Source organism: Microvirga sp. GCM10011540, from assembly GCF_042650665.1.
Taxonomy (GTDB): domain Bacteria; phylum Pseudomonadota; class Alphaproteobacteria; order Rhizobiales; family Beijerinckiaceae; genus Microvirga; species Microvirga lenta.
Map to the genome: position 1 here is coordinate 55,488 of NZ_JBHSBQ010000143.1, position 54,788 is coordinate 110,275.

Genomic DNA, 54,788 nt, shown 5'->3' on the forward strand with positions numbered 1-54,788 from the left:
ACGCCGAGCTGCTCGCGCACCAGGTCCTTCAGGCCGTGCCGGTCGGTATAGGTGCGCACGAGCCGCGAGGCCACCTTGGTGCAGTAGACCGGACGCGGCATCACCCCGAAGGCGTGGAACAGCACCGCGAGGTCGAAGCGGGCATAGTGGAAGATCTTGAGCACGCTCTCGTCGCCGAGCACCCGGACCAGGTTCTCCGGAACGGGTCCGTCCTTTTCGATCTGGACCACGTCGGCGGTGCCGTCGCCCTTCGAGATCTGCACCACGCACAGGCGGTCCCGGTGGGGGTTGAGGCCAAGGGTCTCGGTGTCGATCGCGATGGCCGGGCCGGGCTGGTAGTCCGCGGGCAGGTCGCCGCGATGGAAGCGGGTGGTCATGAAACGTCCAGATCGAAAATTGTCCCGGGTTCTGCCTCTACCCTGTCCGCACCGCCCGGGCAACGACGCGAAAAGCCCCGCGCGGGGCGGGGCTTTCCTCGAGGGGCACGGCACGCGGATCTCAGTAGCAGGTCTGGACCCGGCGGACGATCACACGCCCGTAGCGGTTCACGATCCGGCGGCGCTCCGTGAAGCAGGTGCGGGCCGGGGCGTAGTAGGTCGGCTGATAGTAGCCGGGCGAATAGTAATAGGGATTGGCCGCCGCGCTGGCGATGGCGCCGAGAGCCAGGCCGCCGATCAGGCCCGCCGCGACGGCGCCGCCGTTGTAGGAGCGGCGGTAGCCGTAGCGATAGGGATAGCCGTAGCGGTAGCGCGGGCCGTAATAGGCCGGGCGATAGCCGTAACGGGGACCGTAATAGCCCGCGACCGGGCGGTAGGGCCGCACCGCGCGGGCGCCGACGGGCACGCCCGAAAAGTAGCGGACGGTGCCGCCTTCATAGGCCGGAACACCGTAGAAGACTTGCGCCGAGGCGGGCGCCGACTGGAGCGCCATGGCGCCGCCGAGGGCGAAGGCTGCAGCCGTCAAGGTTTTGAATGGGACAATCATCACGTCCTCCAGGACACTGAGACTTGTCTGACAACGGCAGGCGGAGGCGGGATGTTCCGCTTTTGTCTTGAGCACCGTCGCCGCAACCGCTGCCGCAGGATGTGCGGCAGCGCATAGGCCGATCACCAAAAAGCGATTCTTCGCAACCTTGTCCTGACAGCCGCGTTGGTCGTGCGATGCTTACGGCACGTCACCCTCGTGGCAACGCCTTACGATGGAGAACTTTTATGCGACGCATCCTTATGACGACGGCCGCCATTGGCGCGCTCGCCTTCAGCGCGGCTGGGGCGATGGCTCAGACCCCGCCGCCGGTCCCGAACGCCAGCGGCTCGCAGGTGACCAACCCGGCCACCTACGGCAACACCGCCAGCCCGGGCACCATTCAGACCGCCCCTCCCGGCCAGCCCGCCATGACCGGCACCTGCGCGCCGGTTCCGAACGCCAGCGGTTCGCAGACGACGAATCCCTGCACCTACGGCTCCACCGTGCCGCAGAACCACGGCCAGAGGCTGAACGTGGCGCCGTCCGCGACCGGCTCGGTCCCGCCGCCGCCGGTTCCGAACGCCAGCGGCTCGCAGGTGACCAACCCGGCCACCTACGGGAACACGACGCCCGTCCGCTAACTCGGGATCGCTGATCCCTCAAGATCCATCGGGACCGGGCGGTCCGGCACAGGGTGCCGGCGCCCGGCTCCCCCTGGAGCGACTCTCCGGTGACGTGCCATGCAGCGCAGTTCCGAAGCGGCCGAAGGTGCCGCGCCGGACCTGCGCCGCAACTTTTTGAGGACCCGCCTCCGCTTCACGCCGTCCGGCGCTCGCGAAAGAAGCGCAGCATCTCGCGGCTGGCATCCGGTCCGCGCGGATCGGTGTAGGTTCCGGCCGGGCTTCCGCCGGACCAGGCATGCCCCGCCCCGTGGAGCACCCAGTGCTCGAGAACGGGATGTCCTTCCTCGTCGCTCTGCACCGTGCGGGTATAGCGCACGCCGCCCGGGCTCTCCCCGCGCGACACGGTTTGGCGCAGATCCGATCCCGCCTTCGACTGGGCGATGACCTGGTCCCCGTTGACCGGATTGACCGTCTTGTCCCGGTCGCCATGGAACACGATGGTCGGCACCGGCTTCCCGGTGCGGCCGCTGCGCGCCGGGCCGCCCTGGCGCATGGCCGCGAAGGCGGAGGCGACGTCCCGGGCGGCCCCGCAGGCCAGCCCCGAATGAACCCCCACGGCGGCGTAGAGATCGGGATAGGTCGATCCCATGATCGCCGCCGCGGCACCGCCGGCGGAAAGGCCCGCCACATAGACGCGGCCGGGATCGACCGGGAACTCGCCCATGATCTGCCGGGTGATGCCCGCGATCAGCGCCGGCTCGCCCCGGTCGCGCTGCTGGTCTTCCGCGTTGAACCAGTTCCAGCATTTCGAGGCGTTGGCCGCCTTCGTCTGCGCCGGATAGGCCACGAGGAAGGTCTGCTCCTCGGCGAGCGCGTTCATCTGCGTGCCGGCGGCGAAATCGTCCGGCGACTGGGTGCAGCCATGCAGCATCACCACGAGGGGCAGCGCCTGCCCGCGATAGCCGCTCGGAACATAGAGCTTGTAGCTGCGCCGCCCCGCCTCGCCCGCGAAGGCGCGCTCCTCGAAGCGCGCCCCGTCCGGCAGCGGAGCCGCAGGCGCGCCGGGCGCGGGCTTGAACGGCCCCTCGAATCCGGCAACCGGGCCGCCCTGCCCCACGCGGCCGAGGAACTCCCGCATCGCCTCCGGCACGCCCGCCTGGGCCAGGCCCTCGGCGATGCCGGTCCAGGGATGGGCCTCGGCGCGCGGCGAACCGGATGGCGGCGCCGTCCAGGCTCCGCCCTCGGCCGCCGGGGGCTCCAGGTCGATGGTGCGCTTCCCGGGTTCGGACCGGTGGCGCGGCGCGTCGGCGGGCCGGGACGCCGTTCCCGGGAGCGCTCCGCGCAGGGACGCCATGGCGTCGGCGAGCCGGCCCTGGCGGGTGAGCCGGGTCGCCTCGGCCATGGCTTTCTTGAAAGGGGAGTTCATGATCGTGTTCCTGATGGGTTGGAGAATGGGGTCCGGGCGTCAGCGCATGCGGTCCCGCAGCGCCTCCTTCACGGCCGCGCTGGCATGGAGGGCCCCCAGGACGTGAAGGGAGCCGATGGTCTGGCGCGCCAGTTCCGGCGTCACGTCGGGCGCGATGGTCGCCAGCCCCAGAACCTGGATGTGCAGCACTTCGCCGGCCGCCCGCGCCGTCTCCAGATCCTGCCGGGTGAAATGGCGAAGGCCGAGATCGAGCTGGTGGCGCGCCACCGAGTTGCGGACGTTGTCGTTGTGCCGGTCGAGCTGGTTGCGGATGGCCGTGCGGATGAAGTCGGTGCGGTTCGAATAGAACCCCTCCTGAACCAGCAGGTCGATCTGGCCCAGATCCACGAAGCCGAGATTGATCGTGATCTTCTCGCTGTCCGCCTTCGGCCGGAGTTCCTGCACGTTGCTGGGCATCTTCACCATCCTATTACCATCCCGCTGGATGGTAGATGGCCATACCGGCACCGGCATTCAAGGGCGATGCGACCGATCGCGGCCACGATGGGACAGGGCCCCCATGCTTGAGGGTTATTGGTCCGCCGCCCGATCGGGCCTAGACTCGGCCGCCCGATGTGAGGAGGAGACCATGCCCACGAAAGTCAAGGACCTGCTGGCGGAGGCGAACGCCGCCGTGCCCAAGCTGTCTCCCGCGGAAGCCGCCGAGAGGATGCGATCCGGCGACGTGCTCGTCGTGGACGTGCGCGATCCCACGGAGGTTCAGCAGAGCGGCAGGCTCAAGGGCGCGCTGAACGTCCCGCGCGGCATGCTGGAATTCCGCGCCGACCCGGAGAGCCAGTATCACAACCCGGAATTCCGGAAGGACAAGACCATCCTCCTGCACTGCGCCTCCGGCGGCCGCTCGGCGCTCGCGGGCAAGACCCTGCAGGACATGGGCTACACGTCCGTCTTCAACATCGGCGGGTTCAAGGATCTGGCGGAGGCGGGAATCGACACCGAGCCTGCGTGAGGCGGGGGCTTCGCGAGCCGCCGGGACGGACAGGCGACAATCCGACGCCGCACCGCGAATTCGAGGAAATCGCGTCCGCGCATTGACGAGTGGCCGCCAAGCGACATCTGTTAAGCTGCGTACGCGGTACGCCTCGTCACGTCCGGCTTCCGGTGATGCCCATGGTCATGTCCCATGAGCATTGAAGGGTTCAGTGGGATAACACCCGGCGTGCCTCCTGCGAATTCTTGCAGGGAATGCCGTACCTTGCGAACAGGTCCGCAACCCCGATCAGCCTCATGCCGATGGAGCGCCTCATGACTTCCGCCCTCACGCGAAACAACGTCCAGGTTTCCGGACACGGCCGGCAGCCGATGCTCTTCGCGCATGGCTATGGCTGCGACCAGAACATGTGGCGGTTCATCACGCCCGCCTTCGCGGACGATTACCGGATCGTGCTCTTCGATCATGTCGGCCACGGCCGGTCCGATGCCTCCTTCTTCGATAGGGAGAAGTATGGTTCGCTCGAGGGTTATGCCGACGACGTGCTCGAGATCTGCCGCGAGCTGGACCTGACGGACGTGATCTTCGTCGGTCATTCGGTCAGCGCGATGATCGGGGCCCTCGCGGCCGCGAAGGAGCCGGAGCGTTTCAGCCGGCTGGTCATGATCGGCCCCTCGCCCTGCTACATCAACGACGGCGATTATGTCGGCGGGTTCAAGCGGGAGGACATCGAGGGCCTGCTCGACTTCCTCGACAGCAACCATCTCGGCTGGTCGAGCACCATGGCCCCCGTGATCATGGGCAATCCGGACCGTCCGGAGCTGGGCGAGGAGCTCGCCAACAGCTTCTGCCGGACCGATCCGGAGATCGCCAAGCATTTCGCGCGGACCACCTTCCTGTCCGACAACCGGGCCGACCTGGCGCGGGTCGGAACCCCGTCGCTGGTCCTGCAATGCTCGCAGGACGTGATCGCCCCCGAGAGCGTAGGACGATACGTGAGCCAGAACCTTCCCGACAGCACCTTCGTCCAGATGAAGGCCACGGGACATTGCCCCAATCTGAGCGCGCCTGACGAAACCATCGCGGCAATTCGGGCGTTTTTGCGCGACTCCGCATCGAGCAAGACGGCAGCCTAGTGAAGATCGAGCAGGAGTTTCTAAACGAGACGGCCGAGGAACTCTACGAGAACGCCCCCTGCGGCTACGTCTCCACCCTGCCGGACGGCACCGTCGTCCGGGCGAACCAGACGTTTCTCGCCTGGATGGGCCACGAGCGCCAGGATCTGATCGGCAGACCCTTTCAGGATTTTCTGGGCATCGGCGCGAAGGTTTTCTTCGAGACCCATTTCGCGCCGCTCCTGCGCATGCAGGGCTTCGTCAACGAGGTCGCGTTCGATCTGAAATGCCGCGACGGACGGGAGCTGCCGGTCCTGGTGAACACGGTGCAGAAGCGCGATGCCGCGGGCAAGCCGCTCGTCAACCGCATCACCCTGTTCAACGCCAGCGACCGGCGGCAATACGAAAAGGAACTCCTGCTCGCGCGCCGGAAGGCCGAGGAGGCGGCCGCCGAACTCAGGCGGCTGAACGAGACCCTGGAAGAGCGCGTCGCCATCGAGGTGGCCGAGCGGATGAAGGCCGAGGAAGCCCTCCGGCAGGCCCAAAAAATGGAGGCGGTCGGCCAGCTCGCCGGCGGCATCGCGCACGACTTCAACAACCTGCTCACCATCATCGTCGGCAATATCGAGCTCCTGCAGCGCCGCCTGCCCGAGGATGCCGCACGCCTCAGGCGCGCAGCCGACCAAGCCCTGCAGGGAGCGCGCCGGGCGGCGACCCTGACCCAGAGGCTTCTCGCATTCTCGCGGCGCCAGCCGCTGGACCCGAAGCCCATCGACGCGAACAAGCTCGTCGCCGAGATGTCCGAGCTCCTGCGACGGACCCTGGGCGAGACGGTCGTTCTGGAAACGGTGCTCGGCGGCGGGCTGTGGCGCACGAAGGCCGACCCGAACCAGCTGGAGAACGCGATCCTCAATCTGGCGGTGAATGCCAGGGACGCCATGCCGGAGGGCGGGAAACTCACCATCGAGACGGCCAATGCGCGCCTCGACGAGGCCTATGTGGACTCCCTGCCCGAATCCGTGCCGCCCGGACAATACGTGCTGGTGGCCGTGTCCGACACCGGCACCGGCATGGACAAGGCCACCATGGAGAAGGTGTTCGAGCCGTTCTTCACCACGAAGGAAGCCGGCAAGGGTACGGGGCTGGGCCTGAGCCAGGTCTACGGCTTCGTGCGCCAGTCCCGCGGGCATGTTCGGATCTACAGCGAGCTCGGCGAAGGCACGACCGTCAAGATCTACCTGCCGCGCCTGATGGGCGCCGGCGAGGAGGAGGAGGCCGAGATGCCCCCGAAGGTCACTGCGACCTCACGGGGAGAGGGGGAAACGATCCTCGTGGTGGAGGACGAGAAGGATCTGCGGCTCTATACGACGGAGGCTCTCCGGGAGCTCGGCTACTCGGTTCTGGAGGCCCCCGACGGTCCTACGGCCCTCGACGTGATGGCCGCGCATCCGGAGATCGATCTCCTGTTCACCGACGTCGTGCTGACCGGCGGCCTGAACGGTCGGGCCCTGGCCGACCAGGCTCTCCGGCGCCGGCCCGATCTCAAGGTGCTGTATACGACCGGCTACACCTCGAACGCGATCGTGCATCACGGCCGCCTCGACCCCGGCGTCCACATGATTGGAAAGCCCTTCACCTATGCCGAACTGGCCTCCAAGGTGAGACGCATCATCGATCAGGGGTAAGGTTACGCTCGGCCCGCGGCGCAGCAAACGGCGCGCCGAAGCGAAGCGCTCTGGCGCCGATCAAGCCATCAATTATCGGAAAATTCGTGCATCATTCCCTTCAAAGAAGGGATGGTGCCCAGGAGAGGACTCGAACCTCCACGGTGTTACCCGCTGCTACCTGAAAGCAGTGCGTCTACCAATTCCGCCACCTGGGCATGCCTGTTCGGCGAGGGTTCGTTTAAGGCCGTTGGGGCAGCGCGTCAATCGCTGAAAACGACGATTGCGTGCTTTCTCTGTCGCACGCCCCTTCACAGGGGTCCGGCGTTTGACTAGAGACGTTCCAAATTCCATTTCCAGGGTCGCCCCGAGCCCCAGGGTCCGACCCACGTCCCGACGGACAGGAGCTTTTCATGATCGGCGCCATCCGCACGCCCTATCAGCAACTCGTCACCGTCTTCGGCGGCACCGGCTTTCTCGGCCGCTACGTGGTGAGTGCCCTGGCCAAGCGCGGCTACCGGGTTCTCGTGGCGACCCGCCTGCCGAACCGGACGAACTTCCTGCCGCAGGGCATGGTCGGCCAGATCCATCAGATCCAGGCCAACCTGCGCTATCCGGATTCCGTCGCCCACGCGGTCGCCAAGGCCGATCACGTGATCAACCTGGTGGGCATCCTGCAGGAGAAGGGGCGCCAGCGCTTCGACGCGATCCAGGCCGAGGGGCCGCGCCTCATCGCCGAGCTGGCCCGGCCCGACGCCACCATCGTCAACGTCTCGGCCATCGGCGCCGATGCGAACTCCGAATCGGTCTATGCCCGCTCCAAGGCCCGCGGCGAAGCCGGGCTCCTGAACGTGCGGCCGGATGCGGTGATCCTGCGGCCCTCCCTCATGTTCGGGCCGAGCGACAACACCCTGAACCGCTTCGCCAGCCTCGTGCGGATGCTCCCGGTCCTGCCGCTGGCGGGGGCCGACACCCGCTTCCAGCCGGTCTTCGCCGGCGACGTGGCGGCGGCCATCGTCAAGGCGGTGGACGGCGCCGTGCCGGGCGGGCGCGTCTACGAGCTCGGCGGCCCCGAGATCAAGACCCTGCGCGCCCTGGTGGAATACGTGTGCGAGGTGACCGAGCGCAAGCGGGTGATCCTGCCCCTGCCGAACGCGGCCGCCCGCGCCCAGGGCAGCGTCCTGGGCCTGCTCGACACGCTCACCCTCGGCCTGATGCCGGACGAGTTCGTGATGACCAAGGACCAGGCGATCCTGCTGGAGCGGGACAACGTGGTCTCCGAGACCGCCCAGCGGGAGGGCCGCACCCTCGAGGGGCTGGGCATCACCCCCACCACCATCGAGGCCATCGCGCCCTCCTACCTGACCCGCTTCCGCAAGACGGGCCAGTTCGACCTCAACCGCAACGCGACGCAGACCAAGCCGGATCTGCTGGCGGGCGAATCACGGGACGCGACGTCCGACTTCAAGCCGGACCGGGCCTCCGGACCGGCCGTCGGCCAGTCGTCGAGCCACTAGGCGCTTGTGCAGGTGAACCATCATCGTCGCGCCGAAGATCGGCGTGACGAGGTTCAAGACCGGCACCAGAACGAGCCCCGCCAGCACCGCGCCCGCGGCGAAGACCGTGCCCCGGTGCTCCATGCGCAGGCGCGCCACGTCCTCGGGCACCCAGAAGCGGCCGGCCGCGAGCTCGAAATATTCCCGGCCCAGCAGGTAGGCGTTGGCGACGAAGAACACGCCGATATTGATGCCGGGAATGAAGAACAAGAGCAGCGCCGCAAGGTTCACCAGAAGCGACAGCCCGGCGAAGCGCAGGCCGTAGAGGATCGCCTTGCCGAAAGGCAGGGCCTGCCCCGGCGGATCGGCGGGATAGTCCTTGCGCTCGACCACCTCGGCCACGTCGTCGAGGAAATAGCCCGCCACGATGGCGGTGACGGCGGGCAGGAGATAGATCAGCGCGACGAAGAGCCCGAACCCGGCCAGGAAGAAGGCGAAGCCTTCGATGAGCGGGTAGTCGGCGCCGACGGGATAGCTGTCGAGGAAGTAGTCGAACAGGCGCGTCAGCCCGAGCCAGACCAGCGCCAGCAGGGCCGCCGTCAAGGCCAGGGATTTCCAGAGAATGCTCCTGAGCGCCGGCGAGAACACCTCCCTGGCCGCGGCGAAAACCGACTGGATCAGCATCGGTGGTCTCCTGCCCCGATGGACTGGGCGGCGAAGGCAAGACCTGTCATGAACTCTCCTGAGATGAAGCGCGGACTTTACTTATGAACGGACCCTCCGCAAGGCGAGGGGTGGAGGAAGCTGTGAAGCCTGCCGAACCGACATTCCCCCGCACCCCTTCCGACGTGCCCGACGTGGCGATCGTCGGCGCCGGCTCCGCCGGCATCGCGGCCGCGCGGCGGCTCGTGGCGGCGGGCCTGTCCGTGACGGTGCTGGAGGCCCGTTCCCGCATCGGCGGGCGCACGGTGACGGTGCCGCTGAAGGCGCATCCGGTGGATCTCGGCGCCCACTGGCTCCATGCCGGACCGATCAACCCCCTGGTGCGGCTCGGGCGCGAGCGGGGCGAGCCCCTGCGCCGGGCGCCCGTGGAGGGGCACCTCTTCGTGCGCGGCCGGAAGGGGTCGCGGGCCGACAGGGCCGCCCTCGACGCGGCCTTCGACCGGGCCGACCGGGCCATGAGCCAGGAGGCCCGCCGCCGGGAGGACCAGCCCGCCGCCAGGGCCCTGCCGCCGATGGGACCGCACGGGCGGCGCGTCGCGAAGGTCCACGGCCTGGTCTCGGGCCGCCCTCTCGACGAGGTGAGCCTGCACGATTTCCCGAGCATGGAATATGCCGACAACCTCTTCATCGCGGGCGGGCTCGGCGCCTATGTGGCGCGGCTCGCCAGGGCCCTGCCGATCCGGCTGAACACGCCCGTCCGGGCCGTCGACTGGTCGGGCGAGGGGGTGCGGCTCGAGACCGCCGAGGGAACCCTTCGGGCCAGGGCCGTGATCGTGACCGCCCCCATGGCGGTGCTGCAGCGGGACGCGATCCGCTTCGCGCCGGCGCTGCCGCCGGCCGTGAGGGATGCGATCCACGGCTTCACCCCGGGCGTCTACGAGCACGTGGTGCTGCACTGGCCCGACTCGCCCTTCGACGGCCCGGACCGGCTCGCAAGCCTGGTCGGAGGCCATCGGGAGCCGCCGGGGCTGCTCACGCGCATCGACGGCACGCCGTTCCATTTCTTCGAGCTCGACCAGCCTGCCGCCGCCCGGCTCGACGGGCGCGATCCCCATGCCCCGGCCCGGTTCGCCCGCGCGGTCCTGGCCGAGCATTTCGGGCACCGTGCCATCCGGAACCTCAGCGTCAGCCTCGGCACCGCCTGGCGGCACGATCCCTGGTCGCGCGCCTCCTGGGCCGTGGTGCCGCCGGGATCCTACGCGATCCGCGATACCCTGAAGGCGCCGGTCGGCGAGCGGATCTGGTTCGCCGGGGAGGCGCTGTCGCGCGCCCAATGGGGCACGGCGGGCGGCGCGTGGGAAGAGGGCGAGCGGGCGGCCGGGGAGGTGATCGGGCGGCTTTCCCCCGCGCATGTCGTCCCCGCCGGGTAAGCGGCTCTTTCGCTCTCCGCAGCGAGGTGAGAGGTAGCCGAAGGCTCTCACGGGCAGCGCCGTCCGGCTCTCCTCCCCCGGATCTCGGACTCGCCGGAAGCGCCAACCTGCTCTCCTCCCCCTTGTGAGGAGGAGGTGGAGGTGGGGGTGTGAGCGCCAGACCTTCATAGGCTATCGCTCACACCCCCACCCTGGCCCTCCCCACAAGGGGGAGGGAAGGAGGTCGCGCCAGACAGCGCCAGATCCACGAAGGCCGCAACCGCTCCCACCCTCATCCTGAGGAGCCGCGGCAGCCGCGTCTCGAAGGAGGCTCCAGGGCACCCCGGAGACGCCCCTGTCCTTCGAGACGGACCTGACGGTCCCCTCGGGATGAGGGCTGCGGGCGGCTGGATGAAAAGCGGCAGCCTGAACGCAACCGAACTCCTCTCCCGACCGGGAAGACCGACATCGCGTCAGGAAAAATCCGGCGCCGGGCGTCACACCATGCTCGGCAGCACCCGGTCCGGCGGCTTGTGGCCGTCGGTGAAGGCGCGGATGTTGACGATGACCTTCTCGCCCATGGCGATGCGGCCCTCGTGGGTGGCCGAGCCCATATGCGGCAGCAGCACCACCTTGCCCTGCTTGGCGAGGCGCAGCAGGCGCGGATTGACCGCCGGCTCCTCCTCGAACACGTCGAGGCCCGCGCCCGCGATGGCGCCCGACTCGATCAGCTTGGTGAGCGCCGCCTCGTCGATGATCTCGCCCCGGGCCGTGTTCACCAGGATGGCGTCGGGCTTCATGAGCTTGAGGCGCCGGGCCGAGAGCAGGTGATAGGTGGCGGGCGTGTGCGGGCAGTTCACGGACACGATGTCCATGCGCGCCAGCATCTGGTCGAGGGATTCCCAGTAGGTCGCCTCCAGCTCCGCCTCGATCTTCGGCGGCACGTGGCGGCGGTTGTGGTAGTGGATCGACAGCCCGAACGCCTTGGCGCGCCGCGCCAGCGCCTGGCCGATGCGGCCCATGCCGACGATGCCGAGCCGCTTGCCGGTGATGCGCCGCCCGAGCATCCAGGTCGGGGACCAGCCGGCCCAATTCCCGGAGGGGACGATCTGGGCGCCTTCCGTGATCCGGCGCGCCACGGCGAGGATCAGCGCCATGGTCATGTCCGCCGTGTCCTCGGTCAGCACGCCCGGCGTGTTGGTGACGGTGATGCCCCGGGCGGCGGCGGCCGGCACGTCGATGTTGTCGACCCCGTTGCCGAAATTGGCGATGAGCTTGAGGTTGGGCCCGGCCTGCTCCAGGAGGGCCGCGTCGATGTCGTCGGTGATGGTCGGCACCAGCACGTCGGCCGTCCTCACCGCCTCGGCGAGTTCCTCGGCCGTGAGCGGCTTGTCCTCGAGGTTGAGGCGCGTGTCGAAGAGCTCGCGCAGGCGCGTCTCGATCACGTCGGGAAGGCGGCGGGTGACGACGACGACAGGTCTCTTCTTCATCGGCTCGGGATGTCCTCGGGCACTCGAAAAAGCCGCACGAGTTTCAGGAGATTTCACTCTCTCTTAACCCTGTTTCGGCGACTAAAGGCGATGAGCCGCCGCGTGGCGGGGCCCGTCAAGCTTCTCTACCAGAGGCTCGCCTTTAGACAAAGCCAACGTGAAGGGGAACCATGCGCAAGATCGTCCTCAGCCTTGCCCTGCTGGCCCTGAGCGCCGCCGAGAGCCCGGCGCAGCAGCCTCCCGGCGGACGCCTGGGAACCGGGCTTCCCGTGCCGCGCTACGTGAGCCTGAAGACGGACCGGGTGAACCTGAGGGAAGGCCCGTCCAAGGACCATCGGACGGCCTGGGTGTTCCAGCGCGCGGGCCTGCCGGTCGAGATCATCGCCGAATACGAGACCTGGCGCCGGATCCGCGATTCGGAGGGCACCGACGGCTGGGTGCTCCACTCCCTGCTCTCCGGGCGCCGCACGGCCCTGGTCATGCCCTGGGCCAAGGGCGACCAGCCGCCGATCCCGCTGCTCGACCGGGCCGACGACAAGGGCCAGACGGTGGCCCAGCTTCAGCCGGGCGTGATCGGCAGCATCAGGGCCTGCGACGGCACCTGGTGCCAGATCACCATCGTGCGGGAGGGCAGCGCCGACGTGGCCGGCTATGTGCGCCAGGAGAAGCTGTGGGGCGTCTATCCGAACGAGACGGTGGAATAAGGCCGGAAAGCCGCTGCCGGCGCGCGCCGGGGTTTCCGGTTTGGAAACCATTTCCGGCCGATAAAGGCCGTCCTGTTATAGAATAACGGATCTCGTTCGTGTCCATCAATCTCAGCTTCAAGCTTCTCCCGATCCTGGCCCTGGTCCTCGGCATCGCCTCCCTGGTGGCGCCGCGCTTCCTCAACGTCTTCGTGGCCATCTTCCTGATCGCCTACGCGCTGGTGGGATTCGGCGTGCTCCGCTAGGCCGCGAAGCCGCCTAGGCCGGTCCCGGCCTCTGCACGAGGTGCGGGCCGAAGACGTTGATCGCCAGTCCCAGGATGATGACGGCGCCGCCCACCGCCTCGATGGGCGCCATGGCCTCGTCCAGGATCACCGACGCGCCCGCGATGCCGGCCACCGGCACGAGCAGCGCGAAGGGCGTGACCGTGGCGGCCGGATAGCGCGAGAGAAGGTAGGCCCAGACCGCGAAGGCGAAGACCGTGGTCGGGTAGGCGAGATAGGCCACCGACGCGAGGGCCTTGAGGTCGAGATGGCTCAGGGCCGCGGCCACCTGCGCCGGTCCGTCGAGCCAGAGCGAAAGCCCGAGCAGGGGAATGGGCGGAATCAGGCTCGCCCAGACCACGAAACCCAGCATGTCGACCCGGCCGGCGCGCTTGGACACGATGTTGGCGACGCCCCAGGCGGCGGAGGCCGCGACCGTCATCAGGAACGGGACGGCCTCGCTGCCCGCCAGCCGCGGCCAGGCGATGAGGCCGAGGCCCAGGAAGGCGATGATCCCGCCGACGATCTGGTACGGGCTCGGCCGCTCGCCCATGAGAAGGGCGGCGAAGAGGATCGTGAAGAAGACCTGCGCCTGCATGATGAGGGAGGCCAGGCTCGCCGGCATGCCGAGCGCGATGGCCGCGAAGAGCAGCCCGAACTGGACGATGCCCAGGAAGAAGCCGTAGCCCAGGATGTAGCGCCAGCCCGTCTTCGGGCGCGGGATGAAGAACACCGCCGGGAGCGCCGCGAAGGCGAAGCGCAGAGCCGCCAGCAGAAGCGGCGGCGTGGCGCCGACGCCGATCTTGATGACGACGAAGCTGAGCCCCCAGATGACGGTGACGAACAGGGCGAGAAGGCAGTGGCCGAGCGGCATGTGAGGACTTTACAACCGCTCCGCGAAAAAAGCCTTAACGATGTGACCGTCAGGAGGCTTTCCGGCGGAGGCGGACGATGACCTCGACACCCGCCACCTCCATGCCCGGAGGCGGCTCGGGCAGGTCGCCGACGCTGACCCCGGCGGAGGGCATGTCCACCAGCTCTCCCACATCCTCCAGGAAGAAGTGGTGGTGCTCGGTGGGGTTGGTGTCGAAATAGGCCTTGGAGCCGTCGACCGCGAGCTGGCGCAGGAGGCCCGCTTCCGTGAACTGGTGCAGGGTGTTGTAGACGGTGGCGAGCGAAACCGGGACCCGGGCCTTCACCGCCTCGTCGAAGAGGACCTCGGCCGTGATGTGCCGGTCGCCCTTGCCGAACAGGAGCCAGCCCAGGGAAACCCGCTGCCGGGTCGGGCGCAGGCCGACGCGGCGCAGCTTGTCCCGCAGCTCGGACAGGGGGCAGCCCCGGCGATGGGCGGGAGCGGTCGTGGCCTGGATGTAGTCGGACAAGGGATCGGTCATCGTCGGAACTGATTGTAAGAATAAGTGCTTCTATCATCTCCATGATAGGAAAGCGAGGCTCTTGCCGCAAGGCTAACCGGGCCCTGCCCTCCTGCGGCATTATAAAGTTCGTGGCCGGGGGCGCAGGTCCCTTTGATGGACGGCCAAGCCTGTGCTACCAGAGCCCCGTTCGAGGGCCTCGGGCAGACCGCAGGCCGCATTTGAGACAGTGATGAAAGGATCGGCATCCGGCATGGCGCGCCAGTCGAGCTTTACTTACGAAGAGCTTCTCGCCTGCGGGCGCGGAGAATTGTTCGGTCCCGGCAATGCGCAGTTGCCGCTTCCGCCCATGCTGATGTTCGACCGCATCACCTCCATCGGCGAGGACGGCGGCGAGCACGGCAAGGGCCATGTGCGCGCCGAACTCGATGTGAGGCCGGATCTCTGGTTCTTCCCCTGCCACTTCAAGGGCGACCCGGTGATGCCGGGCTGCCTGGGCGTCGACGCCCTGTGGCAGATGGTCGGCTTCTTCCTCGGCTGGTCCGGCTCCCCGGGCCGCGGCCGGGCGCTCGGCGTCGGCGAGGTGAAATTCACCGACCAGGTGCTGCCGACCCACAAGAAGGTGGTCTACGGCGTCGATTTCAAGCGCGTCTTCCGCTCCAAGCTGGTGCTCGGCATCGCCGACGGCTGGCTCGAGGCGGACGGGAAGCGCATCTACGAGGCCAAGGACCTGCGGGTCGGGCTGTTCCAGCAGGCCGACGCGGCCGCCGGCGGCTGAGGCCCCACCCGGCCCAACACACTGTCCGGGCATGCTTTTCCGGAGGATCCGCCCGGACCTTCCGGATCATGCTCTCCGATCATTCGAAGGCTCACGGTTGAGATTGAGCACGGTCGGCCTTACGTCTCCCGACAATGGCTGCCACGAAGTTCCTATGAAGAGGTCAAGGCTATGAGGCGCGTCGTCGTCACCGGAATGGGCATCGTCTCGTCCATCGGCAACACCACGCAGGAGGTTCTGGCCTCGCTGCGGGAGGCGAAATCCGGCATCAGCAAGGCCGAGGACTACGAGAAGTACGGCTTCCGCTGTCAGGTCCACGGCGCTCCGAACCTGAACGCCGAGGAGATCGTCGACCGGCGCGCCATGCGCTTCCACGGCCGGGGAACGGCCTGGAACCACGTGGCCATGGACCAGGCGATCCGCGACGCCGGCCTGGAGGAGAGCGACATCTCCAACGAGCGCACCGGCATCATCATGGGCTCCGGCGGCCCCTCGACCCGCGTGATCGTGGAGGCGGCCGACATCACCCGCGACAAGGGCCCCAAGCGCATCGGCCCCTTCGCGGTGCCCAAGGCCATGTCGTCCACGGCCTCCGCGACCCTCGCCACCTGGTTCAAGATCAAGGGCGTGAACTATTCGATCTCGTCCGCCTGCGCGACCTCGAATCACTGCGTCGGCAACGCCTACGAGATGATCCAGTACGGCAAGCAGGACGTGATGTTCGCCGGCGGCTGCGAGGACCTGGACTGGACCATGTCGTCCCTCTTCGACGCCATGGGCGCCATGTCGACCAAGTACAACGACCGGCCCAAGACCGCGTCGCGCGCCTATGACGCCAACCGCGACGGCTTCGTGATCGCCGGCGGCGCGGGCGTGCTGGTGCTGGAGGAGCTCGAGCACGCCAAGGCCCGCGGCGCCCGCATCTACGGCGAGGTGGTGGGCTACGGCATGACCTCGGACGGCTACGACATGGTGGCCCCGTCCGGCGAGGGCGCGATCCGCTGCATGCGCATGGCCCTGAAGGACGTGAAGGGCCCCGTCGACTACATCAACCCGCACGCCACCTCGACCCCCGTGGGCGACCAGAAGGAGATCGAGGCGATTCGCGAGGTCTTCGGCACGGGCGAGAAGTGCCCGCCGATCTCGGCCACCAAGTCGCTCACCGGCCACTCGCTCGGCGCAACGGGCGTGCAGGAGGCGATCTATTCCCTGCTCATGATGAACAACGGCTTCATCTGCGAGAGCGCCCATATCGAGGAGCTCGATCCGGAATTCGCCGACATGAACATCGTCCGCAAGCGGATCGACAACGCCAAGATCGACACCGTCCTGTCGAACTCCTTCGGCTTCGGCGGCACGAATGCCACACTCGTCTTCAGCCGGTATAACGCTTAAAACGAGCGTCACATCATTGAGACGTGCCCGTGCGAATCCCCCGTGGATCTTCTGGGGGACCCCGCATGGACACGCTCGGCAACATCGATATCGCGGCTCGCGGTGCACGCTTTGATAACAATCCGCGGCAAACAATCGAGCCGTCGACAAGGGGGACCCAAGTGACCGGTCTGATGCAAGGAAAGCGCGGCCTCATCATGGGCGTCGCGAACGACCATTCCATCGCCTGGGGCATCGCCAAGGCCCTGGCGGAGCACGGCGCGGAACTCGCCTTCACCTATCAGGGCGAGGCCCTGGGCAAGCGCGTGACGCCCCTGGCCCAGTCCCTCGGGTCCAACCTGGTCATTCCCTGCGACGTGGAGGACATCGCCTCCGTCGACGCGGTGTTCGACGCCCTCGACAAGCAGTGGGACGGCCTGGACTTCGTGGTCCACGCCATCGGCTTCTCCGACAAGTCCCAGCTCAAGGGTCCCTACGTGGACGTCACCACCCGGGAGAACTTCTCCCGCACCATGGTGATCTCCTGCTTCTCCTTCACGGAGATCGCCCAGCGCGCCGCCAAGCGCATGAAGAACGGCGGTTCGCTCCTCACCCTCACCTATGGCGGCTCGACCCGGGTCATGCCGAACTACAACGTGATGGGCGTGGCCAAGGCGGCGCTGGAAGCCTCCATGCGCTACATCGCCTCCGATCTCGGCCCGCAGGGCATCCGCTGCAACGCCATCTCGGCAGGCCCCGTGCGCACCCTGGCAGGCGCCGGCATCTCGGATGCGCGCCTCATGTTCACCTACCAGAAGGCCCATGCCCCCCTGCGGCGCACGGTGACCATCGAGGATATCGGCGGCTCGGCCCTCTACCTCCTGTCCCACCTGTCCAACGGCGTGACAGGCGAGATCCACTACGTGGATTCGGGCTACAACATCATCTCCATGCCGCGCCCCGAGGTGCTCAAGGCCCAGGACGCCGCCGGCGTCACGGGGGAGGAAGGGTAAGAGAACCCCTTCCGATGGCGCGACGCCTTTTCCCTCCCCCTTGTGGGGAGGAGAGTTCGGGCGACGCTCCTCGTATCGGCCTTCGACCGGCCCAACCTTCGCGACTTCGCCCCTCTTTGCGATTTCTTAATCTGCCGTAACGTAATCTCCATCGGCACGCCTGCGCCCGCATAACCACAACGACGGGGCGGGCCATGGCTGGATGGGGGATCGGAATGGCGCCATCGATGACGCGCCGCGCGCTCATGCTGAGCAGCGCGGGCATGACCCTGGCGCTGGCCGCGGGCTTCTCCCGCCCGGCGCAATCCCGCGACACCATCGGCCCGGACGAGTTCAAGGCCCTGTCCGCCCGCCTGACCGGCGCGGAACCGGGCGATCTCGACTCTGACGCAGCGGCAACGATCCTGAAGGGCCTCACCTCCATCGGGCGCGGCCCCGGCCTCGTGATGCTGACGGAAAACCCCAACGTCTCCGCCGGCACCGTCGCCGAGGACATCGTGGCCGCCTGGTATTCGGGCGTCTGCGACACCGACCGGGGCGAGGTGCTCGCCACCTTCACGGGGGCCTTGGTCTGGAACGCCCTCGACTACACCAAGCCCTTCGGTTCCTGCGGCGGCGAGACCGGCTACTGGGCCGATCCTCCGCAAAGCTGATCTTCATCTCGGGGCACAAAACCATGGCCGACATTCAAGCCGATGTCATCGTCGTCGGGTCCGGCGTCGCGGGAGCGACCCTGGCCGCCAAGGTGGCGGAAAGCGGCCTCAAGGTCGCGATCATCGAGGCCGGGTCGAAGGTCGACCGCGCCGAGGCGACGCAGCGCTACTGGGACGCCCTGATCAAGGTGCCCGAATGCCCCTATCCGCCGACGCCTCAGGCGGAGCACCCGATCACCGACGACCTGAACCACTGGTACCGGCAGGCCGGGCCGGACACGTTCAAGAGCACCTATGTGAAGGTGGTCGGCGGCACCACCTGGCACTGGCTCGGCACCTGCCTGCGCCACGTGCCGGCGGATTTCCGCCTCAAGAGCCTCTACGGCCGGGGCGTCGACTGGCCCATCGCCTATGACGACCTGGAGCCGTTCTACGGCCAGGCGGAGAACGAGATCGGCGTCTCGGGCGATTCCTACGAGCCCCTCGGCGCGCCGCGCTCCACTCCCTATCCGATGCCGGCCATTCCGCAGACCTATCTCGACAAGGCCTTCGCCAAGGCTCTCGAGGGCACGGTCTACGAGGTCCGCGCGACCCCGCAGGGGCGCAACTCGCAGGACCGGGACGAGCGTCCCTCCTGCTGCGGCAATGCGAGCTGCATCCCGGTCTGCCCGGTCCAGGCGAAGTACGACGCCACCGTGCATGTGGACCGGGCCGAGAAGAGCGGCGCCGTGCTCTACGACCGGACCACCGCGACCTTCGTCGAGACCGGACCGGACGGCCGCATCGCGGCGATCCGCGCGAAGCGCCCGGACGGCAGCGAGATCCGCGCGGTCGGAAAGGTCTTCGTCATCGCGGCCCACGCGGTCGAGACGCCGCGCCTGCTGCTCAACTCCCGCTCCGAGGCCACCCCGCGCGGTGTCGCCAACGGCTCCGACCAGGTCGGCCGCAACCTCATGGACCACCCGACCCAGCTGAGCTGGGCGCTCGCGAACGATCCGGTCTGGCCCTATCGCGGCCCGCTCTCGACCTCCGGCATCGAGAACCTGCGCGACGGCCCCTTCCGCAAGGAGCGGCCGGCCTTCCGCGTCGAGATCGGCAACGACGGCTGGTCCTGGCCGACGGGCGCGCCGGTCAGCACCGCCGCCGACCTCGCCCGCACGGGCCTGCGCGGCAAGGCCCTCGACGACGCGCTCCGGCACCACACCTCGCGGCACGTGCGCGTGGCCTCCCTGGTGGAGCAGCTGCCCGACCCGGAGAACCGCGTCACCCTCGATCCCACCGAGACCGACATGTACGGGGTGCCCCTGCCCCGCCTCGCCTATCGCTACGACGACTACGTGAAGGCCGGCCTCGCGGCGGCCCGCGACGCCCACGCGGAAATCTTCGCCCGCCTCGGCACCACCGGGGTGCAGCATCAGGACGATGCCGCCGGCGCCGGCCACATCATCGGCACCGCCCGCATGGGCGAGGACCCGAAGAGTTCCGTGGTGGACCGGGACCTGCGCAGCCACGACCACCGCAACCTGTTCATCCTCGGCTCCGCCGTCTTCCCGACCTCCGCGACGGCCAACCCGACGCTCACCATCGCGGCCTTGAGCCTGCGGGCGGTAGAGGCCGTGAAGGGAGCGCTGGCCGGATGACGCGATAGCCGCACAGCCCGCTTCTCCCGACAGCAGAGGAGGGGGAACCATTCAGGATTGCCGCATTGACAGCGACAAGCAACGGTGGTTGTGATCCTGTAGCATTTTCAGGCGCTTGCGACAGGGCCGGCAATGGCTTTCAGGCATCACTACATCGAACGTGTCTTCGACTTCGTCGAACGGTGCCGAGAGCTTGCAAGCGCCGATGCCGTCATGCGGGAGCTCCAGGCCACCGTGGCCGATCTCGGCTTTTCGTCGTTCATCGTGACCGGCCTGCCCCTGCCCAACCGCCCCCTTGAGCCCCTCGTCCTCCTGAGTTCCTGGCCGGAGGACTGGTTCGAGCGCTATACCTCGCAGGACTACTTCCAGATCGATCCCGTCGGACAGAACGTGTTCACCACAACCTCGCCCTTTCGCTGGGGCGATGCTCCCCATCGCAGGGACAAGGCCCTTGCACAAACCATGATGGACGAAGCGGTCGAGTTCGGATTGGCCGACGGCTTTTGCGTCCCGATCTATACGGCGACGGGATGGCAATCGGCGTTCAGCTTCGCGAGCGAGTATCGCCTCGATGCCGGCCCGAAGGAACTGGCAGCGGCCCACCTGCTGGCCGTCACGGCCCATGGGCGCCTGCGCGCGCTCCTAGGCGAGGAGCAGCCTCGCGTCAGGCAGAAGCTCACCCCGCGGGAGCGCGAGGTTCTGACCTGGGCGGCGGCCGGCAAGAGCGCCTGGGAGACCTCGGCCATCCTCGGCATCTCCCAGGCGACGGTCATCACCCATCTCGACAACATCCGGCGCAAGCTGCACGTGGCGAACACGACCCAGGCCGTCGTGGCGGCGCTCCAGTCGGGCGAACTCCAGCCCTACTGACCTCCCAAGATCTTCGGATATGCGGAGCCCGCGGCGTTTGGAATGATCCCGTCATTCATCGCAAACGGGGGCGGGCTATGGTTCAGGTCCATGTCGTGACCAGGGAGAACGCAGCGCAATATGCAAAGGAATTGGACAGCTACTTTCGCTGGCGCCATCTGATCTACGTCGAGGAGCGGGGCTGGGAGGATCTGAGACGGGAAGACGGTCTCGAACGCGACCAGTTCGATACCAGCGCGGCCGTTCACCTGATCGCCATGATCGGTCCCGACGTCGTCGGCGGGTCGCGGATGATCCGCATGTCCGAGCCGACCCTCCTGAGCGAAGTCTATCCGCGCCTGGTGCAGCGGGGGACGGTGCCCCGGGATCACGAAACGATCGAATGGACCCGGATGTTCGTGACCCCGGCTTGCCGGACCGGCCATGGGGAGAAGTCGGTGGCAGGAGCCCTTTTCTGCGCGGTGATGGAATATTGCCTCGCCATCGGCGCGACCCGTGTCGGGGGCGTCATGGAAACCTTCTGGCTGCCCCGCTGGCAGCGTTTCGGGTGGACCACGCAGGCGCTCGGCCTGCCGGAAGAGATTGCCGGCTCCATGACGCTGGCGGCCTTCATGGACGTGAACCGAAAATCCCTCGATGGCGTTCGGGACGCGACCGGCTGGACGCAGCCCGTGCTGGTCTGGGGCATGGAGCCGGGCGATGCGCACGCGACCGCACTGACGCTCTTGGCCAGCTAATCGTTCGGGTTCGGAAGATGAGCACGAAATTCGCAGGAAATCTCGGCGGCGACGAAGGAAAGCTGACGCACGACGAAAGAATCACGCTTTCGCTCCTGCGTGTCGTTACGGATCTGGCGACGATCAGGAAAGGCCTGACGACGAGCGACTTTCAGCGTCTGCCGTCTCTGCCCGCGCTCCTGCAGGCGGCAGATCGGCTGATCGACGAGATGGGTTTTTCCGACGATGAATAGCCTGCAAGTCCCGTTCCTGTTCGCAGGCTGACCGGGCCAGCGTGAGAATCGCCTGCCGCATCGCCTTGTTCTGCAGGCGGTCGAACAGCGACAGAAGTTCCAGGCTATCCTTGTCGGCCGGCACGATGTCGCTTGGAAATCCTGTCGCGTCCGTCTTGGGCAGGAAGAACGAGGTCTCGACTCCCAGGGTTGCGGCGATCCGGTTCAACCGTCCCACGCTGATCCGATTGGCGCCCTTCTCGTATTTCTGGACCTGCTGAAACGTCACTCCCAGAGCCTCGCCCAGCTTCATCTGGCTCATGCCGATTTGCGTCCGGCGCAGGCGGATCCGAAGCCCGATCTCCTTGCCGATCTGGTCTGTTGCCTTCGTTGACATTCGGCCCCCTGCTGCTGGTATTCGAGAGGTCCTAACACTGTAACAAAACAGCATGCAACGTCTAACGGTGTTGGAGCCGATCCTACGATGTTCAGGGATGCTCCCGGCCGCCGCAGCTTTGCCGGACACGTCGCACCGCCCCCTTCACGAGGGCGCGAGAGAGCCCGCACCGATCTTGCTATTGCCACGGTTGCGCGGCACCACGGGCGTCCCCTCACCCGAGTGCCCTGCCGATGATCCTGTCCCGCCGAACCCTTCTTGCCGGCCTCGCCCTGTCGGGCGCGGGCGTTCCCGCCTTCGCGCAGGAGGCGCCGGAAGCGCAGCGGGCCCCGGTGGAGCTCATCGAGGACACCCTCGCCCTGCCCTCGGCGGTGCGCCTCGGCCATGCCCATGGCGACGTGATCATGATCGAGTATTTCGACTACAACTGCCCTTGGTGCAAACGCTCCGCGAAGGACCTGCCCGCGCTGCTGAAGGCCGAGCCGGACCTGAGCTACGTGCTGGTGAATTTCGCCGTGCTCGGCGCGCCGTCCGTCCAGGCGACCCGCGCGGCCCTGGCCTTCCTGCAGGTGCAGGGGCCGGAAAATTACCTTCCGCTCCATCTCGCGCTCTTCGGGCTGCGCGGCACGGTGACGGGCGAGCGGGCGATGGCCGAGGCGGAGCGGCTGGGCGCCGATCCCGCGCGCCTCGCCGCCGTCGCCGACAGCGAGCGCACCACCGGGTGGATGAAGGATGCCTTCAAGCTCGGCGATTCCCTGGGCTTCGTCGCCACCCCCTCCTTCCTGGTCGGCACCGACTCCTATGTCGGCGGCATGACCCTGGCCCAGAAGCGGGAGGCGATTGCCGCCGCGAGAGGGTAGCGCTCGACCGCGAGAGTCATGATCTCGCGCCGGAAGCGCCGACCTGCTCTCCTCCCCCTTGTGGGGAGGAGATGGAGGTGGGGGTGTGGGCGATAGCCTATGACGGTCCGGCGCTCACACCCCCACCCTAACCCTCCCCACAAGGGGGAGGGAATGAGGTCGCGCCATTGCAGCCAGATCCACGACGGTCGCAACCAAACTCCACCCTCATCCTGAGGGGCCGCGACAGCGGCGTCTCGAAGGAGGCTCCAGTGCATTCCGGAGACGCCCTCGTCCTTCGAGACGGACCTGACGGTCCCCTCAGGACGAGGGTGAGGGGATAGAGTTGGACGAACAGCGACACCGGAAGGAGTCCCCCGGCGGCCGTAGCCTTTCGTCGTCTTGGACAATCGCTTCCGGACCGGTTAAGCGCGGCTGGCATGTCGCTCATCCGTTCCTCCCTTTTGGTCGGCCTCGGCTCCGTCGCGTCGCGGATCCTCGGCTTCGGCCGGGACATCCTGTTCGCGCAGGTGCTCGGCGCCGGGCCGGTGGCGGATGCGTTCCTGGCGGCGTTCCGGCTGCCGAATCTGGTGCGGCGCATCGTCGGCGAGGGCGGGCTCAACCCGGCCCTCGTGCCTGCCTTAAGCCGCCTGGAGCCCGGCGAGGCGGCGAGGGTGGCGGGGGACGTGGTGTCGGTCTTCGCCCTGGCGCTTCTCGCCCTGTCCGGGCTGGTCGAGATCGGCGCGGGGCTTCTCGCCTTCGTGCTCGCACCCGGCCTGGTCGACGACGGCGGCACGCTCGCCCTCGTCGCGCTCTATACCCGCCTCGGCTTCCCGATGGTGCTGGGCGTGACCCTCTCGTCGGTCGCGGCCGCCCTCCTGAACCTGCGCGGCCGCTACGGCGCGGCGGCCTTCGCGCCTCTCATCGTCAATGGCGGCCTGATCGCCGTCGCGGTCGCACTGGAGGCGGGCTCCACCCTGCCGCTGCCCGAGAAGGCCGCGTGGCTCGCGGCCGCCGCGAGCCTGTCGGGGCTCCTCCAGCTCGCCGCCATGGCCGCCGCGCTGCCCTGGGGCGAGGGCCGCATGATCGCCTTTCGCGTGCCGCGCCCGTCCCCGCTGGTGAAAAGCCTTCTGCTTGCCGGCTTTCCGGCCCTCGTGGCCAGCGGCGCGGTGCAGCTCTTCGTTCTCGTGGGCACGCAGATCGCCTCGTTCTGGCCCTCCGGCGTGTCATGGCTCTATTACGCCGACCGGGTGATGCAGCTGCCTCTGGGGCTGATGGCGGCCTTCGCGGCCAGCGTGCTCCTGCCCCAGCTCGCCCTGAAGCACCGGGCCGGGGAGGACGAGGCGGTCGTGGCCGCGCAGAACCGGGCGCTGGAGCTGGCGCTCCTCCTCGCCCTGCCCGCCGCCGCCGCCCTCGTCGTCCTGGCCTGGCCCATCGCGTCGGTCCTGTTCGCGCGCGGGGCCTTCACGCAGGCCGACGCGGCGGGAACGGCCCGGGTCCTCGCCTGTCTCAGCCTCGGCCTGCCCTTCGCCACCGTGGCCAAGGTCCTGAGCCAGACGCTCTTCGCCCGAAATCACCTGCGGGCCACCCTGGTCGCCGCCCTGATCGGGATCGCCGTCACCGCCGCGGCCTCGCTGCTCCTCGCGCCCGCCTTCGGCGTGGCCGGCATCGCGCTCGGCATCAGCCTCGGCTGCTTCGCCCAGGCGGGCGTCCTGGTCGGAAGCCTGCGCCGGCTCGGCCTCTGGTCGCCGGATGCCGCCCTTGGCGGACGCGCGGTCCGAATCGCCTGCGCCAGCACCGTCATGGGCCTGGGGCTGGCGGCGGCGGCGGCCCTCGTTCCGCGGGCGGATGCCGTCGTCCTCGCGGCCCTGTGCCTGGGCGGCCTCGTCCTCTACGGGGCCGCGGCCCGTCTGACCGGCGCTCTCACCCGCGACGATATCGCCCTTCTGGCGAAAAAAGCATGAGCAGGCTTGCATCGTGGCCCCGCCCTGTCATAACCCCCGCCGCGACAAGCGTGGGAGTTGAAAGACGATGGCGCAGTTCAAGGAGCGGGTCTTCTCCGGCGTTCAGCCGACGGGAAATCTCCATCTCGGCAATTACCTCGGCGCCATCAAGCGCTTCGTCACCATGCAGCAGACGCACGATTGCATCTATTGCGTGGTCGACATGCACGCCATCACCGTGTGGCAGGACCCCAAGGAGCTCGCGCGCCAGATCCGCGAGGTGACCGCCGCCTTCCTGGCCGCCGGCATCGACCCGGCCAAGCACATCGTGTTCAACCAGAGCCAGGTGGCCGAGCACGCCGAGCTCGCCTGGGTGTTCAACTGCATCGCCCGCATGGGCTGGGCCAACCGCATGACCCAGTTCAAGGAGAAGGCCGGCAAGGACCGGGAGAACGCGTCGGTGGGCCTCTTCGCCTATCCGATGCTGATGGCGGCCGACATCCTGGTCTACCGCGCCACCCACGTGCCGGTGGGCGAGGACCAGAAGCAGCACCTGGAGCTGACCCGCGACATCGCGCAGAAATTCAACAACGACTTCGCGGAATCCATCGCGGAGCACGGCTTCGGCGACGCCTTCTTCCCGCTGACCGAGCCGCTGATCGCGGGCCCCGCCACCCGGGTCATGTCCCTGCGCGACGGCTCGAAGAAGATGTCGAAGTCCGACCCGTCGGATTACTCGCGCATCAACCTCACGGACGATGCCGACACCATCGCCCAGAAGATCCGCAAGGCGAAGACCGATCCCGAGCCGCTACCGAGCGAGGTCGAGGGCCTCTCCGCCCGCCCGGAGGCCGACAACCTGGTCGCCATCTACGCCGCCCTCATGGACTCGACGCCCGAGGACGTGCTGCGCGAGCATGGCGGATCGCAGTTCTCCGGCTTCAAGGCGTCGCTCGTGGACGTGGCGGTGACGAAGCTCGCCCCCATCGCCGGCGAGATGCGCCGCCTCATGGCCGATCCCGGCCATATCGATGCGGTGCTGGCCGACGGCTCCGCCCGCGCACGGGCGATCGCGTCCGAGACCATGGGCGCGGTCAAGGACATCGTCGGCTTCGTGCGGGCCCGCTGACTTGCTCATGACCTAAGGTCAGGGCAGCATCAGGGTGTAACGCAGGAGACCGAGCTGTGAGCGGCAAGCGCCGATCGTACGAGGCCGGCCACCGGCCCAAATTCATGGTGGTGATCGACAAGACGCCGGAATGCGCCCGCGCGGTCCATTTCGCCTCGCGGCGCGCGGCGCGCACCGGCGCGAGCATGGTCATGCTCGGCATCGTCGACCCGCCCGACGACTTCGAGTGGATCGGCGTCGGCGAAGCCATGATCGAGGAGGCCAGCGCGCAGGCCGAGAAGCTGCTCGACGAGGCGGCGCGCGAGGCGCGCAACGCCGCCGGGGTCGAGCCCGAGCAGGTGATCCGCGTCGGCAACCGGGCCGACGAGATCATCAAGCTCATCAACGAGGACGAGGACATCTCCTTCCTGGTCCTCGCGGCCGGGTCCAGCAAGGAGGGACCGGGCCCCCTGGTCTCGACGCTGGCCGGCCGCGCCGCCGCCTCCTTCCCGATCCCCATCGTGGTCGTGCCGGGCGGCCTGACCGACGAGGAGATCGACGCCCTGGCGGGGTGACGGCCCCGGCCCGGGCCCCTCGGCATGCCCCGGACCGGTCTCGTCTCCCCCTTGGAATCTCCCGTCGCCCGATCCACATTGGGGATGGTACCTGTTAGAACGATTCTAAGACCTTCTTCCGACGACCCGCTCGGCCGGCCTTGAACCGGCGCAGAGGACAAACACCGATGTTCATCCAGACCGAAGCCACCCCCAATCCCGCCACCCTGAAGTTCCTGCCCGGCCGCGTCGTGATGCCGGAAGGCACGTTCGAGGCCCGCACCCCGGACGCCGCCGACGCGTCGCCCCTGGCCCGGCGCCTTTTCGCCATCTCGGGCGTGACCGGCGTCTTCTTCGGCTACGACTTCATCACCGTCACCAAGGCCGACGGCGAATGGCAGCACCTGAAGCCCGCCATCCTCGGCGGCATCATGGAGCACTTCATGTCGGGCGCGCCCCTCTTCGCCGAGGGCCATGTCCAGACGGAGGACGACGGCGAGGAGTTCTTCGACCAGGAGGACGCCCCCACGGTGGCGACCATCAAGGAGCTGCTCGAGACCCGCATCCGCCCGGCGGTGGCCGGCGACGGTGGCGACATCACCTTCCGGGGCTACAAGGACGGCACCGTCTACCTGGTCATGAAGGGCGCCTGCTCGGGCTGCCCGTCCTCCACGGCGACCCTGCGCCACGGCATCCAGAACCTGCTGCGCCACTTCCTGCCGGACGTGCGCGAGGTGCAGGCGGTCTGATCGGTAGCGTACCTTACGGAATTCCAATTGCCGCCACGCTGAAACCAATCGCCGCCTCCCGCGTCAGCCCCGAGAACCGACAATGGAGGTTGTGATGAAAGCGACGGCAAGGCCACTCCTGGCCGGAATGCTCCTGATGACCCTGGGCGGCGCCGCGGTGGCGCAGACGCCCGCGACGCGGCCCTGCCTTGAAGGCGAGGAGCGGGTCGGCGGCGTATGCCAGCCCCTGACCCGGGTTCCCACCCGGCCGGGCGAAACCGTCAGGGATACCGGCAGCCCGGCCGCGCCCGACAGGACCGGCAGCACCGGCGTCCGGGCCCCGGCGGGCACGACGGGAACCGGCACAGGCGTTCCGGCCGGCGGAGTCCGTTCGGGCGGCGGCGGGTAACAGGTCTTCCGGTCCCGCCCGGACGAACGGCGAAGACCCTCGTTAGCGCAGCCGGAATCGCTCCAGCGATTCCGGCTGTCGTCGTATGGTGCCCCCCGCGCGACCGGCTCCCGCCATCGACGCCTTGCGCTCCCCGGGTGTCTCATCGCCTGGACCCCTCGAAGGTCGGGTTCGGCGAAATCCGTAATCCACTTTTCCGCACGATGCGCTAAAGAGACGTGAGACCTGACGGAGACGAATCTTGCGCGTCCTTGCCATCGACACCGCCCTCGGCGCCTGCTCGGCCTGCATTCTCCAGGCGGGGGACGCCGAGCCGCTGGCCAGCGAGACCATCCCCATGGAGCGCGGCCACGCCGAGGCCCTGCTGCCGCTGATCGACCGGGTGGTCTCCCAGGTCGAGGGCGGCTTCGAGACCCTCGACCGGGTCGCCGTCACCGTCGGACCGGGCAGCTATACGGGCCTGCGGGTCGGCATCGCGGCCGCCCGGGGCATCGGCATCGCGGCGGATATTCCCGTCATCGGCGTGGCGACGCTCTCGGCCTTCCTGGCGCCGCTCATGGCCGGGGACAGGCGCGGCCTCTTCACCGCCGCCATCGACGCCAAGCACGGGCAGATCTACATCCAGGCCGTCGCCACCGGCGGGCGCGTCATCATCCAGCCCAGCCTCATGGGCTACCGCGACGCGATCCGGCTCCTCGGCTCCGGGCCGATCCTGGCGAGCGGATCGGCCGCGCCGACGCTGGCGGCGGAGGCGCGGATGCAGGGCGTCGACATCGTGGTCGACGACGCGGCGCTCGCCCCCGACATCGTCTGGGTCGCCCGGCTCGGCGCCATCGCGGACCCGACCCAGGCCCTGCCGAAGCCGCTCTACCTGCGCGAGCCCGACGCCAAGCCGCAGGACGCCGCGCGAATCGCGCGCCGATGAGCTTCCTCGACCGCTTCTACCCGCCGCCGCCGGCCCGGGTCGAACCGCTGGGAACCGAGGCCGCCGCGGCGCTCGCGGCGATCCATGCCTCCGCCTTCGCGCGGCCGTGGAGCCCCCTCGAGTTCCAGAGCCTGCTCGGCGACCGGGCGGTGCTGGCCGACGGGGTCTTCGTGGGGCGCGAGACCGTCTTCGGCCGCCCGTCGCCGGTCGGCTTCATTCTCTCGCGGATCGTGCTGGACGAGGCGGAGATCCTGACGGTCGCCATCAGCCGGGAATGCCGCGGCCGCGGCTATGCCAGGCCGCTCCTGGCGCAGCATCTCGACGGCCTCTCCCGGCGCGGCGTGGCCCATGTCCATCTGGAGGTGGAGGAGGGCAACGCCCCCGCCATCGCGCTCTATCGCCGCTTCGGCTTCGAGGAAACCGGCCGCCGGACGGGGTACTACCTCAAGCCGGACGGAAGCCGGGTCGCGGCCCTGACCATGAGGCTCGGGCTGTAGCCCGATCCGGACGGGTCGCCTATAAGCATCCCGAGGAGAGGACTTCTTGGCTTCACGCAACACCACATCGGCAAGACCGCGCCGGCCGGGCGCCATCGAGCGCGCCTGCCGCGAGAAGGGCCTGCGCATGACCGGGCAGCGCCGGGTCATCGCGCGCATTCTCGACGACGCGGCGGACCATCCCGACGTGGTGGAGCTGCACCGCCGGGCTGCCGAGGTGGACGACCGCATCTCCCTGTCCACCGTCTACCGGACGGTGAAGCTGTTCGAGACTCAAGGGATCATCGAGCGCCTGGATTTCCGCGACGGCCGCTCCCGCTACGAACAGGCGGCGCGCGAGCACCACGACCACCTCATCAACCTGGAGACCGGGGCCGTGATCGAGTTCCACTCGGACGAGATCGAGGCCCTGCAGGACGAGATCGCCAAGAGGCTCGGCTACAAGGTGGTCTACCACCGGCTGGAGCTCTACGCCGTCCCCCTGGACAAGGACGATCCGTGACGCGCATCCTGGTGGGCCTGAGGCTCCTCGCTCTCGGCCTGTGCGGCCTTTTCCTCGTCCCCTTGCAGATGCTGGCCCTGCGCTTCGGGTGGGACATCCTGCACAGGACCCCCATGTGGTTTCACCGGATCCTGCTGCGCCTGTTCAACGTGCGCGTGATCGAGCGGGGCACGCCGCCCGGGAACGCCGCCACCCTCGTGGTGGCCAATCACGTCTCCTGGCTCGACATCCCGGTCATCGGCTCGCTCCACCCCCTGTCCTTCATCGCCAAGTCGGAGATCGAGGGTTGGCCGGTGGTGGGCCTCTTCGCCAGACTGCAGCGCTCGGTCTTCATCGACCGCCAGCGCCGCAAGGCCACCGCCGAGGTGAACGACGCCCTCGCCCACCGGCTGGTGAAGGGCGAGGTGATCGTGCTCTTCGCGGAGGGCACCACCAGCGACGGCAACCGGCTGCTCCCCTTCCGCTCCTCCCTGGTGGGCGCGGCCCAGACCGCGCTCACGAACGGCAGCGAGCGCGTGCTGCTGCAGCCCCTCGCCATCCGCTACACCCGCCGCCACGGCCTTCCCGTGACCCGTCGCGACCGCCCCTTCATCGCCTGGTACGGCGACATGGAGCTGGCGCCGCACCTGAAGATGTTCGTGCAGGCCACGCCCCTCGACGTGGTCGTGACCTGGGGCGAGCCGATCCCGTTCAACGGCAGCCGCAAGGGCGCGACGGTGCAGGCGGAGGCGGAGGTGCGCAGGGCCCTGACGGCGGGGTGATCGCCTCGCCCCGGGCGGCCCGGTTGGAGGGCCTGCCGTTCCATGCAACACTGGCTCGTCGGTGCGGGAGGCGGCCGGGCTGGCCGCTGCCGGGCCCGCAGTGAGACACTTTCGGCAAGGAGCCGCTATTCTCTTACGGGCGCAAAAGCCTTAAAAGGGCGCACGATCCCTGTCCCGACAGTCAGATACAGGCCAAGCGCGTGAAAAAAGTCTTCGTCAAATCCTACGGCTGCCAGATGAACGTCTATGACGCCGAGCGCATGGCCGACATGCTGGCGACCGAAGGCTACAGCGAAACCAAGGCCATGGAGGAGGCGGATCTCGTCATCCTCAACACCTGCCATATCCGCGAGAAGGCCGCCGAGAAGGTCTATTCCGAGCTCGGCCGCGTGCGCGAGCTGAAGCAGGAGCGCGAGGCGGCCGGACAGGAGACCCGCATCGTCGTGGCCGGCTGCGTCGCCCAGGCGGAGGGCAAGGAGATCCTGCGCCGCCAGCCCGCCGTGGACGTGGTGGTGGGCCCGCAGAACTACCATCGCCTGCCCGATCTCCTGAAGAAGTCCCGGTCCGAGCGCCTCGTCGACACCGAATTCCCGATCGAGGACAAGTTCGACCACCTGCCCGCGCCCTCGAAGGCCAAGACCATCAGCCGGGGCGTGTCGGCGTTCCTCACCATCCAGGAGGGCTGCGACAAGTTCTGCACCTTCTGCGTGGTGCCCTATACCCGCGGGGCCGAGGTGTCGCGCCCGGTCGCCCGGATCCTGGACGAGGCGATGCGCCTCGCCGATGCCGGCGTGCGCGAGCTGACGCTCATCGGCCAGAACGTGAACGCCTATCACGGCGAGGGCCCGGACGGCTCGGTCTGGTCCCTGGGCCGCCTGCTGCGCCGCCTCGCCGAGGTGCCGGGGATCGCGCGCCTGCGCTACACCACCAGCCACCCCCGCGACATGGACGAGGAGCTGATCGCCGCCCATGGCGACCTGCCCGCCCTCATGCCCTACCTGCACCTGCCGGTGCAGTCCGGCTCCGACCGCATCCTCGACGCCATGAACCGCAAGCATACGGGCGACGAGTACCGCCGCCTGATCGAGCGAATCAGGAAGGTCCAGCCCGACCTCGCCCTGTCGTCCGACTTCATCGTCGGCTTCCCGGGCGAGACGGACCAGGATTTCGAGGACACGATGCGGCTCGTGGCCGATATCGGCTTCGCCAGCTCCTTCTCGTTCAAGTACAGCCCACGCCCCGGCACGCCCGCGGCCGAGATGGGCGAGCAGGTCGCCGAGGCCGTGAAGGCCGAGCGCCTGAGCCGCCTGCAAAACCTGTTGGAAACGCAAAGGCAGGCTTTCAATCACGGAACCGTTGGCCAGACTCTTGACGTTCTCTTGGAGAAACCGGGTCGTCATCCGGGCCAGATCGCAGGCAAGTCGCCCTATCTGCAGGCCGTGCAGTTCGAAAGCGACGTTCACCGGATCGGCGAGATCGTGACGGTGCGGATCGTGCGGGCAGGCTCCAACAGCCTGTTCGGGGAATGGGTCAAGCCGGGCGACAGGGCCGCGGCTTAAACGAAGGAGAGGCATTTGAGGCCAGCGGACAACGTGACCGCACGTGCTCAGAAGGGCCGCGGCTCTTCGAGCTTACCTCCAGGCGTCGTGGAGGAGGCAGAAATCATCCTCACCTTCGACGACAACCGCCTCGCCAGCCTTGTTTTCGGCCAGTACGACCAGAACCTCGCCCATCTGGAGCGGCGCCTGAACGTCACCGCCATCGCCAACGGCAACCGGGTCACCGTCAAGGGCACGCCCGAGGCGTCCGAACTGGCGCGCCGGGTCCTGGAGGGCCTCTATGATCGCGCCCGCCAGGGCGTGACGCTCGCCCCCGGCGACGTGGACGGCACCATCGAGGAAAGCACCCTGCAGGGCACCCTCTTCCCGCAGGCCGAGGACGCCCCCGTTCCCGGGCTGACGGCCTTCGACCAGATCGCCACCCGCAAGCGCGGCCCCGTGCGCGCCCGCAACGCGGCGCAGAACGCCTACATCAAGGCGCTCAAGCAGCACGAGCTCGTCTTCGCCGAAGGCCCCGCCGGCACCGGCAAGACCTGGCTCGCGGTGGGCTATGCCGTCTCGCTGCTGGAGCAGGGGCAGGCCGACCGCCTGATCCTGTCGCGCCCGGCCGTCGAGGCGGGCGAGCGCCTGGGCTTCCTGCCCGGCGACATGCGCGAGAAGGTCGATCCGTATCTGCGCCCGATCTACGACGCCCTCTACGACTTCATGGAGGCCCGGCACGTGGACCGGGGCCTGCAGACCGGCATGATCGAGATCGCGCCGCTGGCCTTCATGCGCGGGCGCACGCTCACCAACGCGGTGGTGCTGCTCGACGAGGCCCAGAACACCACCTCCATGCAGATGAAGATGTTCCTGACCCGCCTCGGCGAAGGCTCGCGGATGATCATCACCGGCGACCCGACCCAGATCGACCTGCCGCCGGGCCAGAAATCCGGCCTGGTGGAGGCCGTGCGCATCCTCGACGGGGTCGAGGGCATCGGCCGGGTCACCTTCAAGGAGCAGGACGTGGTGCGCCACGATCTCGTGCGGCGCATCGTCACCGCCTACGACGCGGCCGCCCGCCAGGAGCCGCCGCAGGAACCGGGACGCAGGTTTTGATCGAGCTCGACATCATGGTCGAGGGGGGCGACTGGGCCCGCCTCGAAGGCGCCGAGGCCCTGGCGCAGCGGGCCGCGGAGGCGGCGGTCGCCGTCGCGGACGAGGCGGACGAGGATTTCGAGGTCAGCGTGATGCTGGCCGACGACGCCCAGATCCGGGAGCTGAACCGGACCTGGCGCAACAAGGACAAGCCCACCAACGTGCTGTCCTTCCCGGCGCCGGAACAGCCGGGCGCCGAGGGCCCTCGCCATCTGGGCGATATTGCATTAGCCTATGAAACCCTGGTGCGCGAATCCGAGGAGGAATCCAAGGCGCTCGCGGACCATTTTGCCCATCTGATCGTCCATGGCGTTCTCCATCTCCTCGGCTACGACCACGAAATCGAGGCGGAGGCGGAAATCATGGAAGCTCTCGAGGTGAAGGCGCTCGCCACCCTTGGCATCGCCGATCCCTATCGCGATATGGCAGCATGAGCGGCTGACGCCGACGGCTGAAAATCAACACCGATGAACGAAGACCGAAGTCCCAACGACCGACCTACCCGCACCCTCGCGGATACCGAGGGCCTCCGCGACCACTGGTATGACCGGGTTCTCACCCGGTTCGGCCTGAAGGCTCGCGATTCCATCCGAAGCGATCTCGAGGATGCCCTCGCGGAAGCCGTCGAGGATGCGGATTTCTCGCCCCAGGAGAGGGCGATGCTCAAGAACGTCCTCGGCTTCCACCGGATCCGGGTGGAGGACGCGATGGTCCCCCGGGCCGACATCGTGGCCGTGGCCGCGGACACCACCCTGGGCGACCTGCTCAAGCTGTTCCGGACCGCGGGCCATTCGCGCCTGCCGGTCTACGGCGAGACCCTCGACGATCCCAAGGGCATGGTGCACATCCGCGACTTCCTGGATTTCATTGCCATGAGCGCCGGGGCTTCCGTCAGCCCCGATGCGCCCCTGCCGAATCTGGGCCAGGTCGACCTGATGAAGACCCTGGCCTCCGCCAATATCCTGCGCCCGGTCCTGTTCGTGCCCCGCTCCATGCCGGCGATCGACCTCCTCGTGCGCATGCAGGCGACCCGGACCCACATGGCCCTGGTGATCGACGAATACGGCGGCACGGACGGCCTCGTCTCCATCGAGGACCTGGTGGAGATGGTGGTCGGCGACATCGAGGACGAGCACGACGACGACGTCGAGCTCACCATCGTGCAGGGCGCGGACGACACCTTCATCGCTGATGCCCGGGCGAGCCTGGACGAGGTGAAGGAGATCCTCGGGGTCGACCTGACCGCCGAGGACAGCGCGGAGGACATCGACACGCTGGGCGGCTTCATCGTCACCCTCGCCGGACGGGTGCCCTCCCGCAACGAGCTGATCATCGGCCCCGGCAACCTGGAATTCGAGGTTCTGGACGCCGATCCCCGCCGGGTGAAGCGCCTGCGCATCTACCGCCGGAAGGTGGCGGTCGCGCCGGACACCACGACCGAGATCGACAAGCGGCCCTTCACGTCCGAGAGCACCGCCGCCGAATGACCGCCATCGCGGATCGCGTGATCCTCGCGCAGGGATGGCGGCGCTGGCTCGTCGCCTTCCTGGCCGGCGCCGTCGGCGCGCTCAGCCTGCCGCCCTTCGGCATCCTGCCGGCCCTCGCCCTCTCCCTGGCCCCCGCCGTCTGGCTGCTCGACGGCGCCGGCAAGGCCGGGCCGTCCCGGGGCGCGCGCCTCCGGTCCGCGGCCCTCGCCGGCTGGTTCTGGGGCTTCGGCTATTTCGTCGCCGGCCTGTGGTGGCTGGGGGCGGCCTTTCTGGTGGAGGCGGACCAGTTCGCCTGGGCCATGCCGTTCGGGGTGCTCGGCCTGCCGGCGCTCCTCGCCTTCTTCCCGGCCTTCGGGTTCGGTCTCGCCCAGCTGCTCTGGACGCCGGGCGCCGCGCGGATCCTCGCCTTCGCCTTCGCCCTGACGGTCAGCGAGATCCTGCGCGGCCATCTCTTCACCGGCTTTCCCTGGAACAGCCCCGGCATGGCGCTGGGCCAGCACCTCTGGCTCATGCAGGCGGCCTCGGTCGTGGGCCTCTACGGGCTGACCGTGCTGGCCGTGGGAATCGGCGCCGCTCCGGCCCTTCTGGGGACGGGGCGCACCCTCCGCGACCGCTGGACCGCACCGGCCCTGGCGGCGGCGATGCTCGCCGGGCTCGCCGTGTTCGGCCTCTGGCGGGTGCCGTCCGCACCGCTCGCGACGGTCGAGAACGTACGGCTGCGCATCATGCAGCCGAACCTGCCGCAGGACGCCAAGTTCAACCCGCGCAACCGCGACGCCATCATGCAGCGCTATCTGCGGATCAGCGCCGCCCCGGGACGCGACGGCCGGGACCACAGCGCCGCGACCCACATCGTCTGGCCGGAATCGGCTTTTCCCTTCCTGCTGCACCGGGATCCGGCGTCGCTGGCCCAGATCGGGGCGCTGCTCGAGCCCGGCTCGGTTCTGGTCACCGGGGCCGCGCGCATGGACGACCCGCTGCCCGGAGAGGCGGTCGGCAAGTTCTTCAACGCCATCCAGGTGATCGACGGGCAGGGAACGATCCTCGGCTCGTACGACAAGGTCCATCTGGTGCCGTTCGGGGAATACGTGCCCCGGTTTCTCGACACCCTGATCCGGGCCGTGGGCCTGCGCCAGTTCGTGCATATTCCGGGCGGGTTCGAGCCGGGCGAGCGCCGGACGACGCTCAGCGTGCCGGGCCTGCCGCCGATGGCTGCGACAATCTGCTACGAGGCGATCTTCCCGGGCGAGGTCCTGCCGGACGGCCCCCGTCCCAGCCTCATCCTCAACGTGACCAACGATGCCTGGTTCGGGCGGACGCCCGGCCCCTACCAGCACTTCGCCCAGGCCCGCCTGCGGGCGGTGGAGGAGGGGCTGCCCCTGGTCAGGGCGGCGAATACCGGTATTTCCGCGGTGGTCGATCCCTTCGGCCGGGTGACCGGGAAGCTGCCACTCGGGGTTGAAGGCGTTCTCGACGCGGGCCTGCCGACCGCGATTTCCGCCACCGTTTACAACCGGCACGGCAGGTTTGTTTTGACGGCCACGCTTGTGATCTGCTTAATGGCGGCAGTCGTGCGCCGCCGGCGCCGATCGCCCCCTGCCCAACGGACCTGATCCTTCCGCTAAGTCAGACTCGCCAAGGAATTTCGCACTGATGAAGAAGTCGACCGGCTCCATCGACAAGGAAATCGGCAGCAGGGTGCGCATGCGTCGCATTTCCATCGGCATGAGCCAGGAAAAGCTCGGCGACATGCTCGGCCTGACCTTCCAGCAGGTCCAGAAATACGAGAAGGGCACCAACCGGATCAGCGTCTCGCGCCTCGTGGACATCGCCAAGATCCTGGGAGTCGACATCCACTTCTTCTTCAACGGGATCAAGAGCATCAAGAGCGATGCGGGGTTCTCCGAGGAGGAATCTCCCCCCTACATCTCCGAGGTCATGTCGACCCCCGAGGGCCTCCAGCTGATCAGGACCTTCACCAGCATCAAGAGCGCCCGGGTCCGGAAAAGCATCGTCCAGCTCGTCGCCAGCTTGGCGGCCCAGGAAGACGAAGAACGTTCGGCATAACGAACGCGTTCGCTTGACCTTTCCTTTTGCCTGCGGCATGAGCAATGCCGTCATTATGTAGCCTTCGGCTCCGCAGCCCCTGGCACAGCCTCCGCATCGTCTCAAAGGAATCTCCATCGTGCGCCGTTCGAGCTATCTTTTCACGAGCGAGTCGGTCTCCGAAGGTCATCCGGACAAGGTTTGCGACCGTATCTCCGATGCGGTGGTGGATGCCTATCTGGCGGCCGAGCCGGAAGCTCGCGTGGCCTGCGAAACGCTCGCCACCACCAACCGCGTCGTCATCGCCGGCGAGGTGCGCGGCCCCGAATCCATCACCAAGGACCGGGTGATCGAGCTCGCCCGCGACGCGATCAAGGACATCGGCTACGAGCAGGAAGGCTTCCACTGGAAGAACGCCGACGTGGCCGTGTATCTTCATGCCCAGTCGGCGCATATCGCCCAGGGCGTGGACGCCGCCGGCAACAAGGACGAGGGCGCGGGCGATCAGGGCATCATGTTCGGCTATGCCTGCAACGAGACCCCCGAGCTCATGCCGGCGCCGATCTATTACGCGCACAAGATCCTCGAGAACCTGACCCGGGCCCGCAAGGCCAAGGCCAACGGTGCCGCCGTCCTCGGCCCGGACGCCAAGAGCCAGGTGACGGTCCGCTACCAGAACGGCAAGCCCGTCGCGGCGACCCAGATCGTGCTCTCGACCCAGCACCTGGACGAGAACCTCTCCTCCGACGACGTGCGCGAGATCGTCGAGCCCTACATCCGCCAGACCCTGCCGGAAGGCTGGGTCTCGGCCGAGACCGTCTGGCACGTGAACCCCACCGGCAAGTTCGTGATCGGCGGACCGGACGGCGATTGCGGCCTCACCGGCCGTAAGATCATCGTCGACACCTATGGCGGCGCGGCCCCGCACGGCGGCGGCGCGTTCTCCGGCAAGGACCCGACCAAGGTGGACCGTTCGGCGGCCTACGCCGCCCGCTACCTCGCCAAGAACGTGGTCGCGGCCGGTCTCGCCGACCGCTGCACCCTGCAGCTCTCCTATGCCATCGGCGTGGCCAAGCCCCTGTCGATCTACGTGGACCTGCACGACACCGGCAAGGTGGACGAGGGCAAGCTGGAAGCGATCCTCATGGACGCCATGGATCTGTCGCCCCGCGGCATCCGCACCCATCTCGGCCTCAACAAGCCGATCTATGCCCGCACCGCGGCCTATGGCCATTTCGGCCGCAAGCCGGAAGCCGACGGCGGCTTCTCCTGGGAGCGGACGGACCTCGCGGACGCCCTCAAGTCCGCCCTGGCCTGAGCGCCATGAACGCAGCCTCCGAACGCGCCAGCGCCTTCTTCGGGCGCCGGAAGGGAAAGAGGCTGCGCGCCGGCCAGGACGAGCTCGTCCAGAACCTTCTCCCCGCCCTGCGGGTGGTTCCGGGCCGGCCGCCCGCCGAGATGTTCGGCGGCGACGAGCCGCGCGAGACCTGGCTTGAAATCGGCTTCGGCGGCGGCGAGCACCTCGCCGCCCAGGCCCGCACCCACAGGCACGTCAACTTCATCGGCTGCGAGCCCTTCCTGAACGGGATGGCGAAGCTTCTCGCCGTGGTCGATCACGAGAAGCTCGGCAATGTCCGCGTCTGGGACGAGGACGTCACCGACCTCCTCCCCACCCTGCCCGACGCCAGCTTCGACCGGGTCTACATCCTCTATCCCGATCCCTGGCCCAAGCGCCGCCAGCGCAAGCGGCGCCTCGTCTCCGACGAAACCCTCGCCGAGCTGGCCCGGGTGATGCGCCCGGGGGCGGAGCTGCGCTTCGCCAGCGACATCGACAACTATATCGGCTGGGTCCTGGCCCGCGCGCTGCGTTCTCCCGATTTCGAATGGACCGCCGAGCGCCCGGACGACTGGCGCAAGCCCTACGAGGGCTGGCCCGGCACCCGCTACGAGGCCAAGGCGATCCGCGAAGGCCGCGTGCCGAGCTACCTCACCTTCGTGCGGCGCTGACCCTTTCAGACCGCCGCCTGCGCCTGGCGCTCGTCGCTCACCACCGCCCCGTCCACGAGATGAATGCGCCGGTCCACCCGTGCCGCGATGTCCATGTCGTGGGTCACGGCGATCACCGTCTTGCCGTGCTTGCGCACCAGGTCCTGGAGAATGCCGAACACCTGTTCGGAGCTCCTGGTGTCGAGGCTCCCGGTCGGCTCGTCGGCCAGGACCACCCGCGGGTCGTTGGCGAGGGCCCGCGCCACCGCGACTCTCTGGCGCTGGCCGCCCGAGAGCTGGTCGGGCCGCTTGTCGAGATGGCCGGCGAGGCCGAGATCCTCCAGGAGCCCGGCCGCCCGCTCGCGCATCCGGGGTCCCGACAGGCGCCCGGCCTTGCGCATGGGCAGCTCCACGTTCCGCAGCACGGTGAATTCCGGCAGCAGGAAATGGAACTGGAACACGAAGCCCAGGAGATCCAGCCGCAGCCGCGCCAGGGCCCGGTCGTCCATGGGCGCCGTGTCCTGACCGGCGACCCTCAGGACTCCGCCGGTCGGACGGTCGAGCAGGCCGAGGAGGTAGAGGAGCGAGGACTTGCCGGAGCCGGAGGGGCCGGTGATCGCGACGAATTCCCGCTCGCCGACGGCGAGCGACACGTCCCGCACCAGGGTCACCGGCACGGTGGCGGGCAGGATGCGGGTGAGGTTCGAGGCTTCGATCAGCGGGCTCATGTGGCGCCCCGGATGATGTCCACGGGATTGAGCCGCGCCGCCTGCCGGGCCGGGAGATAGCCGGCGACCCCGGCCGACAGCAGCGCGAAGCCCGCCGCGATGAGATAGTGCCACAGGCTCCAGACGAGGGGCAGATGGGTCATCTCGCGCCCGACGCCCGCGCCCGACAGCTCGAACCGCACCTGCGACAGGGCGAAGCACAGGAGAAAGCCGATCAGCCAGCCCACCAGGGAGCCGGCGAGGCCCAGGGCTAACCCTTCGACCAGGAACAGCCGGCGCATGTTGCTCTCGGTGAAGCCGAGGGATTTCAGGATCGCGATGTCCCGGGCCTTCTCGTGGGTGATGGTGGAGATGATGTTGAAGATCCCGAAGCCGGCCACGAGCAGGATCGCGCCCACCACCGTGTACATGACCACGTTGCGCACCACCAAGGCTTCGAGGAGCGATTCGTTGGCCTCCTGCCAGGGAACCGCCTTGTAGCCGATCTCGGCCTCGGCCTGGCGCGCGACCCGGGGAGCGGCCTCCGGATCGTCCAGGCGCAGGCGGATGTCGTTGATCGTGTTGGGACGTTCGCTGAGGATCTGCGCGCTCTTGAGCAGGACGTAGGTCTCGCCCTCGTCGCGGGCGTTGTTGCCGGTGTGGAACAGGCCGACGATCCGGAACCCGCGGGACTGGCCCGTGGGCGCCACCACCTGGATCGTGGTGCCCACGGTCGCGCCGAGCCGCTGCGCGAGGCTGTCGCCCACCACGATGTTGTTGCCCCCGGCGCGCAGCGCGTCGAAGCTGCCCTGCCTGAAATCGCCGGCCACGGAGGAGACCGTGGCCTCGACCTCCGGATCGATGCCGATGATGGACACGCCCACGTCCCGCCCCGCATAGCGCACGACCCCCTGGGTGCGCAGGCTCTGGGCCATGCGGCCAGGGATCCAGGCCCGCAGGGAGGCGGTGACGGCGGTGGGGTTGAGGATGCCGCGGCGGTCCTCCTTCGGCCGCAGGCCGCTGAAGCTCGTGACCGGAAAGAGCTCCTCGGCCGGCTGCCGCCGGGGAGCGCGGCGTTCGTCGGTGATCTGCACATGGGGCATGGTGTCCACGAGCTGGGCGACGAAGTCCTCCTCGGTGCCCTGCATCAGCGCCGCCATGGCGATGGAGAAGCCGACGCCCAGGGCCACGCCCAGGATCGCCACCACGGTCTGGCGTCCGCGTCCGGCGATGTGGGTCAGGGCGAGTTCGAGGATGAGGCGCATGTCACCTCATCCCTTCTTTTCGGCCACCTTCGCCCCGTCGGCGAGATTGTCCGGGAACGGGGCGATCACCCGGTCGGCCTCGCCGAGGCCGGACAGGACCTGCGTGTTGCTGGCCCCGCGGATGCCGAGTTCGACCTCCCGGCGCCGGGCGACGCCGTCCTCCACCACGAAAAGGGCGTTTCCGCGCAGCGCGTTGGTGGGCACCAGCACCCCGTCGGACGAGACGCGTACGACGATGTTCACCTCCACGGTCATCCCGATGCGCAGGGGCGTCGCGTCGGGCAGGGCGAGGCGCACGCGATAGGTCTTGGCGACCGGATCCCCCTTGGGGGTGATGGAATCCACCACCGCCTCCAGCACCTGGCCGGGAAAGGCGTCGGCCTTGAGAACGGCGCGCTGGCCGACGGCGACGCGCGGGATGTCCTCCTCGTTCACGTCCGCCTCCACCAGCAGGGGCTTGGGCTCCCCGACCCAGAACAGGACCGTTCCGGTGTCGGCGATCTCGCCCACCTCCCCGTCCTGGCGCAGGACGATGCCGTTCATCGGCGCCCGCAGGACGTAGGATTCGAGCCGCGTCTGCTGGCCCGCGATGAGCGCTTCGATCTGTCCCAGCTCGCTGCGGGCGCGGTCGAGCGCCTGCTCGCTGGCGACCCTGCGCTCCACGAGGGCCGCGATCCTCTCGTATTCCGTCCGGGCGAAGCGCTGCCGGGCCCGCAGCTCCGCGAGGGCGGCCTCGGGCTGGCCGCTGTCGAGGCGGGCCAGCACCGCGCCGCGCTCCACCGACTCCCCCTCGCAATTGCAGAGTTCGACGATCCGCTCGCGCAGGAGGGGTGCGACCTTGGCCCAGCTCCGCGGCTCCACGACGCCTGTGGCATAGACGATCTCGGCGGCCTCGCCGCGGCCCGGAGACACGACGGTCACCTCCGGCGGGCGGACGAGGAGCCAGGCGGCGAGGGCTGCGGCCAGCGGCACGGCGACGACGAGGAGAATGCGGAAAAACCTCAAGGCCCTGCTCACCCAAGCGACGCTTCACCAGAGCATCGTGCGGAACCGAAGGTCCGCGCCAGCGAAAAGTGGATCCGGTTTTCCGCCGAAACGATGCTCTTCGTTAAGGAGAAAGCATCGGATGGATCCCAAAAGTGCAAGTCCACTTTTCCTGTCCGATGCTTTAGCACAGGCCGGACGGAGCCGCCACGGTCGGGGCGTGCCGCTACGGCAGTCGTCCGGGAACGCGAGTCTTGCTTTTTCGGGCTTGAACGCGTATATTCCTGATGTCAGCTCTGGTTGCAGCGTTAAGCTGCTCATGAGAGTGGGCCCCGCCGGGTCCGCTCTTTTTTATTGCTTCACGGCCGGAGTCTGGGACGAGAGACTGGCGGATCTGGCTTTACGGACAATCATGGCGAACGAACGCGACAGGCGTCTGATCACGGAGAACGGCGCGGCAGCCCGGGTGGCGGCCATCGTCGAGCCCGTGATCGAGGATCTCGGCTACAACCTGGTGCGGGTGAAGATCACCAACACCAACGGCTGCACCGTGCAGATCATGGCCGAACGGCCCGACGGCTCCATGTCGGTGACCGATTGCGAGGCCGTGAGCCGGGCGATTTCGCCGGTGCTGGATCTCGAAGATCCGATCCCGCAGGCGTATCATCTCGAAATCTCGTCCCCCGGGATCGACCGCCCGCTCGTCCGCGCCAGCGACTTCGAGCGCTGGAGCGGCTACGAGGCGAAGATCGAGATGGCCGTGCCGGTGGCCGGCCGCAAGCGCTTCCGCGGCTTCATCCGGGGCGTGGAGGGCGACGTCGCCCTCGTCGAGCTGCCGGACGTGAAGGAAGGCGAGGAGCGCCTGGCGCGCCTTCCCCTGACCGATCTGGGCGAGGCCCGCCTCGTCCTGACCGACGACTTGATCCGCGAATCGCTGCGCCGGGGAACGGCGCCGGTGGCGGACGACGAAACCGAAGAAGACGAAGATACCGATGACATGGATGCGGAGTCCCTGCCCGATGCAGACGGCCCGCAGGACCGGAAGTCCGAGAAGGAGTGACCTCGATGGCAATCAGCGCCAACAGGCTTGAGCTCTTGCAGATCGCCGATGCGGTCGCGCGCGAGAAGGTGATCGACAAGCAGATCGTGCTGGACGCCATGGCGGATGCCATCGCCAAGGCCGCCCGCTCCCGCTACGGGGCGGAGACGGACGTCCACGCGGAGATCAACCCGAAGACCGGCGAGCTGCGCCTGTCCCGGCACCTCCTCGTGGTGGACGATGCCGCCCTGGAGAACGACTCCCGCGAGATCGCCCTCTCCGAGGCCCGCAAGCGCAACCCCGCCGCTCAGGTGGGCGACGCCATCTCCGAAACCCTGCCGCCCTTCGATTTCGGCCGCATCGCGGCCCAGTCGGCCAAGCAGGTGATCGTGCAGAAGGTGCGCGACGCCGAGCGCGACCGTCAGTACCAGGAATACAAGGACCGCATCGGCGAGGTGGTGAACGGCGCCGTCAAGCGCGTCGAATACGGCAACGTGATCGTCGATCTCGGCCGCGGCGAGGCCATCGTGCGCCGCGACGAGCTGATCCCGCGCGAGACGTTCCGCCCCGGCGATCGCATCCGCGCCTATCTCTTCGACGTGCGCCGCGAAGCGCGCGGGCCGCAGATCTTCCTGTCGCGCACGCATCCGCAGTTCATGGCGAAGCTCTTCGCCCAGGAGGTGCCGGAAATCTACGACGGCATCGTCACCGTGCAGGCGGTCGCCCGCGATCCGGGCTCCCGCGCCAAGATCGCCGTGACCTCGCGCGATTCCTCCATCGACCCGGTCGGCGCCTGCGTCGGCATGCGCGGCTCCCGCGTCCAGGCGGTGGTGGGCGAGCTCCAGGGCGAGAAGATCGACATCATCCCCTGGTCCCCCGATCAGGCGACCTTCATCGTCAACGCGCTCCAGCCCGCGGAAGTGGTCAAGGTGGTGCTCGACGAGGAGGCCGACCGCATCGAGGTGGTGGTGCCCGACGACCAGCTCTCGCTCGCCATCGGCCGCCGCGGCCAGAACGTGCGCCTGGCGTCGCAGCTCACCGGCTGGGACATCGACATCCTGACCGAGGCCGAGGAATCCGAGCGCCGCCAGAAGGAGTTCGCCGAGCGCACCGAGCTGTTCATGAACGCCCTCGACGTGGACGAGGTCGTGGGCCAGCTCCTCGCGGCGGAAGGCTTCCGCACCGTGGAGGAGCTCGCCTACGTGGATTCCGCCGAAGTGGCCTCGATCGAGGGCTTCGACGAGGACACCGCCCGCGAGATCCAGGAGCGCGCCCAGGAATACCTGACCCGCATCGAGTCGGAGAACGAGGCCCGCCGCCAGGAGCTCGGCGTGTCGGACGAGTTGAAGGAGATCGACGGCGTCACCACCGCCATGCTGGTCGCCTTCGGCGAGAACGATATCAAGACGGTTGAGGATCTGGCCGGCTGCGCCACCGACGACCTCGCCGGCTGGACGGAAGGCCGCGGCCAGGAGGCGACCCGGTACAAGGGAGCCCTGGACGGCTTCGACGTCTCCCGCACGGAAGCGGAGGCCATGATCATGGCCGCCCGCGTCAAGGCGGGCTGGATCGAGGCCCCCGAAGAGACCGTGGAGACCGAGGATTCGGCCGAAGAGGCCGAAACCGAGGCCCAGCCGTCCTAAACCGGCCATGGTCAGGCGAGGACAGCACCCTTGGCGCGGCAAGAACCGGAGCGCACCTGCATCGTCACCCGCACGGCTCAGCCGTCCGCGGGGCTGATCCGGTTCGTCCTCGGGCCTGACCGCCAGGTCTTTCCCGACCTGAAACACAAGCTCCCGGGCCGGGGCGTATGGGTCACGGCCCGTTCCGGCCTGGTCGAGGAGGCGGTCAGGCGCCGCCTCTTCGCCCGCGCCTTCAAGGCGGAGGTCAAGGCTCCCGACACCCTTGCCGAAGACATCGGCCGGGCTCTTCGGGAGGATCTGCGCCAGAGTCTGTCGCTCGCCAACAAGGCGGGCGCGGTGGTCACCGGTTTCGAAAAAGTCGAAGCGGCAATCGCCGAAAAGCCCCTTGTCGCCCTTATTCATGCCGCAGAAGCGGCCGAAGATGGGCGAAGAAAGCTCGCTAACCAGTTGCGAAAACGCCTCGGCGACGCAATATCAGGCTTTCCGGTCATCCAAGAGCTGTCAAACGACGAATTGAGTTTGGCATTAGGCCGGTCACATGTGATACATGCTGCCCTCGTCGCGGGCGCTGGAAGCGACGGCTTTCTGAACCGATGGCACCGTTATCGTACCTATTGCGGAAGCGATGCCGATCAGGCTGACCCCAAAGGTGGGGCCGGCGTACACACGATTATGGAACCGGACGGATCTGAGCCGAATGAATGATACGAAAAACCCGGGCGACAAGACGCTGCATGTGTCGTCCAAGACGCTTTCACTGAAGCGGCCCGTCGAGCAAGGCGTGGTTCGCCAGAGCTTCTCCCATGGTCGCTCGAAGGCGGTCGTGGTCGAGACGGTGAAGCGTCGCCCGGCCGTTGGACCGGGCGGAGGCAAGGACGAGCGGCCCGCGCCTCAGCAGCAGCAGAATGCGGCCCCTGCCGCACCGAAGCCGGCCGCCCCCGCGCCGGCTCAAGGCCGTCCTTCCCGCTCCGGCGGATCCGCGTCGAACGCCCAGCGTTCCGGCGTGGTGCTGCGCACCCTCTCCGACCAGGAGCGCGACGCCCGCGCCAATGCGCTTGCGGATGCCCGCCGCCGCGAGGAGGACGATCGCAGGCGCCAGGAAGAGGAAGCCAAGCGCCGCGCCGAGCGCGAAGCTGCGGAAGCGCAGGAGCGCGAAGCGGCCGAGGCCCGCAAGCGCGAGGAAGACGAGCGCCGCCGGCAGGAAGAGGAGCGCAAGCGCCGCGCCGAGGACGAGGCACGCCGCCGTCTCGGCGAGGCCTCCGCTCCGGCCGCCGCGAGCCCTGCTCCCGCCCGCCAGAACGCCGGTCCGGCTCCCGCCGGACGGAGTGGCGGACCCGGCGCCGGCCCCCGCCCTGCCCGCGACGGCGCCGGACCGCGTCCGGCCCGCGAAGGCGGTCCGCGCACCGGCGGCCCCGGCGCCTCGGGCGGTCCCCGTCCCGGCGGCTTCGGCGGTCCCCGCGTCACCGGCGGCACGGACGGACGTCGTCCCCCGAGCCTGAACCACATGGCGCGTCCGGCTCCCCCGCCGCCCGCGCCCGATCCGGCAACCGCCAAGCCCAATGCGCGTCCGGCCCCGCCCGTCGCTGCCCGCGCGGTCGAAGTGGACGACGACGAGGGTGCACGCACCGTTCGGCGTCCCGGCCCCGGCGCCAAGCCCGCGGCCCTGCCGAAGACCCCCAAGGTGGCTCCCGGCGAGGAAAAACGCCGCGGCCGTCTGACCCTGGCCAATGCGACCTCCGGCGAGGAGGAGCGCACCCGCTCGCTCGCCGCCTTCCGGCGCCGCAATCAGCGTCTCATGGGCCACCGCCAGGTGGAGCAGAAGGAAAAGATCGCCCGCGAGGTGACGATTCCGGAGACGATCACCATCCAGGAGCTCGCCAACCGCATGTCGGAGCGCGCCGTGGACGTGATCAAGTTCCTGATGAAGCAGGGACAGATGCACAAGATCACGGACGTGATCGACGCCGACACCGCCCAGATCGTGGCCGAGGAACTCGGCCACACGGTGAAGCGCGTCGCGGAATCGGACGTGGAGGAAGGCCTGTTCGACACGCCGGACGTGGACGAGAACCTCGTCGCCCGTCCGCCGGTCGTGACCATCATGGGTCACGTCGACCACGGCAAGACCTCGCTGCTCGACTCGATCCGCAAGACCAACGTGGTCTCGGGCGAGGCCGGCGGCATCACGCAGCACATCGGCGCCTATCAGGTGACCTCGCCGCTCGGCGGCAAGATCACCTTCATCGACACGCCCGGCCACGCGGCCTTCACGGCCATGCGCGCCCGCGGCGCCAAGGTGACGGACATCGTGGTGCTGGTCGTGGCGGCCGATGACGGCGTCATGCCCCAGACCGTCGAGGCGATCACCCACGCCCAGGCGGCAGGCGTTCCGATCATCGTGGCGATCAACAAGGTCGACAAGCCCGACGCCAACCCGCAGCGGGTCCGCACCGAGCTGCTCCAGCACTCGATCGTGGTCGAGTCCATGGGCGGCGAGACCCTCGAGTTCGAAGTCTCGGCCAAGACCGGCCAGGGCCTCGACAGCCTGCTCGAAGGCTTGCAGCTCCAGGCCGAAATCCTCGACCTGCGCGCCAATCCGGAGCGCTCGGCCGAGGGCACCGTCATCGAGGCGAAGCTCGATCGCGGCCGCGGACCGGTCGCCACCGTGCTGGTCCAGCGCGGAACGCTCCACACGGGCGACATCGTCGTCGCCGGCGCGGAGTGGGGCCGCGTGCGCGCCCTCGTCAGCGATCTCGGCGCCAACGTGAAGGAGGCAGGTCCCTCCGTCCCGGTCGAGATCCTGGGCTTCAACGGCACCCCGGAAGCCGGCGACCGCGTGGCGGTCGTCGAGTCCGAGGCCCGTGCCCGCGAGATCACCGAGTACCGCGCCCGTCAGAAGCGCGAGCGTCAGGCGGCCCGGATGGGCTCGGCCGGCCGCACGCTGGCGGACATGATGCGCGACCTCAAGGCCGGCGCGGGCCGCAAGGAGTTCCCGCTCGTGGTCCGGGCGGACGTGCAGGGCTCGGCGGAAGCGATCGTCGGCGCCCTGGAGAAGGCCGGCAACGAGGAAGTCGGGGCCCGGGTCATCCAGGCGGGCGTCGGCGGCATCTCGGAATCCGACGTCACCTTGGCGGAGGCCTCCGGCGCCATCATCCTCGGCTTCAACGTGCGTGCCCACAAGGAAGCGCGCGAGGCGGCCGAGCGGGCCGGCATCGAAATCCGCTACTACAACATCATCTACGACCTCGTGGATGACGTGAAGGCGGCGATGTCAGGGCTTCTCGCCCCGACGCTCCGCGAGGAGCGGCTCGGCGAGGCGCAGGTCCTCGAGGTGTTCAACGTGTCCAAGGTCGGCAAGGTCGCGGGCTGCCGCGTCCTCGACGGCGTGGTCCAGCGCGGCGCCCATGTCCGCCTCATCCGCGACAACGTGGTCATCCACGAAGGCAAGCTGTCCCAGCTCAAGCGCTTCAAGGACGATGCCCGCGAGGTCACCTCGGGTCAGGATTGCGGCATGGCCTTCGAGAACTACCAGGACATGCGCGCCGGCGACATCATCGAGTGCTACCGCGTGGAAGAGGTGAAGCGGACGCTGTAAGGCGCGCTTCGGATCTCTTTTCTCATTCCCAACTTATCATCATGGCCGGGTCGCTCCCGGCCATGACCCCTTTTGGATGGTCCGGTTCGACCCCGGAAAGTGACAATGGCTAAACGTTTCGAACAAACCGCCGGCCCTTCCCAACGTCAGCAGCGCGTGGCCGAGCTCGTGCGCCACGCCCTGGCCGAGGTTCTCTCCCGGGGCGACCTGCAGGACGACGTGCTGACGAGGAACGTCATCACGATCCCCGAGGTGCGCATGACCCCCGACCTCAAGCTCGCCACGGCCTTCGTCATGCCGCTCGGCGGGCGCGACGAGGACGCCGTGCTCCGCGCCCTCGACAAGAACAAGAAGGTGCTGCGCCAGGAGGTCGCCCGCCGGGTGAACCTGAAATATGCGCCCGACCTGCGCTTCCTGCGCGACGAGAGCTTCGACGAGGCCGCCCGGATCGACGCGCTGCTGCGCTCCGACAAGGTGGCCCGCGACACGGCCAGGCCCGACACCTCCGACGACGACAACAACGACGAGTAGGCTTCATGACCGAGGAACGACCGCAGCGGGGGCCCCGGCCCGACCGCCCGAAGAAGCGCGACGTCAATGGGTGGATCATCCTCGACAAGGGCGTCGGCATGACCTCGACCCATGCGGTCGCGGTGGTCAAGCGCAGCCTCTCGGCCAAGAAGGCCGGGCACGCGGGCACCCTCGACCCGCTGGCCTCGGGCATCCTGCCGATCGCCCTCGGCGAGGCCACGAAAACCGTGCCCTTCGTCATGGACGGGCGCAAATCCTACGTCTTCACCGTGGCCTGGGGCGCGGAGACCAACACGGACGATACCGAGGGCGAAGTGGTCGAGCGGACCGACAAGGTGCCGGATCCCGCCAGCATCGAGGCGCTGCTGCCCCGCTTCACCGGCTCCATCCAGCAGGTGCCACCGCGCTTTTCCGCCATCAAGATCCAGGGCGAGCGCGCCTACGATCTCGCCCGGGACGGCGAGGTGGTAGAGCTGCAGCCGCGCACGGTCGAGATCGACCGGCTCACCCTGGTGCATCACGAGGGCGACCGGTCGGTGATCGAGGCGGATTGCGGCAAGGGCACCTATGTGCGCGCCATCGCCCGGGATCTGGGCCGGGCGCTGGGCTGCCTCGGCCACATCGCGGCCCTGCGGCGCACCCGCGTCGGGCCGTTCACGGAAGAGGATGCGGTCGTGGTGGACGACCTCGCCACCGATCCGGCGGCCCTGCGCCCGGTGGAGATGGCCCTGAGCGAGATCCCGTCCGTTGCGGTGAGCCGCGACATGGCCGCCCGCCTGATGCGGGGCCAGTCCATCATCCTGCGCGGCCGCGAGGCGCCGATCTCCGGCAAGATCTACGCCACCTGCAACGGCGTGCTGGTGGCGGTGGGCGACGTGGAGCGCGGCGAACTGGTGCCGCACCGGGTGTTCAACCTGGGGGCCTGAGGCGCCGACGCGATCCCTCCTCCCCGGGTCTGCCCGAGATCCGCATCTCTTGCGCAAGTCGGGAACAGCCGACCTGCGGTGGGGAGGAGTTGGAGATGGGGGGCTTGGGCGACAGCCCGTGAAGGCGTGGCGCCGGCACCCCTTTCCCTCCCCCGCGCGGGGGAGGGAAAGGCGCCGGCCCTACCGGTCCGCCTTCAGCCCCTGGGCTTCGCGCTCCAGGTAGCGGCGGGTGATCATCTCGATCTGGTCCCGGATGGCCTGGGCCGTCTTCTCCTCCTCCCGGAGGGTTTCTTCCAGCGCCGGGACGAACCGGGAATGGCCGGTCAGCTCGGCCATGGTGATCAGGGACTTGTACGAGGCGATCTCGAAATTCTCGAAGGCGTGGTTGGCGAAGGTGTTCTTGATGATCTCGTCGGCCATCGGCACATGGGCCATGGCGGCGATGTTGCCCATGACCTGGGTGGCCATGTCCTTCAGCAGGGAACGGTCCTCGCCGAAATTGTGCAGCATGTCGTCGAGGCGCCGGATCTGCCCTTCGGTCTCGCGGACATGCAGCTCGAGGAGCTGGCGCATTTCCGGATAGTTCTCGATGCGCTCGATCTGCCGGTTCATGATCTGAAGCGCCTCCTTCTCGAGGGAATGGGCGTTCTGAAGACCGGTGATGAAGACGTTCTTGGCCGTTTCCGAGGACGACAGATCGGCTGTGGTGGCGACCATGATGGGACCTTCCTGTTGGCGTGGAATCTCTACCCGTCAACCAGAGCCTTGCGGTCTTGTTCCGGGCCCATTTCGGATCAAAGAGAGCTCCCGCGCCTTGCAATCCCGCCGGACGATACGATCTATCTAGCACTTGCGCGCTTTTCGTGTATGGTGCGCGCCATTCCCGCAGGCGTTGCCCGCAGGATGCGTCGAGAGATCAGACCGCGCTGGACGACATCCCGGCCCGGCCGTTTCCGGCGAAGCTGACCTTGAGGCCCACAGGGCCGAGGTCGATTCAAAGTACCAACCTGAAAGGACAAGCGATGTCGATTACGGCTGAGCGCAAGAACGCGCTCGTGAAGGAATTCGCCCAGAAGGAAGGCGACACCGGCTCCCCCGAGGTGCAGGTCGCGATCCTCACCGAGCGGATCAACAACCTGACCGGCCACTTCAAGACCCACACGAAGGACAACCATTCCCGTCGTGGTCTCCTGAAGCTCGTGTCGCAGCGCCGCTCCCTCCTCGACTACGTCAAGAAGAAGGACGAGGGCCGCTACCGCACGCTCATCGAGAGGCTCGGCATTCGCCGCTAAGCTTTTCGAGAACCTTTCCGCCCGGGGCCCGGCTCCGGGCGGCCTCTGACGCAGACGGCGCGATGCGCGTGCCGGGCGTCCATTGAAGAGAGGCGGATGACGCGATGACCATGGCAGGATCGCAAGGGGCTTGCGGCGGCGGGATCGACCGGCCGCGGAGCCTCTTGCCGTCTTGCTCATGGCATCGAGCCGCCGCCATGTCACGAAAGACAACAGCATGTTCGACATTCAACGCGAAGAACTGATCTGGGGTGGGCGCAAGCTCACGCTCGAAACGGGCAAGATGGCCCGCCAGGCCGACGGCGCCGTCGTCGCCTCCTACGGCGAGACCACGGTTCTCGCCACGGTCGTCTCGGCCAAGGAGCCGAAGGCCGGCATCGACTTCTTCCCCCTCACGGTCAACTATCAGGAGCGCGCCTACGCGGCGGGCCGCATCCCGGGCGGCTACTTCAAGCGCGAAGGCCGTCCCACCGAGAAGGAGACCCTGGTCTCCCGCCTGATCGACCGCCCGATCCGTCCCCTCTTCGCCGACGGTTACCGTAACGATACGCAGGTCGTCGTGACCGTGCTCTCGCACGATCTCGAGAACGATCCGGACATCGTCGCCATGGTCGCCGCCTCCGCGGCCCTGACCCTGTCCGGCGTGCCCTTCATGGGCCCCGTGGGCGCGGCCCGCGTCGGCTATGTGGGCGGCCAGTACAAGCTGAACCCCCTCCTGCAGGAGATGCCGGATTCGACCCTGGATCTCGTGGTCGCCGGCACCTCGGACGCGGTGCTGATGGTCGAATCCGAGGCCAAGGAACTGGCCGAGGACGTGATGCTCGGCGCCGTGATGTTCGGCCACAAGCACTTCCAGCCGGTCATCGAGGCCATCATCCGCCTCGCCGAAAAGGCCGCCAAGGAGCCCCGCGACTACCAGCCGGCTGATATGTCGGACGTGGAGAAGGCCGTTCTCGACATCGCCGAGAAGGACCTGCGCGAAGCCTACAAGATCACCAGGAAGCAGGACCGCTATGCCGCCGTCGACGCGGTGAAGACCAAGGTGATGGAGGCGCTCTGCCCGGCCGAAGGCGAAGCCAGGTTCGACGCCGAGAAGGTCAAGGCCGCCTTCAAGGAGGTTCAGGCCAAGGTCGTGCGCTGGAACATCCTCGACGAGGGCCAGCGCATCGACGGCCGCGACGTCCGCACCGTCCGCTCGATCCTGGCGGAGGTCGGCGTCCTGCCGCGCGCCCACGGTTCGGCGGTATTCACCCGCGGCGAGACCCAGGCGCTGGTCGTGACCACGCTCGGCACCGGCGAGGACGAGCAGTTCATCGACGAGCTGGAAGGCACCCGCAAGGAAACCTTCCTGCTGCACTACAACTTCCCGCCCTATTCCGTGGGCGAGACGGGCCGCATGGGCTCGCCCGGCCGCCGCGAAATCGGCCACGGCAAGCTCGCCTGGCGCGCCATCCACCCGATGCTGCCGCCGTCGCACGAGTTCCCCTACACCCTGCGCGTGGTGTCGGAGATCACCGAGTCCAACGGCTCCTCCTCCATGGCCACGGTCTGCGGCGCCTCGCTGGCGCTGATGGATGCGGGCGTGCCGCTGCGCCGTCCGGTGGCGGGCATCGCCATGGGCCTCATCCTGGAAGGTGAGCGCTTCGCGGTCCTGTCCGACATCCTCGGCGACGAGGACCATCTCGGCGACATGGACTTCAAGGTGGCCGGCACGGAGCAGGGCATCACCTCGCTCCAGATGGACATCAAGATCGCCGGCATCACCGAGGAGATCATGCGCGTCGCGCTCGATCAGGCCAAGGAAGGCCGCGCGCACATCCTCGAGGAGATGAACAAGGCCCTTACCGCCCCGCGCGCCGAGCTCGGCGAGCACGCTCCGCGCATCGAGACCATGCAGATCCCGGTCGACAAGATCCGCGAAGTCATCGGTTCGGGCGGCAAGGTCATCCGCGAGATCGTGGAGAAGACCGGCGCCAAGATCGACATCAACGACGACGGCCTCATCAAGATTGCGTCCGCCGACGGCAAGTCGATCAAGGCGGCCTACAACTGGATCCGCTCCATCGTGGCCGAGCCCGAGGTCAACGTGATCTACGACGGCACGGTCGTGAAGGTGATGGAGTTCGGCGCCTTCGTGAACTTCTTCGGTTCCCGCGACGGCCTCGTCCACATCTCGGAGCTCGCCAAGAACCGCGTCGGCAAGGTGACCGACGTGGTCAAGGAAGGCGACAAGGTGAAGGTCAAGTTCCTCGGCATGGACGAGCGCGGCAAGGTCCGTCTCTCCATGAAGGTGGTCAACCAGGAGACCGGCGAGGACATCACCGAGCAGCTCAAGGCCGAGCGCGAGGCCGAAAAGGCCCAGCGCGACCAGCAGAAGCAGCAGGCCGCGGGCGAGTAAGTCTCCCCTGCCCTGTCGGCAAAGTCATGAGAGCGCGGCCTTCGGACCGCGCTTTTTTGTTGCCTGGATTTCTCCCATCGCGGACGGCGGCACCGGTCGGCCGGGCTGCCGGCAGGGCTTCCGCTACGAGAGCATCGGACAGGAGAAGTGGACTTGCACTTTTGGGATCGATCCGATGCTTTCTCCCGAAGGCGCATCGTTCGAGCGGAACCGAAGGTCAGCACGATGCTCTTAGTCCCTGAACGTCCCGCCGACGCGGCGGACCGTCGAGAAGCGGTTCTCGTGGTACACGGACGTATACGGCACCTGGACGTATTCGAACGTCTTGCGCACGGCCCAGCCCGGCAGCGTGTCCCTGTAGCGGGCGAAGTTCGGCTGCGGTCCGGAGCCGAACAGGACCTCGTTGAGGTTCAGCCCTACCCCGACATAGAAGGAGCGCTCGATCGGATAGCCGAGCTCCCGCTCCCGCCTCTCGAAGCCGCGCGCGTCGAAGCCGACATGCAGCTCGGCGTAGCGCAGGGGCGTGTTCCTGAGCGTTTCGAACCCGCTGCCCTTCAGGGCCATGATGTAGCGCTGGCGCTCATACGGGGGGAGAATGCCCGCATCCGTGGTGATGCCGGGCCGCTCGAAACTCGCGGGCGTATACATGATCCGCCAGTCCAGCTTCTCCCGAAGCCCGGGAACCGTATTGCGGAAAATCGAGAAGAGCGCGCCGACGCCGTTCGCCACGATGTCCTCCCGCGAGAAGCGGTGCCTGCCCGTGAACCCGTCCACGGTTTCGACCAGCCCCATGATCCCGAATGCGACGAGTGCGGCCGTGATCGGGGCGCCGGTGGGATCGGATGCATTGGCCCGGATCCTGTCCGTCAGGAGATCGGCGATGACGAAGGTCGAGAAGGAGTGGCCGATCTTGTCCATGCCGCCATGGCGGGTGTTCTTGGAGAACCACCCTTCCTCGATGGTCTGGAACCCGGAGCCGTTGCCCCAGTCCCAGTCTTTGATGCCGACGGTGACGATGGCCGCCCCCACGATGCCCAGCTCCCACCGGACCGCGTGCAGATGATCGCCCAGGAGGCTGAGCGAGGAGAACGTCGGAGACACGGGCGGCGGCTCCAGGTTTTCCGTCGTGGCCGGCGCCGTCGTGGCGCTCGCGCCCGCTTGCGGTCCGGCATGCTGCCCCCCGGCTCGGGGTACGGAACGGTGCTCCGATGCTGCGCTCGGCTGCGCCAGGGATACCTCGGGGCGCAGGGCCGCGCCCAGGATTGCAAGGCAAGCGACGAGGGCGACGACCCGCATCGGCAGATCCTTTCTATCCCCCGCGCGTAGCATTCTACGGCCGATGACGGAACTCAACCCCCTGGTTCAGACTATCGTCCGCCGGAGCAGGAAGCCGGCTCGGATGGTGAATGGATCCTCTCGGGCGTCGTGCGGGAAAGTGGATCCGGTTTTTCGCCAAGCGATGCGCGAGAGGCGAACTTCCTGTCCTGAGCCGGACCCTTCGCCGCGCTGGCGGACCATGATCCGGCAAGGCTCGGCTGCTCTCCCGCAGGCAGAATTCATCCCGGTCGCGGATTTTATCCCTGCGGAATCGAAGCATATGCTCTAGCTTGGCTTGGTGAAAACCCATGCCCGCAAAGAAGGGGGAGCATCGATTATGAAGACCGCCATCGTATTCGACTGCGAGTTTCTTTGCGTCCAGGGCTCGCAGGGCAGGTTCTGGTGCGGGGCTCATGACCCCGATCCGGTCATCGCGCAGATCGGCGCCGTGAAGCTCGGGCTGGAGGGCGATTTCCCCCTCCTGGACACCTACAGGGCCTATGTCCGGCCGGTCGACCGTTTCGGCGGCAGATACCCGATCGACCCGTTCTTCACCAAGCTGACCGGCATCAGCGAGGACGACATCCAAGCCGAGGGGATGCCGTTGCAGGAAGCCCTTGCGGGCTTCGACCGCTTCTCCGACGGCGCGAGGTCCTGGTCGTGGGGCAAGGACGAGCTGAACATGGTCGCCATCAGCTGCTATGTCGCGGGCATTCCGTGGTCCATTCCGGCCCACCGGTTCGACAACGCCGT

General features: G+C 68.2%; 56 protein-coding genes and 1 tRNA gene (2 of these 57 cut by a window edge). 42 read left to right on the forward strand and 15 right to left on the reverse strand.

What is annotated here, in order from left to right:
- Nucleotides 1-377, reverse strand: the 5' portion of a protein-coding gene (locus ACFOYU_RS24650) for a ribonuclease D (RefSeq protein WP_226738516.1). The gene continues 238 nt to the left of window position 1, outside the view; the window shows 377 of its 615 coding nt (coding positions 1-377); its start codon is at nt 375-377; its stop codon lies beyond the left edge, outside the window.
- A 121-nt stretch (nt 378-498) separates the two neighbouring features.
- On the reverse strand, nt 499-984 hold the full coding sequence (locus ACFOYU_RS24655; RefSeq protein WP_377035592.1) for a hypothetical protein: 486 nt from the start codon (nt 982-984) through the stop codon (nt 499-501).
- A gap of 227 nt (nt 985-1,211) precedes the next feature.
- Here ACFOYU_RS24655 and ACFOYU_RS24660 point away from each other — a divergent pair, with 227 nt between their 5' ends.
- Nucleotides 1,212-1,607: a hypothetical protein gene (locus ACFOYU_RS24660; RefSeq protein WP_226738513.1), complete on the forward strand. Its 396-nt coding sequence runs from the start codon at nt 1,212-1,214 to the stop codon at nt 1,605-1,607.
- 175 nt (nt 1,608-1,782) lie between these two features.
- Here the strand turns inward: ACFOYU_RS24660 and ACFOYU_RS24665 are convergent, their stop codons facing one another.
- Nucleotides 1,783-3,015: an alpha/beta hydrolase family esterase gene (locus tag ACFOYU_RS24665; RefSeq protein ID WP_377035593.1), complete on the reverse strand. Its 1,233-nt coding sequence runs from the start codon at nt 3,013-3,015 to the stop codon at nt 1,783-1,785.
- A gap of 39 nt (nt 3,016-3,054) precedes the next feature.
- Nucleotides 3,055-3,471 carry a CopG family transcriptional regulator gene (locus tag ACFOYU_RS24670; RefSeq protein WP_377035594.1) on the reverse strand — a complete coding sequence of 139 codons (417 nt, stop codon included), beginning with the start codon at nt 3,469-3,471 and terminating at the stop codon, nt 3,055-3,057.
- A 172-nt stretch (nt 3,472-3,643) separates the two neighbouring features.
- On the opposite strand from ACFOYU_RS24670, the gene ACFOYU_RS24675 reads away from it, so the two are divergent.
- From ACFOYU_RS24675 to ACFOYU_RS24685, 3 genes are all read left to right on the forward strand, one after another.
- A complete protein-coding gene (locus ACFOYU_RS24675) occupies nt 3,644-4,024 on the forward strand; it encodes a rhodanese-like domain-containing protein (protein WP_377035595.1) in 381 nt (126 codons plus the stop codon).
- Nucleotides 4,025-4,320: 296 nt separating this feature from the next.
- Nucleotides 4,321-5,142: an alpha/beta fold hydrolase gene (locus ACFOYU_RS24680; RefSeq protein ID WP_377035596.1), complete on the forward strand. Its 822-nt coding sequence runs from the start codon at nt 4,321-4,323 to the stop codon at nt 5,140-5,142.
- Nucleotides 5,142-6,806: an ATP-binding protein gene (locus ACFOYU_RS24685; RefSeq protein WP_377035597.1), complete on the forward strand. Its 1,665-nt coding sequence runs from the start codon at nt 5,142-5,144 to the stop codon at nt 6,804-6,806. The genes ACFOYU_RS24680 and ACFOYU_RS24685 overlap by 1 nt, the downstream gene beginning before the upstream one ends.
- 112 nt (nt 6,807-6,918) lie before the next feature.
- On the opposite strand, the gene ACFOYU_RS24690 is transcribed toward ACFOYU_RS24685, so the two are convergent.
- Nucleotides 6,919-7,003: transfer RNA gene (locus ACFOYU_RS24690), tRNA-Leu, on the reverse strand.
- A 195-nt stretch (nt 7,004-7,198) separates the two neighbouring features.
- On the opposite strand from ACFOYU_RS24690, the gene ACFOYU_RS24695 reads away from it, so the two are divergent.
- A complete protein-coding gene (locus ACFOYU_RS24695) occupies nt 7,199-8,302 on the forward strand; it encodes a complex I NDUFA9 subunit family protein (RefSeq protein WP_377035598.1) in 1,104 nt (367 codons plus the stop codon).
- Here the strand turns inward: ACFOYU_RS24695 and ACFOYU_RS24700 are convergent.
- Complete coding sequence (locus tag ACFOYU_RS24700) at nt 8,228-8,965, reverse strand: sulfate transporter family protein (protein WP_226738503.1); 738 nt, start codon at nt 8,963-8,965, stop codon at nt 8,228-8,230. The two genes, ACFOYU_RS24695 and ACFOYU_RS24700, sit on opposite strands and share 75 nt — an antisense overlap.
- An 83-nt stretch (nt 8,966-9,048) precedes the next feature.
- Between ACFOYU_RS24700 and ACFOYU_RS24705 the strand changes: the two genes are divergently transcribed.
- Nucleotides 9,049-10,374: a flavin monoamine oxidase family protein gene (locus ACFOYU_RS24705; RefSeq protein WP_377035599.1), complete on the forward strand. Its 1,326-nt coding sequence runs from the start codon at nt 9,049-9,051 to the stop codon at nt 10,372-10,374.
- Between the two features lie 476 nt (nt 10,375-10,850).
- Here the strand turns inward: ACFOYU_RS24705 and ACFOYU_RS24710 are convergent, their stop codons facing one another.
- Nucleotides 10,851-11,843, reverse strand: coding sequence for a D-glycerate dehydrogenase (locus ACFOYU_RS24710; protein WP_226738499.1), 993 nt, complete (start codon nt 11,841-11,843; stop codon nt 10,851-10,853).
- Nucleotides 11,844-12,013: 170 nt separating this feature from the next.
- Here ACFOYU_RS24710 and ACFOYU_RS24715 point away from each other — a divergent pair, with 170 nt between their 5' ends.
- The gene (locus ACFOYU_RS24715) at nt 12,014-12,547 is read left to right on the forward strand and encodes an SH3 domain-containing protein (RefSeq protein ID WP_377035600.1); all 534 of its coding nucleotides are present in this window, start codon (nt 12,014-12,016) and stop codon (nt 12,545-12,547) included.
- Nucleotides 12,548-12,645: 98 nt separating this feature from the next.
- Nucleotides 12,646-12,792 carry a DUF3096 domain-containing protein gene (locus tag ACFOYU_RS24720; protein ID WP_226738495.1) on the forward strand — a complete coding sequence of 49 codons (147 nt, stop codon included), beginning with the start codon at nt 12,646-12,648 and terminating at the stop codon, nt 12,790-12,792.
- A 13-nt stretch (nt 12,793-12,805) separates the two neighbouring features.
- On the opposite strand, the gene ACFOYU_RS24725 is transcribed toward ACFOYU_RS24720, so the two are convergent.
- Together ACFOYU_RS24725 and irr are read right to left on the reverse strand one after the other, a co-directional pair.
- Entirely contained in the window at nt 12,806-13,684 is an 879-nt protein-coding gene (locus ACFOYU_RS24725) for an EamA family transporter (protein WP_377035601.1), read from the reverse strand.
- Between the two features lie 49 nt (nt 13,685-13,733).
- The gene (irr, locus tag ACFOYU_RS24730) at nt 13,734-14,204 is read right to left on the reverse strand and encodes a Fur family transcriptional regulator Irr (protein WP_226738489.1); all 471 of its coding nucleotides are present in this window, start codon (nt 14,202-14,204) and stop codon (nt 13,734-13,736) included.
- Between the two features lie 211 nt (nt 14,205-14,415).
- Here irr and fabA point away from each other — a divergent pair, with 211 nt between their 5' ends.
- The 7 genes from fabA to ACFOYU_RS24765 all read left to right on the forward strand — a co-directional run bounded on the left by fabA (nt 14,416) and on the right by ACFOYU_RS24765 (nt 21,248).
- Nucleotides 14,416-14,961, forward strand: coding sequence for a 3-hydroxyacyl-[acyl-carrier-protein] dehydratase FabA (gene fabA / locus ACFOYU_RS24735; RefSeq protein ID WP_377035602.1), 546 nt, complete (start codon nt 14,416-14,418; stop codon nt 14,959-14,961).
- A 171-nt stretch (nt 14,962-15,132) separates the two neighbouring features.
- Nucleotides 15,133-16,356, forward strand: coding sequence for a beta-ketoacyl-ACP synthase I (gene fabB / locus ACFOYU_RS24740; RefSeq protein WP_377035603.1), 1,224 nt, complete (start codon nt 15,133-15,135; stop codon nt 16,354-16,356).
- Between the two features lie 161 nt (nt 16,357-16,517).
- Entirely contained in the window at nt 16,518-17,348 is an 831-nt protein-coding gene (gene fabI / locus ACFOYU_RS24745; protein WP_319004820.1) for an enoyl-ACP reductase FabI, read from the forward strand.
- Between the two features lie 215 nt (nt 17,349-17,563).
- Nucleotides 17,564-18,001, forward strand: coding sequence for a sugar dehydrogenase complex small subunit (locus ACFOYU_RS24750; RefSeq protein WP_377035604.1), 438 nt, complete (start codon nt 17,564-17,566; stop codon nt 17,999-18,001).
- 23 nt (nt 18,002-18,024) lie between these two features.
- Complete coding sequence (locus tag ACFOYU_RS24755) at nt 18,025-19,641, forward strand: GMC family oxidoreductase (protein WP_377035605.1); 1,617 nt, start codon at nt 18,025-18,027, stop codon at nt 19,639-19,641.
- Between the two features lie 132 nt (nt 19,642-19,773).
- The gene (locus ACFOYU_RS24760) at nt 19,774-20,511 is read left to right on the forward strand and encodes a LuxR family transcriptional regulator (protein WP_226738481.1); all 738 of its coding nucleotides are present in this window, start codon (nt 19,774-19,776) and stop codon (nt 20,509-20,511) included.
- Nucleotides 20,512-20,588: 77 nt separating this feature from the next.
- Entirely contained in the window at nt 20,589-21,248 is a 660-nt protein-coding gene (locus tag ACFOYU_RS24765; RefSeq protein WP_377035606.1) for an acyl-homoserine-lactone synthase, read from the forward strand.
- Between the two features lie 123 nt (nt 21,249-21,371).
- Here ACFOYU_RS24765 and ACFOYU_RS24770 read toward each other — a convergent pair whose 3' ends face one another.
- Nucleotides 21,372-21,911 (reverse strand): helix-turn-helix domain-containing protein, encoded by a 540-nt coding sequence (locus ACFOYU_RS24770; protein WP_377035655.1) that lies wholly within the window; start codon nt 21,909-21,911, stop codon nt 21,372-21,374.
- A gap of 179 nt (nt 21,912-22,090) precedes the next feature.
- Between ACFOYU_RS24770 and ACFOYU_RS24775 the strand changes: the two genes are divergently transcribed.
- The 18 genes from ACFOYU_RS24775 to ACFOYU_RS24860 all read left to right on the forward strand — a co-directional run bounded on the left by ACFOYU_RS24775 (nt 22,091) and on the right by ACFOYU_RS24860 (nt 38,359).
- The gene (locus ACFOYU_RS24775) at nt 22,091-22,717 is read left to right on the forward strand and encodes a thioredoxin domain-containing protein (protein WP_226738474.1); all 627 of its coding nucleotides are present in this window, start codon (nt 22,091-22,093) and stop codon (nt 22,715-22,717) included.
- Between the two features lie 419 nt (nt 22,718-23,136).
- Nucleotides 23,137-24,660 (forward strand): murein biosynthesis integral membrane protein MurJ, encoded by a 1,524-nt coding sequence (gene murJ, locus ACFOYU_RS24780; protein WP_377035607.1) that lies wholly within the window; start codon nt 23,137-23,139, stop codon nt 24,658-24,660.
- Nucleotides 24,661-24,727: 67 nt separating this feature from the next.
- The gene (gene trpS / locus ACFOYU_RS24785) at nt 24,728-25,768 is read left to right on the forward strand and encodes a tryptophan--tRNA ligase (RefSeq protein ID WP_226738470.1); all 1,041 of its coding nucleotides are present in this window, start codon (nt 24,728-24,730) and stop codon (nt 25,766-25,768) included.
- A 56-nt stretch (nt 25,769-25,824) separates the two neighbouring features.
- Nucleotides 25,825-26,322, forward strand: a complete 498-nt coding sequence (locus ACFOYU_RS24790; protein ID WP_226738468.1) for a universal stress protein — start codon at nt 25,825-25,827, stop codon at nt 26,320-26,322.
- A 167-nt stretch (nt 26,323-26,489) separates the two neighbouring features.
- Nucleotides 26,490-27,050, forward strand: a complete 561-nt coding sequence (locus ACFOYU_RS24795; protein WP_377035608.1) for a NifU family protein — start codon at nt 26,490-26,492, stop codon at nt 27,048-27,050.
- Between the two features lie 94 nt (nt 27,051-27,144).
- Nucleotides 27,145-27,438, forward strand: coding sequence for a hypothetical protein (locus ACFOYU_RS24800; protein ID WP_377035609.1), 294 nt, complete (start codon nt 27,145-27,147; stop codon nt 27,436-27,438).
- A gap of 241 nt (nt 27,439-27,679) precedes the next feature.
- Nucleotides 27,680-28,363 (forward strand): tRNA (adenosine(37)-N6)-threonylcarbamoyltransferase complex dimerization subunit type 1 TsaB, encoded by a 684-nt coding sequence (gene tsaB, locus ACFOYU_RS24805; RefSeq protein ID WP_377035610.1) that lies wholly within the window; start codon nt 27,680-27,682, stop codon nt 28,361-28,363.
- Nucleotides 28,360-28,860 (forward strand): GNAT family N-acetyltransferase, encoded by a 501-nt coding sequence (locus tag ACFOYU_RS24810; RefSeq protein WP_226738460.1) that lies wholly within the window; start codon nt 28,360-28,362, stop codon nt 28,858-28,860. Before tsaB ends, ACFOYU_RS24810 begins: the two co-directional genes overlap by 4 nt.
- 46 nt (nt 28,861-28,906) lie before the next feature.
- A complete protein-coding gene (locus ACFOYU_RS24815) occupies nt 28,907-29,362 on the forward strand; it encodes a Fur family transcriptional regulator (RefSeq protein WP_264196374.1) in 456 nt (151 codons plus the stop codon).
- Nucleotides 29,359-30,123, forward strand: a complete 765-nt coding sequence (locus tag ACFOYU_RS24820) for a 1-acyl-sn-glycerol-3-phosphate acyltransferase (RefSeq protein ID WP_226738458.1) — start codon at nt 29,359-29,361, stop codon at nt 30,121-30,123. Before ACFOYU_RS24815 ends, ACFOYU_RS24820 begins: the two co-directional genes overlap by 4 nt.
- Before the next feature lie 200 nt (nt 30,124-30,323).
- Nucleotides 30,324-31,682, forward strand: coding sequence for a tRNA (N6-isopentenyl adenosine(37)-C2)-methylthiotransferase MiaB (gene miaB, locus ACFOYU_RS24825; protein ID WP_377035611.1), 1,359 nt, complete (start codon nt 30,324-30,326; stop codon nt 31,680-31,682).
- Nucleotides 31,683-31,697: 15 nt separating this feature from the next.
- Nucleotides 31,698-32,780, forward strand: coding sequence for a PhoH family protein (locus tag ACFOYU_RS24830; protein WP_377035612.1), 1,083 nt, complete (start codon nt 31,698-31,700; stop codon nt 32,778-32,780).
- A 14-nt stretch (nt 32,781-32,794) separates the two neighbouring features.
- Nucleotides 32,795-33,253, forward strand: a complete 459-nt coding sequence (gene ybeY / locus ACFOYU_RS24835) for an rRNA maturation RNase YbeY (RefSeq protein ID WP_226739235.1) — start codon at nt 32,795-32,797, stop codon at nt 33,251-33,253.
- 33 nt (nt 33,254-33,286) lie between these two features.
- A complete protein-coding gene (locus tag ACFOYU_RS24840) occupies nt 33,287-34,306 on the forward strand; it encodes a hemolysin family protein (protein ID WP_226738451.1) in 1,020 nt (339 codons plus the stop codon).
- Nucleotides 34,303-35,919, forward strand: a complete 1,617-nt coding sequence (lnt, locus tag ACFOYU_RS24845) for an apolipoprotein N-acyltransferase (RefSeq protein ID WP_377035613.1) — start codon at nt 34,303-34,305, stop codon at nt 35,917-35,919. The genes ACFOYU_RS24840 and lnt overlap by 4 nt, the downstream gene beginning before the upstream one ends.
- Before the next feature lie 40 nt (nt 35,920-35,959).
- Nucleotides 35,960-36,373 (forward strand): helix-turn-helix domain-containing protein, encoded by a 414-nt coding sequence (locus ACFOYU_RS24850; protein ID WP_226738447.1) that lies wholly within the window; start codon nt 35,960-35,962, stop codon nt 36,371-36,373.
- Nucleotides 36,374-36,491: 118 nt separating this feature from the next.
- Nucleotides 36,492-37,670: a methionine adenosyltransferase gene (gene metK, locus ACFOYU_RS24855; protein ID WP_377035614.1), complete on the forward strand. Its 1,179-nt coding sequence runs from the start codon at nt 36,492-36,494 to the stop codon at nt 37,668-37,670.
- Nucleotides 37,671-37,675: 5 nt separating this feature from the next.
- A complete protein-coding gene (locus ACFOYU_RS24860; protein WP_377035615.1) occupies nt 37,676-38,359 on the forward strand; it encodes a tRNA (guanine(46)-N(7))-methyltransferase TrmB in 684 nt (227 codons plus the stop codon).
- 5 nt (nt 38,360-38,364) lie between these two features.
- Here ACFOYU_RS24860 and ACFOYU_RS24865 read toward each other — a convergent pair whose 3' ends face one another.
- The 3 genes from ACFOYU_RS24865 to ACFOYU_RS24875 are packed head-to-tail and all read right to left on the reverse strand — an operon-like array spanning nt 38,365 to nt 41,327.
- On the reverse strand, nt 38,365-39,066 hold the full coding sequence (locus ACFOYU_RS24865; protein ID WP_377035616.1) for an ABC transporter ATP-binding protein: 702 nt from the start codon (nt 39,064-39,066) through the stop codon (nt 38,365-38,367).
- Entirely contained in the window at nt 39,063-40,310 is a 1,248-nt protein-coding gene (locus tag ACFOYU_RS24870) for an ABC transporter permease (RefSeq protein ID WP_226738439.1), read from the reverse strand. Before ACFOYU_RS24870 ends, ACFOYU_RS24865 begins: the two co-directional genes overlap by 4 nt.
- Before the next feature lie 6 nt (nt 40,311-40,316).
- Nucleotides 40,317-41,327, reverse strand: a complete 1,011-nt coding sequence (locus ACFOYU_RS24875; RefSeq protein ID WP_377035617.1) for an efflux RND transporter periplasmic adaptor subunit — start codon at nt 41,325-41,327, stop codon at nt 40,317-40,319.
- Nucleotides 41,328-41,706: 379 nt separating this feature from the next.
- Here ACFOYU_RS24875 and rimP point away from each other — a divergent pair, with 379 nt between their 5' ends.
- From rimP to truB, 6 genes are all read left to right on the forward strand, one after another.
- Nucleotides 41,707-42,354: a ribosome maturation factor RimP gene (gene rimP / locus ACFOYU_RS24880; protein ID WP_226738437.1), complete on the forward strand. Its 648-nt coding sequence runs from the start codon at nt 41,707-41,709 to the stop codon at nt 42,352-42,354.
- A 5-nt stretch (nt 42,355-42,359) separates the two neighbouring features.
- Complete coding sequence (gene nusA, locus ACFOYU_RS24885) at nt 42,360-43,976, forward strand: transcription termination factor NusA (RefSeq protein ID WP_226738435.1); 1,617 nt, start codon at nt 42,360-42,362, stop codon at nt 43,974-43,976.
- 30 nt (nt 43,977-44,006) lie between these two features.
- A complete protein-coding gene (locus ACFOYU_RS24890) occupies nt 44,007-44,681 on the forward strand; it encodes an RNA-binding protein (protein ID WP_377035618.1) in 675 nt (224 codons plus the stop codon).
- Nucleotides 44,674-47,571, forward strand: a complete 2,898-nt coding sequence (infB, locus tag ACFOYU_RS24895; RefSeq protein ID WP_377035619.1) for a translation initiation factor IF-2 — start codon at nt 44,674-44,676, stop codon at nt 47,569-47,571. The genes ACFOYU_RS24890 and infB overlap by 8 nt, the downstream gene beginning before the upstream one ends.
- A 105-nt stretch (nt 47,572-47,676) precedes the next feature.
- Nucleotides 47,677-48,102 (forward strand): 30S ribosome-binding factor RbfA, encoded by a 426-nt coding sequence (gene rbfA, locus ACFOYU_RS24900; protein WP_377035620.1) that lies wholly within the window; start codon nt 47,677-47,679, stop codon nt 48,100-48,102.
- A gap of 5 nt (nt 48,103-48,107) precedes the next feature.
- Nucleotides 48,108-49,028, forward strand: a complete 921-nt coding sequence (truB, locus tag ACFOYU_RS24905; RefSeq protein ID WP_377035621.1) for a tRNA pseudouridine(55) synthase TruB — start codon at nt 48,108-48,110, stop codon at nt 49,026-49,028.
- 180 nt (nt 49,029-49,208) lie between these two features.
- On the opposite strand, the gene ACFOYU_RS24910 is transcribed toward truB, so the two are convergent.
- Nucleotides 49,209-49,745 (reverse strand): ferritin-like domain-containing protein, encoded by a 537-nt coding sequence (locus ACFOYU_RS24910; RefSeq protein WP_226738424.1) that lies wholly within the window; start codon nt 49,743-49,745, stop codon nt 49,209-49,211.
- Between the two features lie 305 nt (nt 49,746-50,050).
- Here ACFOYU_RS24910 and rpsO point away from each other — a divergent pair, with 305 nt between their 5' ends.
- Both rpsO and pnp read left to right on the forward strand, forming a co-directional pair.
- Nucleotides 50,051-50,320: a 30S ribosomal protein S15 gene (gene rpsO, locus ACFOYU_RS24915; protein WP_226738422.1), complete on the forward strand. Its 270-nt coding sequence runs from the start codon at nt 50,051-50,053 to the stop codon at nt 50,318-50,320.
- Nucleotides 50,321-50,537: 217 nt separating this feature from the next.
- Nucleotides 50,538-52,718, forward strand: a complete 2,181-nt coding sequence (pnp, locus tag ACFOYU_RS24920) for a polyribonucleotide nucleotidyltransferase (RefSeq protein ID WP_226738420.1) — start codon at nt 50,538-50,540, stop codon at nt 52,716-52,718.
- Between the two features lie 231 nt (nt 52,719-52,949).
- Here pnp and ACFOYU_RS24925 read toward each other — a convergent pair whose 3' ends face one another.
- A complete protein-coding gene (locus ACFOYU_RS24925) occupies nt 52,950-54,014 on the reverse strand; it encodes a DUF2279 domain-containing protein (RefSeq protein ID WP_377035622.1) in 1,065 nt (354 codons plus the stop codon).
- A gap of 358 nt (nt 54,015-54,372) precedes the next feature.
- Between ACFOYU_RS24925 and ACFOYU_RS24930 the strand changes: the two genes are divergently transcribed.
- Nucleotides 54,373-54,788, forward strand: the 5' portion of a protein-coding gene (locus ACFOYU_RS24930; RefSeq protein ID WP_377035623.1) for a 3'-5' exonuclease. It continues 199 nt past the right edge of the window; the window shows 416 of its 615 coding nt (coding positions 1-416); it begins with the start codon at nt 54,373-54,375; the stop codon falls past the right edge of the window.

What these genes read in the sequence shown, in the direction of transcription:
- ACFOYU_RS24655 (WP_377035592.1), bottom strand. Translation starts at nt 984, where the DNA reads ATGATTGTCCCATTCAAAACCTTGACGGCTGCAGCCTTCGCCCTCGGC.
- ACFOYU_RS24660 (WP_226738513.1), top strand. Translation starts at nt 1,212, where the DNA reads ATGCGACGCATCCTTATGACGACGGCCGCCATTGGCGCGCTCGCCTTC.
- ACFOYU_RS24665 (WP_377035593.1), bottom strand. Translation starts at nt 3,015, where the DNA reads ATGAACTCCCCTTTCAAGAAAGCCATGGCCGAGGCGACCCGGCTCACC.
- ACFOYU_RS24670 (WP_377035594.1), bottom strand. Translation starts at nt 3,471, where the DNA reads ATGCCCAGCAACGTGCAGGAACTCCGGCCGAAGGCGGACAGCGAGAAG.
- ACFOYU_RS24675 (WP_377035595.1), top strand. Translation starts at nt 3,644, where the DNA reads ATGCCCACGAAAGTCAAGGACCTGCTGGCGGAGGCGAACGCCGCCGTG.
- ACFOYU_RS24680 (WP_377035596.1), top strand. Translation starts at nt 4,321, where the DNA reads ATGACTTCCGCCCTCACGCGAAACAACGTCCAGGTTTCCGGACACGGC.
- ACFOYU_RS24695 (WP_377035598.1), top strand. Translation starts at nt 7,199, where the DNA reads ATGATCGGCGCCATCCGCACGCCCTATCAGCAACTCGTCACCGTCTTC.
- ACFOYU_RS24700 (WP_226738503.1), bottom strand. Translation starts at nt 8,965, where the DNA reads ATGCTGATCCAGTCGGTTTTCGCCGCGGCCAGGGAGGTGTTCTCGCCG.
- ACFOYU_RS24705 (WP_377035599.1), top strand. Translation starts at nt 9,049, where the DNA reads ATGAACGGACCCTCCGCAAGGCGAGGGGTGGAGGAAGCTGTGAAGCCT.
- ACFOYU_RS24710 (WP_226738499.1), bottom strand. Translation starts at nt 11,843, where the DNA reads ATGAAGAAGAGACCTGTCGTCGTCGTCACCCGCCGCCTTCCCGACGTG.
- ACFOYU_RS24715 (WP_377035600.1), top strand. Translation starts at nt 12,014, where the DNA reads ATGCGCAAGATCGTCCTCAGCCTTGCCCTGCTGGCCCTGAGCGCCGCC.
- ACFOYU_RS24725 (WP_377035601.1), bottom strand. Translation starts at nt 13,684, where the DNA reads ATGCCGCTCGGCCACTGCCTTCTCGCCCTGTTCGTCACCGTCATCTGG.
- irr (WP_226738489.1), bottom strand. Translation starts at nt 14,204, where the DNA reads ATGACCGATCCCTTGTCCGACTACATCCAGGCCACGACCGCTCCCGCC.
- fabA (WP_377035602.1), top strand. Translation starts at nt 14,416, where the DNA reads ATGAAAGGATCGGCATCCGGCATGGCGCGCCAGTCGAGCTTTACTTAC.
- fabB (WP_377035603.1), top strand. Translation starts at nt 15,133, where the DNA reads ATGAGGCGCGTCGTCGTCACCGGAATGGGCATCGTCTCGTCCATCGGC.
- ACFOYU_RS24750 (WP_377035604.1), top strand. Translation starts at nt 17,564, where the DNA reads ATGGCGCCATCGATGACGCGCCGCGCGCTCATGCTGAGCAGCGCGGGC.
- ACFOYU_RS24755 (WP_377035605.1), top strand. Translation starts at nt 18,025, where the DNA reads ATGGCCGACATTCAAGCCGATGTCATCGTCGTCGGGTCCGGCGTCGCG.
- ACFOYU_RS24760 (WP_226738481.1), top strand. Translation starts at nt 19,774, where the DNA reads ATGGCTTTCAGGCATCACTACATCGAACGTGTCTTCGACTTCGTCGAA.
- ACFOYU_RS24765 (WP_377035606.1), top strand. Translation starts at nt 20,589, where the DNA reads ATGGTTCAGGTCCATGTCGTGACCAGGGAGAACGCAGCGCAATATGCA.
- ACFOYU_RS24770 (WP_377035655.1), bottom strand. Translation starts at nt 21,911, where the DNA reads ATGCTGTTTTGTTACAGTGTTAGGACCTCTCGAATACCAGCAGCAGGG.
- ACFOYU_RS24775 (WP_226738474.1), top strand. Translation starts at nt 22,091, where the DNA reads ATGATCCTGTCCCGCCGAACCCTTCTTGCCGGCCTCGCCCTGTCGGGC.
- murJ (WP_377035607.1), top strand. Translation starts at nt 23,137, where the DNA reads ATGTCGCTCATCCGTTCCTCCCTTTTGGTCGGCCTCGGCTCCGTCGCG.
- trpS (WP_226738470.1), top strand. Translation starts at nt 24,728, where the DNA reads ATGGCGCAGTTCAAGGAGCGGGTCTTCTCCGGCGTTCAGCCGACGGGA.
- ACFOYU_RS24795 (WP_377035608.1), top strand. Translation starts at nt 26,490, where the DNA reads ATGTTCATCCAGACCGAAGCCACCCCCAATCCCGCCACCCTGAAGTTC.
- ACFOYU_RS24800 (WP_377035609.1), top strand. Translation starts at nt 27,145, where the DNA reads ATGAAAGCGACGGCAAGGCCACTCCTGGCCGGAATGCTCCTGATGACC.
- ACFOYU_RS24810 (WP_226738460.1), top strand. Translation starts at nt 28,360, where the DNA reads ATGAGCTTCCTCGACCGCTTCTACCCGCCGCCGCCGGCCCGGGTCGAA.
- ybeY (WP_226739235.1), top strand. Translation starts at nt 32,795, where the DNA reads ATGGTCGAGGGGGGCGACTGGGCCCGCCTCGAAGGCGCCGAGGCCCTG.
- ACFOYU_RS24840 (WP_226738451.1), top strand. Translation starts at nt 33,287, where the DNA reads ATGAACGAAGACCGAAGTCCCAACGACCGACCTACCCGCACCCTCGCG.
- lnt (WP_377035613.1), top strand. Translation starts at nt 34,303, where the DNA reads ATGACCGCCATCGCGGATCGCGTGATCCTCGCGCAGGGATGGCGGCGC.
- ACFOYU_RS24850 (WP_226738447.1), top strand. Translation starts at nt 35,960, where the DNA reads ATGAAGAAGTCGACCGGCTCCATCGACAAGGAAATCGGCAGCAGGGTG.
- ACFOYU_RS24860 (WP_377035615.1), top strand. Translation starts at nt 37,676, where the DNA reads ATGAACGCAGCCTCCGAACGCGCCAGCGCCTTCTTCGGGCGCCGGAAG.
- ACFOYU_RS24865 (WP_377035616.1), bottom strand. Translation starts at nt 39,066, where the DNA reads ATGAGCCCGCTGATCGAAGCCTCGAACCTCACCCGCATCCTGCCCGCC.
- ACFOYU_RS24870 (WP_226738439.1), bottom strand. Translation starts at nt 40,310, where the DNA reads ATGCGCCTCATCCTCGAACTCGCCCTGACCCACATCGCCGGACGCGGA.
- rimP (WP_226738437.1), top strand. Translation starts at nt 41,707, where the DNA reads ATGGCGAACGAACGCGACAGGCGTCTGATCACGGAGAACGGCGCGGCA.
- nusA (WP_226738435.1), top strand. Translation starts at nt 42,360, where the DNA reads ATGGCAATCAGCGCCAACAGGCTTGAGCTCTTGCAGATCGCCGATGCG.
- infB (WP_377035619.1), top strand. Translation starts at nt 44,674, where the DNA reads ATGAATGATACGAAAAACCCGGGCGACAAGACGCTGCATGTGTCGTCC.
- rbfA (WP_377035620.1), top strand. Translation starts at nt 47,677, where the DNA reads ATGGCTAAACGTTTCGAACAAACCGCCGGCCCTTCCCAACGTCAGCAG.
- truB (WP_377035621.1), top strand. Translation starts at nt 48,108, where the DNA reads ATGACCGAGGAACGACCGCAGCGGGGGCCCCGGCCCGACCGCCCGAAG.
- ACFOYU_RS24910 (WP_226738424.1), bottom strand. Translation starts at nt 49,745, where the DNA reads ATGGTCGCCACCACAGCCGATCTGTCGTCCTCGGAAACGGCCAAGAAC.
- rpsO (WP_226738422.1), top strand. Translation starts at nt 50,051, where the DNA reads ATGTCGATTACGGCTGAGCGCAAGAACGCGCTCGTGAAGGAATTCGCC.
- pnp (WP_226738420.1), top strand. Translation starts at nt 50,538, where the DNA reads ATGTTCGACATTCAACGCGAAGAACTGATCTGGGGTGGGCGCAAGCTC.
- ACFOYU_RS24925 (WP_377035622.1), bottom strand. Translation starts at nt 54,014, where the DNA reads ATGCGGGTCGTCGCCCTCGTCGCTTGCCTTGCAATCCTGGGCGCGGCC.